Source organism: Affinundibacterium fentianense, assembly GCF_018139545.1.
In the GTDB taxonomy this organism is placed as follows: domain Bacteria; phylum Pseudomonadota; class Gammaproteobacteria; order Burkholderiales; family Burkholderiaceae_D; genus Undibacterium; species Undibacterium fentianense.
Window position 1 is genome coordinate 670,335 of sequence record NZ_JAGSPJ010000001.1, and the last position, 57,671, is coordinate 728,005.

Sequence of the window (57,671 nt, forward strand, 5' to 3'; positions counted from 1 at the left end):
GGTAGCGTGCGATTTCTTCCAAGGTAATCGCTTTCAACTTCATTAATGGATGATCGGGAGCTACGACTACCACATGTTCCCATTGGTAGCATGGCATCGAAACAAGGCCATCGACACTGGTAATCGCTTCCGTCGCAATGGCAATATCGGCCTGATCACGCATCACCATTTCTGCGATCTGTTTCGGGCTGCCTTGCAGCAAGGACAATCGGACCTTGGGATACTTTTGCATAAAGGCTTGAACTAATTTCGGCAAAGCATATCTCGCCTGCGTATGCGTCGTTGCAATCGTAAAGCTGCCGCTGTCTTGTGCGGCAAATTCTTTACCAATGCGCTTCAGGCCATCAATTTCTTGCATAATCATTTCAACCGACTTCAGCACCGCACGACCTGGCTCGGTGAGGCCTCGAATACGTTTCCCATGGCGGGCAAAGATATCGACGCCCAATTCTTCTTCTAATTCAATAATTGCTTTCGAAACGCCAGGCTGTGAAGTAAATAGTGCCTTTGCTGCTTCGGTAAGATTGAAGTTTTGTCTGACAGCTTCACGGACAAAACGTAATTGATGGAGATTCATTCATGCATCCTTGGGTCAGAATAAAGTCATTTTACGGTACGAATTCAACGACTATTTAGTTGCAAGCATCGACATTTCTTTGCTTTTCTTTATACCACAAAGAAACACTTTATTCAGTTTATATAACTTAGACAGTATATAGGCTCAAGAATGGAATTTCTAGAAAAAAACTTCTCTCAGTTCAAATAATCATGCATCGCTATTTCTTCGCGCACTCGACCACACTCTGCTCAATAGCACCAAAAATCGTTTTCCCTTGTTTATCGAACATTTCGATCCGAATTTGATCACCGAATTTCATAAAACTGGTACTTGCCTCGCCATCTGCAATCATTTCTAAAGCGCGCTTTTCTGCAATACAACTAAATCCTTTCTTGGGATCTTTGTTCGAAACTGTACCTGATCCGATAATCGTCCCCGCACGGGCATTTCTGGTCTTACACAGATGCGTAATCAACTGGGGAAATGAAAAAACCATATCCACGCCAGCATTCGGTTGACCAACTAGAACGTCATTCCAACTAGAGCGCAATGCTAAATGAACCTTACCATCTTTCCACGCGTCCCCTAATTCATCAGGGGTTACAGCAACCGGTGAAAAACTCGATGCAGGTTTGGATTGAAAGAAACCAAAACCTTTTGCCAATTCAGCGGGAATCAAATTGCGTAAGGACACGTCATTAACCAACATCAATAAGCGAATGTGCTCCGCCGCGTGTTGTACCTTTACTCCCATTGGCACATCGCCGGTAATCACTGCGACCTCGCTTTCGAAGTCAATTCCCCATTCTTCTGAGATCAACTCAATATCATCCATCGGGCCTATAAAGTCATCACTGCCCCCTTGGTACATCAAGGGATCATGCCAAAAACTTTCAGGCATTTCTGCATTTCTTGCCTTGCGCACCAATTCAACATGGTTCACATAAGCTGAACCATCGGCCCATTGAAAGGCGCGAGGCAACGGTGCCATACAATTCTTTGGTTCGAAATCGAAACTATTGATGCCGCGACCGGCGTTTAATCTTTCATAAATTTCACGCAATTGTGGCTCAATAAAATTCCAATCATCCAACGCGTGCTGCAATGTTGGCGCAACGCCATCTGCTATCTGTGCGGTCTTCAAGTCCCGTGATACAACCGCAAGTTGGCCATCACGTGTTCCATCTTTTAACGTCGCTAATTTCATTGTTGTACCGAATCTTTATCAATTCACATAAGTTGAGGAATTCGCCATAGAATAAGGCATTCGGTGAAATTGTACCTTGATCAAGCAAAAAATTCGTGTTTTCACGACAAATTCGGCGGGAGAAAAATTTGGACAGAGAGATCATTTTAGAAACTGAACGCCTAAGACTTCGTACGATGGACGAATCCGACGCGGCTTTCTACTTACAACTCGTAAACGACCCGACATTCATCGACAATATCCGCGATAAAGGAATTCGTAATCTAGAGGACGCAAAAAAAGCGATACAGACTGGACATCAAGACGTGCAAGCGAAAATGGGATTTAGCTTGTATTTAGTTGAGCGAAAAATTGACGGTAACGCAATTGGTCTTTGCGGCTTAGTCAAACGTCCTGAATTAGAAGATATTGATATTGGCTATGCTTACCTTCCTGAATTTACTGGACAAGCTTACGCCTATGAAGCCGGTCTTGCTGTAATAGCTTACGCGAAAGACCACTTGAAACTGACGAAACTCGTCGCGATTACCTCCCCTCACAACATCGCTTCAGAAAAGCTTCTGCTCAAAATGGGACTTCATTTCGTACAGACGATCGCATGGAATGAGGGCAAAGAAGTCAAATTTTTTCAAATTCAATTTTGATCGATCAAGACACTGAAATTCAAAAAAAACGGGCATCAAATGTGCCCGTTTTTTGCCTTGGATAACTACCAAAAACTCTATAAAAAACGATCAAGAATTTTACGGCTCTGTTTATCAATTTCGTACATGTTGCGTATTAAAAAATGAATGCCATGATTATCGGAAATCAGTAAAGACTCTTTACCAACCCGGCGAATATCCTCGTCACCTTTTAACACAAAGTGTGTCGCACCGCGATCAGTCTGCACATGCCAAGTGCAAGGGGTTGCAAAACTTGTGACGCTCGTGATGCTATTGATTTCCGGCATAAACTCGCGCCCCTCCAATTCAGTGCTAATCAAATCTCGAATAGGTGCAGGCAAGTCAGACAAATGATCGATCCAAGCAACTTCTGCGCCGTTTTCTTTGACCAAAGAGATGCCATCGTTAGGAGATTGAATCGGAAATGCGCGAACAGGACGTACATCCACATGTTCTACACCATTTAAATCGGTTAGGACGAGTTGCGCAAATGAATTGCGGCGCAATTGAAAAGTGATTGTCATATTTATTCGCCTCCGATCGCCATTGCAGCCGCATTTCTGGCTTGCGCTTCATACAGTTTAAAATAAGCTCCCTGCTTTGCCATCAACTCGTCATGACTACCAACCTCGACGATTTCGCCACGATCCAAGACGACTAAACGATCAGCTTTATGCAAAGTCGATAATCGATGTGCGATCGCGATTGTTGTGCGCCCTTGCACTAAATTATCCAGCGCCTTTTGAATTTCTTTTTCCGTTTCAGAGTCAACTGAAGAGGTTGCTTCATCCATAATCAAAATACGTGGATCGATCAGCAAAGCGCGTGCAATCGAAATCCTTTGCCGCTCACCACCAGATAATCCTTGCCCGCGTTCCCCCACCATCGAATCGTATCCTTGAGGCAAACGTAAAATAAATTCGTGGGCATGTGCAGCTCGGGCCGCTGCGATAATTTCTTCTCGCGTCGCATCTGGCTTACCATAGGCAATGTTGTCCGCGATCGTTCCGAAGAACAAAAACGGTTCTTGTAGGACCAACCCAATATTGCGTCGATAATCTGCAACAGCAAAAGCCCGAATATCCACACCATCGAGCAAAATTGCCCCTTCCGCGACATCATAGAATCGGCAAATCAAATTCACCAAAGTGCTCTTTCCGGATCCACTATGACCAACCAAGCCAATCATTTCACCGGGCTGAATATTTAAGCTTACATTGCGATTGACTGCGCGATTGCCATAGCGGAATCCGACTTCACGTAACTCAATTTGTCCCTTGACCTCTTGAACTTTGACTGGATTTTGCGGCTCTGGGACGCTAGAAACATGATCCAAAATATCAAAAATCCGTTTCGCCGCTGAGGCTGACTTCTGAGTCACTGAAACAATCCGACTCATTGAATCAATGCGACCATAAAAATTACTAATGAATGCAACCGCTGACACCAATGCACCGACCGTAATTTCGTTGTGAGAAACCTGCCATATACCAAAACCCCAAACGACGAGAATACCAACATCGGTGAGGAAAGAGACGATTGGCGAAAATAAAGACCAAACTTTATTTAACTTATCATTCACAGCCAAATTGTGTTTATTTGCCTCGCGAAAACGTGTCGCCTCGCGCTGTTCCTGCGCAAATGCCTTCACCACACGAATACCCGGAATGGTATCAGCTAAAACATTTGTCACTTCGCCCCAAACCCTATCGATTTTTTCAAACCCTGTTCGCAGTCGATCACGAACCATATGTATCGCCCATGCGATCAGTGGTAGAGGCAAGAGCGTCACCAAGGCCAATTTGGTATCGATCGTCAAGAGAAACGCCGCTGTCATCAAAAACATCAGGACGTCCGTCGCAAAGTCCAATAAATGCAAGGACAAATAAACGCAAATTCTGTCACTTTCGCTGCCAATGCGCGACATCAAATCGCCTGTACGTTTGCTGCCAAAATACTCCAACGACAGCTTTAGCAAGTGTTCATAGGTTGCCGTGCGCAAATCGGCACCAATGCGCTCGGACACTAACGCTAAAATGTAAGTTTTTCCCCAACTTAAAAGCCACGCCAAAACAGCGGCGCCAAACAAGCCCCCAATATAAATTGCAACAAGACTTGGCTCGACATGCTGCCCATTTTGATACGGAATCAAAACTTTATCCGTCAATGGCTTGGTCAAGTAGCGCGGTATCATGTGCGCTGCTGTCCCTAAGAACATGAGAGTAAACCCAATCAACAGGGGAATTCTATATGGACGAGCGAACCGCCATAAGCGAAATAAGGTCCAAGTCGATGGTGGTGTGTGTACCACTTTTGTACATACGGGGCATTCGTCCTGGTCTGGCTCCAAAACTGCCTTACAACTTGGACAAACATTTTGCTCGATCCGCTCAACTGGGCGACCTGTCAAAAATTCATGTTGCTGTTCTCGAAACGCGTCCATTAGCCGGATCATCAACAAGTTCTGTCCGAGCGTAAAGCGCCAATGCGCTAACAAATGATTTGCATCTGAAAGTTCGAGGTGCCCCACGCCAGCATGATCGTGGTGCCGCAACTGCAGTCCGTCCGAAAAAGCCCAGCTAGTCCATTCTGCGCAGTCTGGTGATTTAGACAAAAGTCGACGGTTCGTCACAACAATTAATCCCGCTTGAAAGCGCAATTTTGCATCCAAATCAGTCTCAACAGCACTCATTAGTAATTCATCTTGCACTAATTGCAAATTCAATTCTTGTTTCCATTCTGCAGGAACATTTACTACAGAATTAGCGGCTATGGATACACCTGTTGTCATTGTTCAATGAACTCCAAAAACGCTTTTTCACTTCCATGAAAAAACAATCAATTATTAAAAAAACCGCATTATTTTCGCAAGAACGGGTGACCTGAAGATGGACTCCAGTAAAAAAAGCACGATAAAACTACCCGAGGATGCATCAAGCTGTATGACTGAAAGCACAATTTACGGTATTCTGTCGAAAAGGAAACAGGATCAAGGAGATTATCCATTTTTGTGATCAATAAGAAGTATACCAGCAAGCTTTGGAATAACCATTTCAAATTTTGCTGTATTTAACAATGTATGTCAGCCCGACCGACTGCGAATTCGTTAATACGCTCGAACGGCAATGACTACCAGCTTGAGTTCCGACAAAATGAAAATGAATGATTAGGTCATCATTCCATAAAATAATTGATATTCATGACTACAAAAAAGAAAGACATCACTCCGCTCAGCATCAAGCATCTGCGTGGACCGAATATTTGGACATATCGCCCAGTCATCGAAGTTTACTTAGATATCGGTGAATTCGAACAACTCCCCTCCAACCTTCTCCCCGGCCTGTATGAGCGTCTCACAGCGACGCTCCCAGGATTAATGCAACATCGATGTGGTGTCGGAGAAATTGGTGGCTTTTTAGAGCGCCTAAAAGAAGGCACATGGGTTGGACACATCCTTGAACATGTTGTGCTTGAATTGCAAAATTTAGCAGGCATGAAAACTGGGTTTGGACAAACGCGTTCCACTCACATTGACGGTGTTTATAAAATGGCTTTTCGCACCCGCCAAGAACAGGTAGGTCGCGCTGCATTCGCGATGGGGCGTGAATTATTACTTTCACTAATTGATGACAAAGCCTACGACTTTGACGGCGAATTAACAAAGTTACGGGACATGGTTGATGCATTGTGTTTAGGTCCAAGTACCGCACACATTGTGGATGCAGCGACCGACAGAAATATTCCTTCGATTCGACTAACCGAAGGCAATCTTGTGCAGCTTGGACATGGTGCTGCGCAACGTAGAATTTGGACCGCAGAGACCGATCGCACAAGCGCAATCGCCGAAAGCATCGCGTCCGACAAAGATATGACGAAGTCGCTTTTGAAAGCATGCGGCGTTCCTGTACCTGAGGGTAGTTTAGTTCGCAGCGCGGAAGAAGCTTGGGAAGAAGCGCAAGATATCGGTCTCCCAGTCGTTGTGAAGCCCTATGATGGCAATCATGGACGCGGCGTGACATTGAATTTAATGACCCAAGAAGATGTGCACGCTGCCTACGAGATTGCTTCCCACCAAGGTGACAGCCGTAGCGTCATCGTAGAAAGGTATGTCGTCGGCGATGAACATCGCTTACTTGTCGTTGGCAATAAACTAGCTGCAGCCGCGAAAGGTGAGTCGCTATGGGTCAATGGTGATGGGAAGTCCAGTATCAAACAGCTGGTTGCAAAGCAAATCAACACCGACCCTCGTCGTGGCGAAACAGAAGAATTTCCACTTGGTCTCGTGAAACCCGATCAAAGCGCCGAAATCATCCTTGAATTGAAACGACAAGGCATGAATGCAGATTCGATTCCAGCCCGAGATCAGAAAGTCTTAATTCAACCAAATGGCAACGTTGCAATTGATGTCACAGACCAAGTTCATCCTGAGAATGCACGTTTGGTCGCGTTGGCAACGCGTATTGTTGGCCTAGACATTGCCGGAATCGATCTAGTTTGCGAAGACATTTCGCGCCCATTGCAAGAACAAAAAGGTGCGATCATTGAAGTCAATGCAAGTCCAGGATTACTGTCTCATTTAAAACCAGCCGTCGGAAAACCGCGCGAAGTTGGGGCTGCAATTATCGAGCATTTATTCGGGCCAGAAGATAATGGTCGCATGCCTATCGTTGGGATTGCAGGAAGCCGGGGCGGCAGCCTGATCGCCCGTCTTGTTTCTAGCATGCTCAGCATGAGTGGCACCTACTCTGGAGTCGCTTGTGCAGATGGTCTATATCTAGATCAACGTCAAGTTGTCAAATCTGACTGTACTTCGTGGGATGCAGGTCAACGATTGCTATTAAATCGAAACGTGCAGAACGCTGTCTTTGAAACCAACGCGAAACGCATTTTAGAAAATGGTTTGGCCTACGACAAATGTGCAGTCGGTGTAGTGACAGACTTGGACGGTTTTGAAGATCTAGCGGATTTTTATATTAATGATGCTGAACAAATGTTCAAAATCCTGCGTACACAAGTCGATGTTGTTCTGCCGAGTGGTTGTGCGGTCATCAATGCTGAAATCGCTCAAGCGCAAGAGTTGGCTGATTTGTCGGATGGCGAAGTCATTTATTACGGCCATTCAACCCACAACACAGCAATTTGCAAGCATTTACAAATCGGTAAACGTGCGGTTTATCTACAGAACGATCAGATTGTACTGGCAACTGGTAGCCAAGAACGTAACTTGCTTGCCCTTTCTTCATTAAAGGCCTCAAAAGCTGAACAACCTTTAGTGATCATGGCGGCAGTCGCGGCAGCTTGGGCGCTCGATATTACGCCCGACTTGATTGCTGCAGCTTTGAGAAATTTTGACTCAAATCCGCCCAAAAAACACTATTAAAAACAGTCATTCATCCAAGCAAGCAACTGCTTGCTGAATGCGAAAAGACAAAATTTTGGCACCTGTGCCATAAGATAGGACAAAGGTTTATGGAAGTTTCGCGAATCAGGGCACTGCGTGGCCCTAACCTCTGGAGTCATCATACTGCTGTTGAAGCGATCGTTCGCTGCAGCCCAGAGGAATTATCGATCAATACCATCCCAGAATTCGAATCGCGCCTTCGTGCGCTATTCCCAGATATTGGACCGCTGCAAGCGACAGGACATGACGACGCAATTCCACTCGCACGCGTCTTTGAATTAGCGGCGTTGGCCCTACAAGCACAGGCTGGTTGTCCCGTAACTTTTAGCCGCACAACCCAAACCTTGGAAGAGGGAATTTTCCAAGTCGTAGTCGAATATACAGAAGAAGACGTGGGACGACTTGCATTTGAATTATCCGAACAATTATGCAAAGCTGCTCTCAGCAATTCCAGCTTTGATTTGGCTTCCGCGCTGAATGCATTACGCGAACTCGACGAAGATTTGCGCCTTGGACCATCAACAGGCTCCATCGTGTATGCTGCAGTAGCGAGAAATATTCCCTATCGTCGTTTGACCAGCGGTAGCCTTGTCACATTCGGCTGGGGTAGCAAACAACGAAAAATTCAAGCAGCCGAAATGGATGGCACCAGTGCAATCGCCGAAGCCATAGCCCAAGATAAAGAATTAACAAAAAAATTGCTTGATGCGGCTGGGGTGCCAGTACCACTCGGGCGCACAGCTATAGACGTTGAAGATGCTTGGAATATCGCCTTAGAAATTGGGCTCCCTGTGGTTGTCAAACCCAAAGATGGAAATCAGGGAAAAGGCGTCACCGTCAACGTGACAACTCGCGAACAATTGGAAGCGGGCTATGCTGCAGCGTCAGAATTCCGAGATGACATTTTAGTCGAGCGCTATCTCCCTGGAAATGATTTCCGCTTACTCGTTGTAGGCAACAAACTCGTGGCAGCAGCACGTCGTGATCCGCCTCAAGTAGTCGGCGATGGTACGCATTCGGTACGTGAATTAGTCGATCAAGTCAATAAAGATCCGCGCCGTGGTAGCGGTCATGCAACTTCACTGACAAAAATTCGTTTCGATGACATCGCACTAGCAAGCTTGGCAAAACAAGGCTATGACGCCGACTCAGTACCAGCCAAGGGCACACGAGTAGTTTTGCGAAACAATGCCAACCTTTCAACTGGTGGCTCCGCAACCGATGTCACCGATGACGTTCATCCAGAAGTCGCAGCTCGCGCAGTGGCGGCTGCACAGATGGTTGGACTTGACATCTGTGGCGTCGATGTCGTTTGCGATAGCGTATTAAAACCAATTGAAGAACAGAATGGCGGTGTCGTTGAAGTGAATGCTGCGCCCGGTTTACGCATGCACCTATCGCCTTCTTTTGGTAAAGGTCGTGCAGTTGGTGAAGCGATCGTCGCTGCGATGTTTGCCGATGGCGATGATGGACGCATCCCTATCATCGCGGTAACAGGAACGAATGGAAAAACGACCACAGTGCGTTTAATTGCACACCTATTGACGACTAGTGGTTTACGCACCGGAATGACGAACACGGATGGCGTGTATGTCGAAGGTCATCAAATTGACAGTGGCGACTGTAGCGGACCTCGTAGTGCACGCAATGTTTTATCGCACCCCGATGTCGATGCAGCGGTCTTTGAAACAGCGCGAGGCGGTGTTTTACGTGAAGGTCTTGCCTATGATCGCTGCAAAGTTGCCGTAGTGACCAACATTGGTTCTGGCGATCACCTCGGACTAAACTACATTACCACTGTTGAAGATCTTGCCGTTCTCAAACGGGTTATCGTTCAAAACGTCGCTGACAATGGTGTCGCAGTTTTAAATGCCGCAGACCCAATCGTTGCAGGCATGGCAAACAATTGCACGGGCGCAGTCACTTTCTTTGCTGTCGATAGCAATTTACCCATTATGGCGGCACATCGTGTGAAGGGCCATCGCGTGGTGTTCGTTGAAGACAATGAAATTGTCGCGGTTGAGGGGAAACTGACCCAAAGAATTCCCTTATCAGAAATCCCCATTACACGTAACGGCACAATTGGCTTCCAAGTTGAAAATGTCATGGCGTCAGTCGCTGCAGCTTGGGCAACGAACATTAGCTGGGATGCGATTCGCAAAGGTTTAAAAACCTTTATGAATGATAGCGACAATGCACCTGGACGCTTTAATGTGTTCAACTATCGCGGTGCGACTTTGATCGCGGACTATGGTCACAATCCGGATGCGATTACCGCCTTAGTTCAAGCTGTCGAAAGCATGCCAGGCAATCGTCGTTCAGTGGTGATTAGTGGCGCAGGTGATCGCCGTGATCAAGATATTCGCCAACAAACCGAAATTCTCGGCAACGCCTTTGATCAAGTTATTTTGTATCAAGATCAATGTCAGCGCGGTCGTGCAGATGGCGAAGTCGTCGCCCTCTTACGCTCTGGTTTGGCGAATGCAAAACGGACGACGGATATCAAAGAAATCAATGGTGAATTTATCGCGATTGACACTGCACTGTCGACTTTAGGTGAGGGGGACTTATGCCTCATTTTGATTGATCAGGTTGAAGAAGCTTTGTCGCATATTGCGAAGCGAATCGCTGAAGGCTAAATCGACGTTACATCTCGTTTTAAATCGTAAAAAAGCCGGACTAGTCCGGCTTTTTTATTTATCGTAATTTAGTAAAAATGTTGACTGGTTAACGCCCCAAAATTGAAGTCACATTATCATGCCCACCAGCACCAAATAATTGCTCTTTCAGGATAGCCAATTGATCGCGCACTTTAGCTGCTTGTTCAAACTCAAGATTCTTCGCATGATCCAGCATTAGTTTCTCTAAGCGCTTGATTTCTTTACTAATTTGCTTCTCGCTCATCGCCTCGTACTTGGCTTGCTCTTGCGCCACCATCAAATCATCGCGCGCTTCTTGCGGGTTATACACTCCATCAATAATATCTTTAATTTTTTTATTAATGCTGGTCGGCGTAATATTATTCGCTGCATTAAATGCAATCTGTTTAGCACGACGACGCTCAGTTTCATCGATTGCTCGACGCATAGAATCAGTGACGCGATCTGCATACAAAATCGCCGTACCATTGAGATTTCGTGCTGCGCGCCCAATAGTTTGAATCAAGCTGCGTTCAGAACGTAGGAAACCTTCTTTATCCGCATCTAAAATCGCCACTAAAGAAACCTCAGGTAAATCCAAACCTTCTCGCAACAAGTTAATTCCCACTAATACATCAAACGCGCCAAGACGTAAATCGCGCAAAATCTCTACGCGCTCAACCGTATCGATATCGCTGTGCAAGTAACGCACTTTAACGCCGTTGTCACCTAGGAATTCAGTCAACTGTTCTGACATACGCTTGGTCAACGTCGTCACCAAAACACGTTCATTCAGTTTCACACGCAAAGTAATTTCATTCATCAAATCATCCACTTGCGTTAATGCTGGACGAACTTCAATGCGAGGATCTACCAAGCCTGTTGGGCGCACCACTTGTTCCACCACTTGATCCGAATGTTGCTTTTCGTATTCTGCTGGGGTCGCAGATACAAACACAGTTTGCCGCATCTTGCTCTCAAATTCTTCAAATTTGAGCGGGCGATTATCCAAGGCCGACGGCAAGCGGAATCCGTAATCGACCAAGTTGGTTTTACGTGAGCGATCACCGTTATACATCGCACTTAATTGGCCTGTGAGTACGTGTGACTCATCAAGAAACATCAGTGCATCGGCGGGTAAATAATCAACCAAAGTCGGTGGCGGCTCACCTGGTTTTGCACCACTTAAGTGACGCGAATAATTTTCGATACCTTTGGTAAAACCAATTTCCGCCATCATCTCTAAGTCAAACCGCGTACGCTGCTCGATGCGCTGCTCTTCAATCAACTTATTTTCGCGACGATAAAAATCCAAACGTTCGCGCAACTCTTCTTTAATGGTTTCAATCGCCCGCAAAACAGTCTCGCGCGGCGTCACATAATGCGAACCAGGATAGACAGTAAAGCGCGGAATTTTTTGCTTGACGCGCCCCGTCAAAGGATCAAACAACGCGATACTCTCGACTTCATCATCAAACATTTCTAGACGCACCGCGAGTTCAGCATGCTCAGCTGGAAAAATATCGATGGTGTCACCACGCACACGGAAGGTACCGCGACCAAAATCCACTTCATTTCGCGTGTATTGCATCTGTATCAAACGCGCAATCACATCGCGTTGACTTAGTTTGTCCTTCGCACGCAAGGTCAAAATCATTTTGTGATATTCATTGGGATTACCAATACCGTAAATCGCAGAAACGGTCGCCACGATAATCACATCGCGTCGCTCCATCAATGATTTAGTGCAGGACAAGCGCATTTGCTCAATGTGCTCATTAATCGCGGAATCTTTCTCAATAAATAAATCACGCTGCGGCACGTAAGCTTCTGGCTGGTAGTAATCGTAGTAGCTGACGAAATACTCGACGGCATTACGTGGAAAAAACTCTTTGAACTCGCTGTAGAGCTGGGCGGCTAAAGTCTTGTTTGGCGCAAAAATAATGGCCGGGCGTCCGGTGCGCGCAATCACATTCGCCATCGTGTAAGTCTTACCCGAGCCTGTCACTCCAAGCAGGGTCTGGAAAAATAAGCCATCTTGTATCCCTTCCACCAACTGCGCAATTGCCGTCGGCTGATCACCCGCAGGTGGAAATATTTGGCATAGCTGGTACGGCGAATCTGGAAAGCTCACAAATTTCGCTTCATTATCATTGGTAGGAACTGACTGCAACTCACTCATAATTAGACCTATTCCCTACTATTTCATCTGGAACTCGAAGAAGATTGACTTCTCACCGATAGAATTTGTTTATCCTTTTCGCAAAAACAAACCTTACCAATTAATCGAGCGCTTATAAGCTGTACATATTATCAGTATTTTTACTGACGTGGCTTTTGCGAGCACAATCCGCAGAACAATTCACTCATTTCTAGAGTTTTAAACAATCAACGAAAGATAAAAACTCATCAGTTCAGTCAAGAGGAAACAAAACGTTCATCTCTAATAAAATTGGCCTCCCAACCTAAAAACTTTTGACAAGAATAGGAAAGCTCCCTATAATGTTTGTCTCTGTTCCCTGATAGCTCAGTCGGTAGAGCGACGGACTGTTAATCCGCAGGTCCCTGGTTCGAGTCCAGGTCGGGGAGCCACAGAATTCGCAAGATAGCAACTTCATCGTTGCTGCAGTAAAGTTTTAGAAGTTTATTCTTCTATTCCCTGATAGCTCAGTCGGTAGAGCGACGGACTGTTAATCCGCAGGTCCCTGGTTCGAGTCCAGGTCGGGGAGCCAAATAAAAAGCCTTGTAGAAATACAAGGCTTTTTTCATTTTCACTCAAGCACAATTACTACTCATCGACCCAAACCCTCAAAGCGGTTTTATGTTAAAGTCTCGCCTTCGCTAGGGGTCCTGTACGACAATGTACGGGTGAGATAGTCCCTTGAACCTGATCTGGATAATGCCAGCGAAGGGAAGCGCAAGATGACTCTGCTCATCCGCCCTCTTTTGCTTGGCTCGTCCAGACACAACCAAGTAGAAGAGTAGATCATGTCAAACCCACGTTTTCGTTTTAGCCTCATCACCATCGCCATTACACAATTGCTCGCAGTTGCTAGTAACGCATCCGCGCAAAGCCAAGAACAAACATTACAAGAAGTTGTCGTCAGCGCCAGTCGTAGCAACAAAGTTGACACCAGCAAAGCGAATGGATTTATTGCGAATACACTACAAAACACTCCGGCAACACTGAATGTTTTTTCCGCCAGCCAATTACAAGATTTGCGCGTACGCCAAACCAGCGACGCGATGAAATTCGATGCCAGCGTCAGCGATGCCTACAATGCAGTTGGCTATGCAGAGCAGTTTTCTATTCGCGGCTTTACCTTAGACAATTCCTCCAGCTATCGGAAAGACGGATTCGCCATTCCTGGTGACGCTTCAATCCCATTAGAAAATAAAGAACGACTCGAAATTCTCAAAGGCATCAGTGGTTTGCAGTCCGGCTTCACCACACCCGGCGGCATCATTAATTACGTCACAAAACGTCCAACCAACTCATTATTGCGCTCAACTACACTGGAAGCTAGCGAACGTGGTACTTTGTATGGCACCGTTGATTTAGGTGGCAAATCGGATGACAAACAGTTTGGTTATCGCATCAATGCCGCAATTGAAAAGCTACGCTCATATGTCAAAGGTGCTGATGGTGAACGTCAATTTGCTGGAGTCGCATTTGATTGGCAACTCAGTTCACAAGCGCTTTTTCAAATCGATGCTGACTATCAACATAAGTCGCAAATTTCGGTTCCTGGCTTTCAATTATTTGACGGCACAGAACTACCACGCGGCACTCAAGCCGACATGATGTTGAACGACCAAAAATGGGTCAAGCCAGTCGACACAAAAAACAGCAATCTCGGCCTGCGATTTGAATACCAAATCAATCAAGATTGGACGACTGAAGTCGCTGCCAATTTACACGAATTTAAACGCGACGATTTCACCGCATTCCCTTACGGCTGCAGCGCCAAAGAACTGTATCCCGGCTATTGCGCGAACGGCGACTATGATGTTTACGATTACCAAAGTCCTGGCGAATCAAAGAAACTGCGCGGCATTCAAGCCATCGTCAGCGGCAAATTCGCCACTGGCGAACTACAACATCGAATCGCTTTCGGCGTGAATCACTCACAACGTCGCGATTATTACGGCGACTACGTATATGACTACGCAGGCAGCAGCAATCTTTTCCATCCTTTGGCAGTCCCGCCATCAAGCGGCAAACCCGGGCCAGTCTTATTGCGCCGTACCGATAAAGAGTTGTCCGCCTTCATTCAAGATATCGTCAAACTTAATCAAGAATTCGATTTACACCTTGGCCTGCGTCACCTCGATGTCGATAGAACACAGTTGGGCAGTCCAAACTTTAGTCAGTCATACAATTTACCAAATGTAGCACTGGTCTATAAAGCGACACCAACAACCAGCACCTATCTCAGCCTGAGCGAAGGACTGGAACACGGCGGTGTAGCCCCTATCGGCACCAGCAACGAGAATAGAATGCTCGATGCAGGCAAATCTAAGCAAATCGAAATGGGCATCAAATCGGCGATAGATCGCGATTTGAATGTTTCAGCAGCCATTTTCCGCATCACGAAACCACTCGAGTACACGAACGCAGTAAACATGTTTGTGAGTGCTGGCGAAGCAGAACATCGCGGCCTTGAAATCGCTGCGCAAGGCAATCTGGCAAGCAATTGGATGTTAGGATTAAGTGCGACCGCCTTGAATGCGCATCAAAACAATACGGGAGACGCCAGCATAGAAGGCAAACGAGTGACCAATGTACCCAATTTCAAATCGACGATTTACACCGATTACGCTCCTACTGCTTGGGCTGGTACGCATTTAACCGCATCTTGGCAATACTCTGGCAGTAAAACTTTTAGCCCTGACAATAAAGTCAGTGTGCCGGCATTTAATGTCGTCAATCTCGGTGCGCGCTACACCACCCAAATTCAAGGCGTAGTCAGCACCTTCCGTTTCGATATTAACAATGCTTTCAATAAATTCTACTGGCGTGATGTAACGCAAAGCTTGGGCGGCTATTTATTCCCAGGCGCACCGCGTACTTATAAAATCTCGGGACAGTTTGACTTCTAACGCCATCTCGACACAGGGCGAATTGATCAATTCGCCCTCTCTTCCCTCGGCCACGCGCCAATCCAGCAAAAATAGCCAGTACCTGACAAGATTACTCAAGTTTGCTATACTTGAGTCAAATGCTCGGGATTAAAGTTTATTCAAAGCGCAATTCCGACAAATTTCAACAAGTTTGGAGTATTGACTCATGCGTCTCACTACTAAAGGCCGATTTGCTGTAACAGCCATGATCGATCTTGCCTTACGTCAAGACAATGGACCAGTCACGTTGGCAGGCATCAGCCAGCGCCAAGATATTTCCTTATCCTATCTTGAACAATTGTTCGGCAAACTACGTCGCCATGAAATCGTTGAATCGGTACGTGGGCCTGGTGGTGGCTATCATTTGGCACGCAAAGCGCAGAACGTTACCGTTGCAGACATCATTATCGCCGTCGACGAACCGCTTGATGCGACGCAATGTGGCAGCAAAGGCAATTGTCATGGTAGCGATCATGACAACGGTATTCACTGCATGACGCATGATTTGTGGGCAAACCTGAATGCCAAAATGGTCGATTATCTCGACTCCGTTTCTTTACAAGACTTGGTCAATCAACAAAAGCAAAAAGCCCAAGACAAACCTGTTGTTATCGTTCGCCACGGCCACGCCGAACGCACTATTTCCTAAAATTTGGAGTTTTGAATGACTGCTGCAAACACACAAGCATCCGTACCGCTAACAAAATCTTTAATCGATACGCTCAAAGCACCGCACTTCCCTATCTACATGGATTACTCGGCGACGACGCCAGTCGATCCACGGGTCGCGGATGTCATGATTCCTTATCTGCGTGCGCAATTTGGTAATCCTGCGTCACGCAGCCACGCTTATGGCTGGGATGCTGAAGCTGCGGTGGAAACAGCGCGTAACCATGTAGCGGCCTTGGTCAATGCTGATCCACGTGAAATTATTTGGACCTCGGGCGCTACTGAAAGTAATAACCTTGCGTTGAAAGGTGCGGCACAGTTTTACAAAGGTAAGGGCAAGCACATCATTACCGTTAAGACGGAACACAAAGCGGTGTTAGATACGGTACGTGAACTTGAACGTCAGGGTTTCGAAGCGACTTATTTGCAACCACAGGACAATGGTTTAATCACCATCGAACAGCTTAAAGAAGCGATTCGCCCAGATACGATTTTGGTCTCAGTCATGTGGGTTAACAATGAAATCGGCGTGATTCAACCTATCGCCGAAATCGGCGAATTGTGCCGCGAAAAAGGCATTATCTTCCATTCCGACGCAGCACAAGCAACCGGTAAAGTAGAGATCGATTTGGAAAAAGTCAAAGTCGATTTAGTGTCTTTCTCCGCTCACAAATCGTATGGGCCAAAAGGCGTTGGTGCATTGTATGTACGCCGCAAGCCACGCGTCCGTTTGGAAGCGCAAATGCACGGTGGCGGCCACGAACGCGGCTTGCGCTCTGGCACATTAGCGACGCACCAGATCGCTGGCATGGGCGAGGCGTTCCGTATTGCAAAAGAAGAAATGGCGAGCGAATTGGCGCACATTCGTGCCATGCGGGATCGTTTGTCTAAAGGACTAAGCGAGATCGAAGAAACTTACATTAACGGTGACATGGATCATCGCGTTCCGCATAACTTGAACGTGAGTTTCAATTATGTCGAAGGTGAATCCTTGATCATGGCGATTAAAGACATTGCGGTCTCTTCTGGCTCTGCTTGTACTTCTGCAAGCTTGGAACCATCCTATGTTTTGCGTGCTTTAGGTCGCAGCGATGAATTAGCGCACAGCTCGATTCGTTTCACTATTGGTCGCTTTACCACCGAAGAAGACATCGATTTCACGATAGAACTATTGAAATCCAAAGTCGGCAAATTGCGTGAATTGTCTCCGCTTTGGGATATGTACAAAGACGGTATCGACATTTCGACAATTCAATGGGCCGCCCACTAATCGAATAATTTAAAAAGGAATTTTTATCATGGCATATTCAGAAAAAGTATTGGATCACTACGAGAATCCACGCAATGTAGGCGCATTTGAAAAAGGTGACGACTCTGTTGGTACGGGCATGGTTGGTGCACCTGCTTGCGGCGACGTGATGAAATTACAGATTAAAGTCGGTGCAGATGGTGTGATTCAAGACGCCAAGTTCAAAACTTATGGTTGCGGCTCTGCGATTGCGTCCTCTTCCTTGGTGACTGAATGGGTCAAAGGCAAAACTTTAGACCAAGCATTGAGCATTAAGAACACCGAAATCGCGGAAGAATTAGCCTTGCCACCGGTCAAAATTCACTGCTCTATTTTGGCAGAAGATGCGATCAAGGCAGCCGTACTCGATTACAAAAACAAACATAGCGCTGAATAATTTTATTCAACTTATTTTTCGCGCGGCTTTAGCGCAATGTGGATAGATCATGGCGATTACTTTGACAGAAAAAGCAGCAAAACACGTCATCCGTTACATGGAGCGTCGCGGCAAAGGCATAGGCTTACGCTTCGGCGTTCGCACCACGGGTTGCTCTGGCATGGCGTACAAATTGGAATACGTTGATGAAGTTGGTAGCGAAGATCAGATCTTCGAAACCCACGGCGTAAAAGTGTTCGTCGATCCTAAGAGTTTGCCTTACATCGATGGTACTGAATTAGACTTCGCCCGCGAAGGCTTAAATGAAGGCTTCAAATTCTACAATCCCAACGTCAAAGACGAGTGCGGTTGTGGTGAGAGCTTCCGCATTTAAGCTAAGGCGAATTCAGAATGACGATGCAAAACCACTTCGCGTTGTTCAATTTGCCTATGCAATTTGAATTGGATCGAGCACAGCTTGATAGGGCTTATCGCGAAGTGCAATCACGTGTTCATCCAGATAAATTTGTACAAGCGGGTGACGCGGAAAAGCGTGTCGCGATGCAGTGGGCAACGCAAGCGAATGAAGCGTATCAAACCTTGAAGGACCCGCTAAAACGTGCGACCTACTTGTGCAATTTGAACGGCGTGGATTTGCAAACTGAATCGAATACCAGCATGCCTGCCAGCTTCCTGATGCAGCAAATGGAATGGCGTGAAGCTTTCGATGATGCGCGTCACGGTCACGATATGACAGCAATGATGCGGCTAGAAAAAGAAGTACAAGCAGGTTTAAAAGCACAAACCGCAAATGCGGGAAAAGCGATCGCACAAGGTGATTTTCAAACTGCTGCGCAAGAAATTCGCGCTTGCTTGTTCTTAGAAAAATTCTTGACCGATATCGCGGCTTTTGACGAATGAGCTTCAAATAAGTCTCAAAATAATTTATTCAATATTGCGCAGATTGCTTAGTTGATAACCAGCTAGATAGACGTTGGATCAACTCTGAGATTGAAGCACCGTATTCAGATTAACCCAAACCGATGGCGCCTTGCGCCTTCTTCACGACAAGATTATGGCATTACTGCAAATTTCAGAACCCGGCATGTCGACTGCACCACACCAACATCGTTTGGCTGTGGGTATCGATCTAGGAACCACCAACTCCTTAGTGGCCACGGTGCGCAATAGTATCCCTGAGATTCTCAACGATGAGGAAGGTCGCTCATTATTACCATCGGTGGTCAGGTATTTACCGAATGGCCATGCGCACATTGGATTCAAGGCGCAAGCAGAACAAACAACCGATCCTAAAAATACCATCGTCTCTGTCAAACGATTTATGGGGCGCGGTTTAAAAGATATCGCCCATGCCGAAAATCTGCCTTACGATTTTCACGATGAACCTGGTATGGTGCAATTGAAAACGGTTGCTGGCATTAAGAGCCCTGTCGAAGTATCAGCGCAAATACTTGCCACTTTACGCCAACAAGCCGAAGACGCTTTGGGCGATGATTTAGTTGGTGCGGTGATTACTGTTCCTGCTTACTTCGATGATGCACAACGCCAAGCGACGAAAGACGCCGCCAAACTAGCTGGCTTGAATGTGTTACGTCTATTGAATGAGCCGACTGCGGCAGCAATTGCCTATGGTCTCGACAATGGTTCAGAAGGCATCTATGCAGTTTATGATTTGGGTGGAGGCACTTTCGATATTTCGATTTTGCGCATGAGTAAAGGTGTGTTCGAAGTATTATCCACCGGTGGCGATTCCGCCTTGGGTGGTGACGATTTTGATCATCGTTTATTTTGCTGGATTTTACAGGAAGCGGGCCTATCATTATTAAATGACGCAGACACCCGCGTATTGATGGTCAAAGCACGCGAAGCCAAAGAAATTTTATCAACGCAGACTTCTACTTACATCGACGCAAAATTATCGACCGGCGATGTAGTTCATCTGCAAATCACGAAAAATATCTTTGCCGAGATTACCGAAAATCTCGTTATCAAGACGATTACACCATGCCGCAAAGTATTACGCGATGCAAAACTAACAGTCGATGACATCGATGGCGTGGTTTTAGTTGGTGGTGCGACCCGTATGCCGCATGTACGCAAAGCGGTAGGTGATTTTTTCCAAACGACACCACTTGCCAATATCGATCCAGATAAAGTGGTCGCATTGGGTGCTGCGATTCAAGCTAACTTATTGGCTGGCAATCGCGCAGCGGGTGACGACTGGTTATTGCTGGATGTGATTCCTTTGTCACTCGGTATCGAAACCATGGGTGGATTGTCGGAAAAAGTCATCCCTAGAAATTCCACGATTCCCTGCGCGCGCGCACAAGAATTCACCACATTTAAAGATGGTCAAACCGCGCTTGCAATTCACGTCGTTCAAGGTGAACGTGAGTTAGTCAGCGATTGTCGCTCTTTAGCCAAATTTGAATTACGTGGCATTCCGCCAATGGCGGCAGGCGCTGCCCGCATACGCATTACCTACCAAGTGGATGCCGACGGTTTGTTGTCCGTCTCCGCACGCGAAATGCGCTCGGGTGTCGAAGCGTCCATCGTCGTCAAACCATCATATGGTTTAGCAGACGATGATATTGCACGTATGTTGCAAGATTCATTCAGTTCTTCCGAAACAGACATGCAAGCACGCGCTTTGCGCGAGGAACAAGTTGAGGCCGATCGCTTATTGTTGGCAATTGAGTCCGCGTTAGCGAGCGACAAACAATTATTAAACGCTACAGAGTTACAACAGATTGAAGCTCTCATCCAAAATTTGCGAGAAACAAAATCGGGCAATGATCACGACGCGATTAAATCAAGTATCACTGCATTAGCAGATGGTACCGAAGAGTTTGCCGCACGTCGTATGGACCAAAGTGTACGTAGTGCGCTGGCAGGAAAAAATCTGACAGAGTTTGAATAAACTACGCTTGAACAAGACAACGTTGACAATTTAAGAATCGATAAAAGAATCCATCATGCCAAAAATCACAATATTACCGCACGCGCAACTCTGCCCATCTGGCAAAACCATTGAGGTCGAAGAAGGCAAGTCTCTGTGTGAAGCAATGGTAGAGAATGCAGTTGAAATTGAACATGCATGTGAAATGTCATGTGCCTGCACCACCTGTCACGTGGTAGTTCGCCAAGGTTTTAACACGCTGAATGAATCGTCGGACGACGAAGAAGATTTATTGGATGCCGCTTGGGGCTTAGAAGCCACCTCACGCCTATCTTGCCAAGTCAAGCTTGGTAGCGAGGACATCACGATAGAAATTCCGAAATATACGATCAATCACGCACGTGAAAATCACTAAGAATTTAGATTTTTTGAAATAATTGATTTTATCGCACCCAGTGCCAGCGAGAGAACCATCAAATTGTCTGTTTTTGCACTGAACAATCATTGAATTGCGATTCGCGCACCCGAGTCACTTGTGTAAATTGCTAAAACCTTCTACCATCGAAAAAAGTTTCCCCGTAAAAACAGAGATTAAACCAGCCTTCCTGAACCCACGCAGTTTTGTTGTTGCAAGTAGCACAATTTCTGCGTAAAGAGAGTCGACCTATGCTGCGAAACCTATGCGCGTTTGAGATGGAGCAACAGGAATGAAAACACCGACCATCATCTCATCAATTTTCAGTCGTATCACCTTGCGCCTCGCGGTTGTCCTCGCAGTTTTTTTTGGACTATTGGTTACTTCTTTAATTCTGATCCCAATCCAATTAAGTACCATTACAGCGGATAGCTTAAAAAAGCTAGAAGACGATCATGTGCGTTCCGCGGCAATTCTTGCCGTCATTTTGAGCGAACCAGTCTGGCAAATCACGCCAGAGATCGCCAAACAATCGAGTGATGTCGTTTTTTCCAATCCCAATGTGTCAGAAATTCACGTTATTACATTACCGGATAAAAAAACGTTTATTACCAACTCACGTAAAAATACACAACAAGGCACATTTCGAACACAATCTCGCCTCATTTCACATGGCGAGCAGGTCATTGGTGAAGTCCAGTTAACATTCACTGAAGAAATTATGCGAACCGAGATCCGCGACAATTTTTATCGTGCGATCTTTGTCACAGCGACGTCTTTTCTACTGTCCGTTATTTGTATTTACATCGTTTTGCAATGGAGACTAGTACGTCCGATCAAAGATTTGATCGAGAAATCAGATCTTCTTGCGAATGGCGAACTCAACGAAGTCATCTCTTTTGATCGAAAAGATGAAATTGGACATTTAGCAGTGAGTCTTGAGGCGACTAGGCAAGCACTACAAAGGTCATTTAATGAACTTGAAATCAAGAATCAACAATTACTCGAGTATTCCGGGACACTGGAGTCCAAAGTTCGACAACGGACCCAAGAACTAGAAAACGCCAATCACCATCTCGAAGCGGCGCTTGCCAGTGTGAATAGTGCACAAAATGAGTTAGCTCGAATTGAACGCATGGCTGCGCTCGGATCTATGGTCGCAGGTGTTGCTCATGAATTGAATACTCCACTCGGAAATTGCCTGCTAGTTGCAAGCACTTTGAGTGATGAAACTCGTCAAATAGGTAAAACATTGACGGAGGGGACTATGCGCCGCTCGGATCTTTCGCACTATGTGGATGCTGCAACTGAGTCGAGTAAATTATTGATGCGTGGTCTACAGCAAGCCGCACAATTAGTGGGCGATTTCAAGCAAGTGGCAGTTGACCAATCTAGCGCCCAACGTCGAAAGTTTACCTTGGTCGTTGTATTCCAAGAGCTTGCCGCCTTGCTTCATTCCAGCTTACGTAAAACGCCATTCAATCTCGAATTGGATATCCCCGATGACATCGAGCTTGATAGCTACCCGGGCCCTCTAGGACAAGTCTTCAGTAATCTAGTCAACAATGCAGTGGTACACGGTTTGGACGGCATGAGTCAGGGGTACATGCGCTGTATGGCTAGACGCCAGGCGGATCATGTACTCATCGTTTTCGAAGATTCCGGCAAAGGAATACCCCCAAATATCATCAAGCGCATATTTGAGCCATTTTTCACTACCAAATTTGGTAAAGGTGGGAGCGGTCTAGGCTTGAGTATCACTTTCAACATCATTACAAATGTACTTGGTGGGGAAATTAAGGTGACCAGTGAGCCGAATCAAGGTGCACGATTTGAGATGTCTATCCCTCTCGTTGCTCCGGGCAATCCCGAACATGCCGGCCAAATTATTGATACTTAACGCTGTATGTTTGTATTTTGACGAGATCTTCCCTCGCGTTAGGCTGCTATACTCTCTATCTTGCAAGGCTGCATCGTTTCTAGCATCGCAGCCCATGCACTTTTTTCCCACAATAATTTGAAAAAATATTCATAATGCAAGAATATCTTCGTTTCATGCGCCATGTCCAAGATCACGGACATGTGAAGACTGATAGAACTGGAACAGGCACGTTATCGGTTTTTGGTTATCAAATGCGTTTTGATTTGAGCCAAGGATTCCCGCTAGTGACGACAAAAAAGCTCCACTTGAAGTCGATCATTCACGAATTAATTTGGTTTCTAGCAGGATCAACCAATATCGCCTATCTAAAAGAAAATGGCGTATCCATTTGGGACGAGTGGGCGGACGCGGATGGTAATCTGGGACCAGTGTATGGCTCGCAATGGCGTAGTTGGCCATTACCAAACGGTGGACACATTGATCAAATTGCACAATTGGTTGAACAAATTAAAACCAATCCTGACTCACGTCGGCTGATTGTCTCTGCTTGGAATGTTGCGGAAATTCCAAACATGAAATTACCTCCATGTCATGCTTTCTTCCAATTTTATGTAGCAGATGGCAAGTTATCTTGCCAGCTCTATCAACGAAGCGCGGATATTTTTCTTGGAGTCCCTTTCAATATCGCTTCCTACGCCCTTTTGACTCATATGGTGGCACAACAAACTGGCTTAAAGGTTGGTGACTTTATTTGGACCGGTGGTGATTGCCATCTCTACAGCAATCACATGGAACAAGTCAAAGAGCAACTGACGCGCGAACCTTATCCTCTCCCGACCCTTCAAATATTGAGAAAGCCAAACTCAATATTTGAGTATCGTTTCGAAGATTTTGCGTTCGACAATTACCAGTTCCATCCAGCTATCAAAGCGCCCGTTGCCGTCTAAAGCTAACAATAATGACAAAAATTACTCTTATCGTTGCGACCGACCAGCAAAACGGGATAGGCATCAACAATCAATTGCCTTGGCATTTACCGGAAGACCTTGCACATTTCAAACGGACGACCTCGGGACATCCGATAATCATGGGCAGAAAAACATTTGAATCTATCGGTCGTCCTTTGCCAAATAGGCGAAACATCGTTATAAGTAGGAATCCAGATTGGCGACACGACGGAGTCGACAATTTCACTTCCATTCAAGAAGCAGTCGAAGCGTTAGGCGTAGACGAAGCATTCGTGATTGGTGGTGCACAAATTTACCAAGAAGCAATCACCTTCGCCCAAGGAATCATTGCCACAGAAATTCAAGCAAAGTTTGATTGCGATGCGTTTTTTCCAGCAATTGACAAACAGATATGGGAAGTAGTAAAACGTCAAGAATTTATCGCAGAAGGTAATCATCTTCAATATGCAATTGTCAGCTATTCAAGAAAAGATAAGGAATAACATGTCGGGACATGGCTTTCACGTACACGGCCCTCACGATCACGAGGTAGAACATGCAGCACATAGCAATGACCAATTCTCCAGCAGAATTGCTGTAATGACTGCAATTATGGCGACGGTGGGTGCAATACTAGGATACGAAGGTGGCGCCACTCAAAATGAGGCGGCAATGCTTAAAAATAGCGCGGCGATTAAAAAAACCGAAGCTTCAGATCGCTGGAGTTACTATCAAGCGAAATCAGGGAAGCAAAATCTTGCCGAGTTAGCTATGATTATTCCTGGCAGTGACATTGAAAAATACAAAGCCGAAGTTGCACGATATAAGACAGAAAAAGAAGAAATCAAAAAAGAAGCTGAAGCATTAGAACGGCAGGTAGTAGAATTGGAACACGCCTCCGAAGCATCGTTGCATCAACATCATCGATGGGCGCAAGCAATGACAGCAGTGCAAATCGCAATTTCTCTTGCCGCAATTGCCCTGTTGACCAAGAAAAATTGGCTACAATATGCTTCATACGGAGTCGCTGCAACTGGAGTCGGAATAGCGGCACTTGCATGGATGCATATTTAGAAGGTAAATATGATGAAACGAATAGTCTATCAGGCACCTGCTTGTTGCCTCCTTATCATTGCAGGGCATGTACATGCCCAAAATTGGGCACCGGACACACTCAATGCGAGCAGAACCTACGTGCGCTCGCCCGCATTATTGACTGCCTTTAGTACAAACCAAAACATCGAACTCGCTAGTCCATACAATGTGACTCTCAGTACCAACGAGCGAGACAAGCGTGGCTTACTGTTAAATCAATGGAGTTCGACAAAATTCCATTATTCCAAAAATCAAGAACTTGATTTCGGACTCGATCTCAATGTTAGCCGTCTCCTTGATCCATTCGAGAATGCCGGCCGAGATGTTCCAAGTAAGCTTATTTCAAGCGTTTCGACGTCTGCATTTTTAAACTATCGACTAAATCCAAACTACTCTTTAAATGGCGAATTTCGATTCGGAACAGGATTTGAAAAAGGCAGCAAGCTTACTTTGGCCGCGAAAGCAAATAAGATTTTTAGCAAACGCCATCAACTAACTGCCGTATTTAGCGTCAATTGGCATCATAACGCTACGGTTCCGCAGTCAAATTTTGGCGCTTTAGATTGGCGAGGTTTGCAGGGCGCAACAGCACTGGCTAACAATAAATTTAACCGGACCGAATTGCAGTTAGGCGGAAGTTGGAATTGGACACTAGATACGAATTGGTCAATTTCGACTGGAATAAGTGCTCGTCACACATTAAATTCTTCAACCAGAAATCCATTTATGACACAGCGTTCACCTGTGACTATTTTCTCGGTCGCTACCTACCGTTTCTAATCCTGAATGCACGCTTCTGACGTGCATTTCAAGAGAGCGAGCGCAACTTAGGAGACTAATTTTCCTGCTGCAATAGAAATCGTTCTTCCACATCGGGCTGCCATAGCCAAATCATGGGTAACCAAAACAAGACTTGAACCACGTTCACGGTTCAAGTCAAACATCAATTGGATCACCGATTCTCCAGTGTGCGCGTCCAAACTGCCAGTTGGCTCGTCGGCAAACAACAGTGGTGGTTCGGTCACAAACGCCCGTGCCAACGCCACCCTTTGCTGCTCACCACCGGACAGAAACTTTGGATAATGCTTTAGGCGACTCGCTAACCCAACTTTTTCCAACATTTGCTCTGCCTTTTGCTTCGCAGCTTTATCCCCGCGGAGTTCGAGAGGCAACATGACATTTTCTAGCGCATTCAAATGCATCAGCAGTTGAAACGATTGAAAAACGAAGCCGAGTTGCTCCTTGCGAAGAACAGCTCTTCCATCCTCATCCAAAGCGAAGATATCAATTCCATTCAGTTCTACGGTGCCATCGCTCGGGGTATCGAGTCCAGCCAATATTCCCAACAAAGTTGATTTACCCGATCCAGATGCGCCAACAATTGCAAGTGTCTCACCCGCTGCTAACGTAAATTCGATATTATGTAGAATTGTGAGCTCACCCGCTGCATCAGCAACACGCTTACTCAAATTTTTCACATGGATGGCAGGAACTTGATTGGAAAGGCTCATGTTAACTTTATGCGCTTATATGGAATGAAAACACTGAATTTCTTCAGACGATTAACTTTGCTATTGGTTTTGGGTGTTTTTGCGAGCAACGCGTATTCTGCACCAAAAACCATACTTGTGCTCGGTGACAGCCTTTCGGCTGAATATGGATTAGCGCGCGGCAGTGGCTGGGTCGCGTTACTTGAGGCAAGGCTAGCAGCAAAAAAGTATTCCTATCAAGTGATTAATGCGAGTATCAGTGGTGAAACGAGTAGCGGCGGAAAGTCACGACTGGGTGCTCTGCTCAATATCCACCAACCAGAAATTGTGATTATCGAACTTGGTGGGAATGACGCATTGCGTGGTCTTGACTTGAATGAGTCAGAACAAAATTTCCGAGACATGCTGAATATGGCGACAGCAAAGAAGGCGAAAACACTTTTGGTTGCTATGCAAATTCCACCAAATTATGGACGAGCTTATACAGAAAAATTTTTTTCGATGTACGCGAAACTTGCGAAAGAAAATAAGTCGGCTATCGTACCGTTTTTCCTAAAAGGTGTAGCCGAAAAAAATGAACTTTTCCAAGCCGATCGAATTCACCCCACTGCCAAAGCACATCCAACAATGCTCGACAATGTTTGGGAACCACTTCAAAAGATGCTGAAACGATGAGCACATCCCACCTCGTTAATTTTGAAAATGTATATCAAGAATTGGCGCAATTTGATTGCATCATCGATGTACGAAGCCCAGCAGAATTTGCCGAAGACCATATTCCAGGCGCATTGAATTGTCCCGTTTTGGATGATGCCGAAAGAGTGAAAGTTGGAACACTGTATAAGCAAGTCAGTCCATTCGAAGCAAAAAAGATTGGTGCTGCTCTCGTGGCGCAAAATATTGGAAAACATATTCAAACCCATTTTCACGATAAGCCGAAAGAATGGAAGCCCCTAATTTATTGTTGGCGTGGAGGAAATCGCAGTGGTGCATTAACCCATATCATGTCAAAAATTGGCTGGCATGCCAAGCAACTCGAAGGGGGTTACAAGTCCTTCAGGCGACATATCAATCAAAGCTTGCCCTTGCTCGCTGAAAAAGCAAAGTGGCGAGTTTTATGTGGTGAAACCGGGACTGGAAAAAGTAAATTACTGCGTTGTATTGGGTCGTCAGGTGTACAAATAATAGATTTAGAAAACCTTGCCCGACATCGCGGGTCCATACTCGGCGAATTGCCCTTACAAACACAACCATCGCAAAAATATTTCGAAACTGCGATTTGGCAGCAACTCTCTAGTTTCGATCTTTGTCAGCCGATCTATGTCGAAGCAGAAAGTAAAAAGATAGGCAAATTAAGAGTCCCTGAAGCCATGATGTCCGCTATCCGTCAGGCCTCTTGTATTCGTTTGCGATTACCAATCGATAAGCGGATCGAGCTGCTCCGCAATGAATATCAACATTTTGTGGAAGATAAGGATAGACTCAATCAACAACTCCAGCTTTTGACGATTTTACATAGTAAACAGCAGATCCAGAGGTGGACGGAACTGGTCGATTCAGGAGACATACATGAATTAATCCAACAACTGCTATCAAGGCACTATGACCCTGCCTACGATAAATCAATTTTGCGCAATTTCCCCCAATATCAAAACGCGCCTATCATTGAGATGGCAAATTTGACAGAACAAACGCAAGTAGAAATCGCCAGAAAAATTATTAACGCTGAGAATTAGTATCCACTAAGAAAACAATCAATGATCCTGATCTTCAATGATGCTTTGCCCTACTTCATCTAACTCCTCAAATTGTCGATGATTAAGCGCCCACCAAAATACCACCCCAATCGCAAACACCAAGAAAACACTGAGCGGAACCAGCAAATACAAAATATCCATAATTCAAACCTGTCGATTTATCGTGCCAAAGGCAAATCATAGTCGATGGGTCGCATACTTAACAAACGTAAACCATTGACGACCACTAACAATGAACTGAGTGACATGCCAAGTGCCGCATGCCATGGTTCCAACAATCCTAGCACAGCGGCAGGTATTGCGATTAGATTGTAAAGCAATGCCCATGCTAAGTTCTGTTTAATCAAGCGATATGCTTTCGTCGCCATCTGCAAGCCGAAACAAAAATCTGACAAACGATTCGACATCAATAAGCAATCGCTGCGAGTTTGCGAAATCGGTGCGCCCTGCCCCATCGCAACGGAGACATTCGCGATAGAGAGCGCAGGACCATCATTCATTCCATCACCGACCATAGCAACAACTGCACCTTGGCGCTGCAACTCTACAATAAATTCATATTTATCACTCGGGCTCATTTCAGATTTAAACATTCTGATTCCGCACTCCGCTGCGACTTCCTGTACAACGTCAGGTCGATCGCCGGACAACAATACGACCTGCTTGCCATCTGCGTGTAACTCAGCCACCGCGGACGCGGCTTCGAGACGAAGTTTGTCTTCCATGACAAAATAAGCTAAGACACGATGCTGGTCAGCCAAAACGGAAACGGTCTTGTCGCTGTATTTAAAAGGGATTGCCCAATCAACAAGGTGCATTTCCTGCACAAAGGACAAGCTCCCTAAACGATAAGTTAACTCGCCAATCGTCGCTTCAACTCCTGCACCGGGTCGGTCATCGCTTCGAATGATGTTGAACTTATTATCATTCGAGTGTTTCTCCAACTCCACTAGCTGACGTGCGACACAATCCTCGTGAATTGCTTTTGCAATTGGATGGGAAGACAAACCCGACATTAAACCCGCAATGGCGTTGGCATGGGACGAATTCGGCGCAAGAAAGACTGCGTCCAACACTTTCAGCTTACCAAATGTCAAAGTTCCAGTTTTATCAAACACAACATGAGTCACATTTGCCAAATTTTCAACTGCATCACCTCGTGTGACCAATAGTCCGAATTTAGCTAATTGCCCTATCGTTGCTGACATCACACCAGGTGTCGCCAAAGACAATGCACACGGACAGGTAACAACAATGACGCTGATGCCAATCCAAAATGCACGTGAACTATCAATCGTTGTCCAAACAAGCGCTGAAATGATTGCGATCAGAATAATTGCCAATAGAAAATGACTCGCATGTTTGTCGGCAATCGCCACCAACTTTGGTTTCGCCATGCTGGCTGATTCCATCATCGCAATTAAATTCGCTAGTTGGGTTTGGCTACCAACTGATTCTGCACGCATCACCAAAGGGCTGTGCACATTGACTGAGCCACCAATTAGTCGATCTCCATGTTTTTTACTAACTGGATGCGACTCGCCTGTCATCAAAGCTTCATCGCACTGACTTTCACCCTCGACCACAATGCCATCACATGGCACTTGTTCACCAGCTGGCACGAACAAAAAATCCCCCACTTTCACTTCGTCGGCACGACAATCTTGTCGTGTGTCGCGGCGGGGAAATTCAGGGAAACGATAGGCTTTCACTGGATGAATCTGCGTCAAAACAGACAATGCGGCAGAAGTACGGCGCTTCACATTGCTTTCGATAAATCGAGCACCAAGCAAAAGGAAGACAAACATGATCGCAGAATCAAAATAAACTGCACCACCATAAAATGTATTCCAACTGCTAGCAAAAAAGGTGAGTAAAATTCCGAGACTAACTGGCACATCCATACCAATAAAACGATGACGTAAATCCCGTACGGCGCCTCGAAAAAAAGGCAATGCTGAGAAACCAACCACGGGCAAAGTGATGATAAGACTAGCTAATTTCAATAATCGGTCGAGATCAGGGCTTAAGTCTCCACCAACCTCAGGGACGGGCACGAGATAGGCTGGAAATGCGTACATCATGACTTGCATCATCGCAAATCCTGCAACAAACAAGCGCCATAAAGCGGTCTTTTTTTCTTTTGCTTGATAATCGGTAAGTGATTGATTTGCAGGAAATGCAGCGTATCCCAAATCCACTATCGATTGAATAATTTGCTTCAAAGTTAAAACGTTGGCATCCCATCGCAATTGCGCTTTTTGCGAAACAGGATTAATCCGAAAACTTTCCATTCCCTTTAACTGCGATACACGGTACTCGATTAATTGCACGCAAGCAGCACAACGTATTCCAGCCACGCTTAAAAGTTCAACCTGAGAACTGGTGGCCGAATCTGCTGTCTGTGCCGAGCTGGCTATCGCTCCTGCCTCGTCGCTCATATCAAGCTGCTCTCAACTTGTTCTTTTGAACGCAAGTATTCTTCCGTCAATCCATTTTGTTGAATCGTGTTCAATACTGCCAAACAACCATGACAGCATACGGGGCGTAAAACGTGCTGAAAATTGACAGTCAACGCCCCCTCCACGCGCATCGACTCGCCGCAGTGATAACAAAGACACCGCTCGCGTTTGAACAACGGCGCTATATGGGTATGAAAAAATTGAGAGGGGCTTAAATGCATCGAAATTTAAAATGAACATTATCTACGAATGAATGATAACGGACTATCTACAAATTTTCTTGATTTGACGCAAGCAATTTTCATAAAACCAACATGCTATGCGTGCGACATTTCAAGTCTCCAAAAACGAAAAACGATGGCATTCACCATCGTTTTTATCTGATTGAGACTTATTAGAAGCCTCGAAACCGAGGGATTAGCACTCGGTGTTTTTTCTAGATCGTATACAACCAAAACTGAGACCTTCTACTTCACACATAACCGGCAAAGAAATTACACCGGAGCTCAAATGCCATTCGTCTGAAATACAAAAATATTTATGTATATTGACCTCCTCGTTTGAACCAGTTACATGAACAATATAGTTCAGCGATAATCCAATAGGAAGAAAATTTTAACTATCTAAACGATTTCTAAGATTAATGAAATTGAAGCTTACACATTTAGAAATTTCAAAGTGCGTCTAAACAGATTTTAAGAAATCATCTGTCGACCATTGGATCTTTCCATCTGATTCGGTGACTTGAATTTTTCGTAGGCGTCCACCGCGACAAGGGCCACCAGTACAATATCCAGTTTCAGGGACATAAATAGCACCATGTGTGGCACACATGATATATAAGCCACTCCCCTCAAAAAATTCACCAGGCGTCCAATCCAATTCAACGGGAACGTGCGCACAACGGTTCAAATAGGCGTGCGCCACGCCATCGTAACGAACAACAAACCCGGTCGCCTCGTCTCCGCCGGCAAGCAAAGGAAAACGAATACCCTTGCCACCTTCTTCCAACTCATTTGAGTTACAAATAAATATCTCTGCCATTGCGCGAGTTTCTTTCTTATTGATTCACTGAAAATCTAATGATTGATTTGAGCGTATTGCCACCACACTCGCACACTTACACCAATCGCGGAATAGTGCGCGCTGACGCTAAGCGTTATCGTTTAACCATTGATGCAGATCTGAAATTCCTTTGGCTGAATATAAACTCGGTACACTCGCCAGCAAACTCGCGTCATGCGCGCCATATTCGACCGCAATTGCAGAGGCTCCAGCATTGGCTGCCATCAACAGATCATGCGTTGTATCCCCTATCATCAAAGTTCGCTGCATATCCTGCCCCAATTCACGCGTAAGCTCTTGGAGCATCGCTGGATGTGGTTTAGAAAAGGTTTCGTCCGCACAACGCGTCGCATCAAACATCGACAATACATTCGCACTATTCATCGCTCGGTTCAGCCCAACTCGACTTTTTCCTGTTGCTACCGCCAAAAAATACCCCTGTTGCGCAAGATCAATCAACATTTCACGCGCGCCAGGAAATAAAGGCAACTCATGATCGCGAATCAAATAATGGTAGCGATATCGTTCAATCATTTTTGGGTAGTAATTTGGCGCGACATCCGGCATAACTGCTTGCATTGCCTCAACCAAACCCAAACCAATCACATGGGCTGCCGCCTCGTCATTTGGGACTGGTAGCTGTAAATCCCTCGCAGCAGCTTGAATGCATTTGACAATTGTGGCGGTACTATCCATTAAAGTACCATCCCAATCAAACACGATAAAATCAAATAATTTTTTTGCCATATTTTTATTTATTCTCTCATTACTAGCAAAAAGCTTTATCAAGAATGCCGTCTATGCAATTTTCAAAGATCATTTTCAATTTAAACTTTGCAAGAATTTTTCGCAATCCTGTGGTAATGAAGCATTCAATGTCATCGATTTGCCGGTTTCTGGGTGCGTAAATGTAATTTGGTGTGCATGCAAAAACATACGTTTCAATGCTCCGCGGTTTGCTGCTGGTTTTAATAAGGCTCGGTTCAACGCAAAATCACCGTACTTGTCATCCCCGGCGATCGCAAAACCACTTGAAGATAAATGCACGCGGATCTGATGCGTGCGCCCAGTCTTAAGTTCCGCTTCCAGCAATGCAAACTCAGCATATTTTTTCTTCAACGTAAAAATTGTATGCGATTCCATGCCATCAGCCTGCACCCGCACCCGGCGCTCACCGTCCGCCGTTGTATATTTATGTAAGGGCAACTTAATATGTTGTCGTTGATTTTTCCAATCTCCAGCAACCAAAGTAAGGTAACGCTTATCCGTATGACCGTCGCGCATTTGCTCATGCAAATTAACTAATGCAGAGCGCTTTTTCGCCAACAACAATAATCCCGAGGTTTCACGATCCAAGCGATGGACTAACTCGAGAAATTTCGCATCCGGACGTGATGCCCTTAATTGTTCAATCACACCAAAACTAACCCCTGAACCTCCATGTACCGCGACACCCGCTGGTTTATCGATTACCAGCAAGTGACTATCTTCAAAAACAATGGCAAATTCAGCTCCGGGAACATGCGACGTTTCCTTTTCAGCAATTCTAGTTGGAGGCACGCGAACAACATCACCAACTTGCAATCGATACAATTGATCGATACGCCCCTTATTTACGCGCACTTCACCAGATCTTAAAATTCGGTAAACATGACTTTTTGGCACGCCTTTGCAGATTCTCAACAAATAGTTATCAATGCGTTGTCCTGCATCCTCTTCCGTAATCGTAATGAGTTGCACCTGTGCAAAAGTTTGGGAGCTGGTCTGCCCATCATCTTTTTTCGATGGTTTTTGAGAATTTACCCCCATTTTTATCGCTAAGTCCTTCATTTTGAATATATAATCCCTGAAGCTTGAGCTCATAAAGCTTCAGCATGTGTAAGAAAGACGACTATTCTACACAGGGGCGTGTCTATCGGCCTCGCCATTTTGCAAATTCGATAGAAAAGATGTGTATGCACATCGTTTTTTGCTGGTCAAGGTCGCAACCAATTGTGGCGATCGGACTGATGCAAAACGATTTGGATCAGAAAGTTTGAAATATAAGGATAAGTCTGGCAAGAGATGCGAATTGACATAAATTCGCTGGCTTGCCGGTTGATGGTTTTGAAGATATCGGTCGATTTCGTCATTCGCTATGTGGTTAATTTGAACTGCAAGCGGTTTGACACTATTAATTATAGTAAGTTGCGCATCGCCTGAATGATTATTTGCTTGATGTAACTCTGTTTCGCCTCTAAGGACGGCGAAATGCAAGCCAGAATACTCGGAGACATGTGCACTCGCCCCAAGTAAAAAGCCATCCGCGCCAAGCGCACGATTGATTTGATAAATTACCGAGTATGATTCCAGCTCTATGCTGATCGCTCTTCGAGTTATTTTTTAAATTGCTTTGTGCCAGTGGCATTTCCCGCCCCCTCAAACTCTCCGTTCTCGCATACATCCAATGTAAGCACGACACAATTGCTCAGCCTGGCTAGCAATTGTGAAATATGGCTTTAGTGCCATGGAGAAAAATATGAAACGTATGCTGTTTAATGCTACGCAGCAAGAAGAGTTGCGTGTAGCGATTGTTAATGGGCAAAAGCTGATTGACATCGATATCGAAACCACTGGACGCGAACTCCGTAAATCGAATATCTACAAAGGCGTTATCACCCGCATTGAACCTTCCTTAGAAGCCTGCTTCGTCAATTATGGCGAAGAACGCCACGGCTTTTTACCTTTCAAAGAAGTTGCTCGCAGTTACTTCAAAGAAGGTATCGACGTTCGTAATTCATCGATTAAAGATGCATTACGCGAAGGCCAAGAAATCATCGTTCAAGTAGAAAAAGAAGAGCGCGGCAATAAAGGCGCGGCTTTGACTTCCTTCATTTCTCTGGCTGGTCGCTATTTGGTCTTGATGACGAACAACCCACGTGGCGGTGGTGTTTCCCGCCGCGTTGAAGGCGAAGACCGTCAAGAATTGCGCGAAACCATGGACAAATTGGATTTGCCGCAAGGCATGTCCGTGATTGCTCGTACCGCGGGTATCGGCCGCAATGTGGATGAATTGCAATGGGATTTAAACTACCTGATGCAACTCTGGCGCGCGATCGATGGCGCTGGTAAGTCTGCACAAGGCGCATTTTTGATCTATCAAGAATCTTCCTTAGTAATCCGTGCTATCCGTGATTATTTCCAACCGGACATCGGCGAAATTCTGATCGACACCGACGATATTTACGAACAAGCGCAGCAGTTTATGAGCCACGTGATGCCCGATATGGTGCACCGTGTGAAACGCTACAGCGATGATGTGCCGCTGTTCTCACGTTTCCAAATCGAACATCAAATCGAAACTGCCTACTCACGCACCGTGCCTTTGCCATCTGGCGGCGCGATTGTGATCGACCATACAGAAGCTTTAGTTTCTGTCGACGTTAACTCGGCGCGAGCAACTCGCGGCGGCGATATCGAAACAACCGCATTCAATACCAACTGCGAAGCAGCGGAAGAAGTTGCTCGCCAATTGCGTTTGCGTGACTTGGGTGGCTTGATCGTGATCGATTTTATCGACATGGAAAACGCCAAGAATCAACGCGAAGTGGAAACCCGCTTAAAAGACGCATTGCGCTATGACCGCGCTCGCGTACAAATGGGCAAAATTTCCCGTTTTGGCTTGATGGAATTATCGCGTCAACGTCTGCGCCCTTCCCTGTCTGAAGGCAGTCACGTGACTTGCCCTCGTTGTAACGGCACTGGCCATATCCGTGATACGGAATCCTCCGCTTTGCAAGTCTTGCGTATCATCCAAGAAGAAGCGATGAAGGAAAACTCAGCGGCGATCCACGTTCAAGTTCCAGTCGATGTCGCAGCCTTCTTATTGAACGAAAAGCGTGGCGAAATTCTCAAAATCGAAAATCGCCATCGCGTCACAGCAATTTTGATTCCAAATAAACATTTGGAAACACCACATTACAAACTCGATCGTTTGAAGCACGACGATCCACGTTTGGAAGAAGCCCATGTTAGCTATGCTATGGCGGAACAAGCGGATACCGACATCGGTTACAACAAGCGTCAAAAAGACGAAGTCAAACCGCGTCAAGAAGCGGTCGTGAAGAGTATCACACCTGAAACAGCACCGATCGTAGAGCGTAAACCTGCGCCGGTTGCAACATCAACGAAAGTGTCTTCTGAAGGTGGTTTTTTTGCTGGAATCGCGAAATTTTTTAGTTCAATTTTCAGTACAACTGAGAGCAAAACGCCTGTAGCGGAAGAGAAACCAAAACAAGGCCGAGACAGAAATGATCGCAATCGCCAACGCAATCGGGGTCAAAACGGTCGCAATGGAAGAAACGGACGCGGTACACAAGACAATGATGAACGCCAAGCCAATTCGAATGGTCAAAGTCGCACAGAAAAAGAAACAGCCAAAGCGCCCGTACCCGCTGCATTAGAGTCGAACACGCAAGCGAAGCAAGGCAAACAAAACCGCCAACCACGTGACGAAAAGGACGGACAAGAAGGTCGTCGTGAACGCCAACAACGGCAGCGAGAAGGCAAGAAAGAACAAGCCAATAACGAGCCAAAAACCGAAGAGGGAATGACAACTCATGTCTCCCTTCAAGCGGCGACCCCTGCGATTCAAAAACCGAAGGCACAAGATGGTCAAGATGCGCTGAGCGTTGGTATTGATGCCGACCAGGCTGAACCGCAAGCGGAAGAAGGTCGTCGTCGTCGTCGCGGCGGAAGAAATCGCAATCGCCGCGATCGAAATCCAGGTGAGAACACGGAAGCGCAAATCACGCAAAGCGAGCAACAAAATGAAGGTAAAACTGAACAAGCGCCTGCATTTATTCCTGTCGCCGATCTAGCAACAAGCAATCCAGCCACGGTCGAGTCCTTATTGGTAGAGATTGCGCCTGCGCAAGCGAGCTTTGATTTAGCGCCGTCCACTACTGCGTCTTCAGGCGTAGAAACTCGCAAGCCAGAGCAGGAAACGACGCTCGTGACCAGCGCTGCGCCATCGCATTCGCAGGGAACAGCCAATCTTGATGCATCCACTCCAAACGAATCCATTGAAGCGGGCTCATCTAAGCCTATCGTTGCCGAAGCCAACGTGACACCAAGCATTGAAGTGGAAGCCTCGCCGATTGCAACTGTTGTGCCAACATTGAACCAAATCGATGAAAGTACGCAGGTGGCAATTAGCGATCAAGCAGTGAGCGTGACGAGTTCTGTTGACGAAGTGACTGTTGCAGAAGTCATCACCGAGAACACGATTGAATCTGAAATAAGTGCAGCAGCAAACCTGCCAACGCAAGCCGCACTGCCCATGTTCACGGAAACGCCTCCTGCTGCGACCATTGCCACTAGCGAAGCGATCGATTCGACAGCCAATCAAGCATCGCAAGTAGTGCAAAGTAGCACTTCGGTTGCCGATCTCGACGCGATGTTAGCGCAAGCAGGTCTGGTCTTGGCTGCGACTGATCCGGAAAAGTTAAAGTCAGCACAAGCGGCAGCACAAGTTCCGGTCGCGCCTCGTGTAACTCGCGAACGCAAACCCGCACCACCCGTGACCTCAGAACCACTAGTCATGATCGAGACCAAGCGTTAAGAAAAACATGACAGCGAGACGAAAATCCAGCTGATTTTCGTCACTTCTGCAGCACGAATCCCTACAGCCCGCGCACATTGATGTGAACGGGCTGTTTGTTTTCCACGAAGAAATTCTTGAGTACGATCAAGAAGCCTATGCACGAATTTTGTTCAAGCATGCTATTGTTACGCCATCAAAGAACTTCTGCTATGACTGATAAATTCATCCCAATCAAATCCACATTTCAGCCAGTTAAGTTACCTGAAATCGTGCTCAATCAATCTGAAAGTCGAGAGCAAGCCCGAGGCTACTTGGTCGATCGTATGCAACGCCCTCTGCAAGATTTACGCATTTCAGTGACTGATCGGTGCAACTTCCGCTGCACCTATTGCATGCCTAAGGAAATTTTCAACAAGGACTACCCTTACCTTCCGCAAAGCGACTTATTGAGCTTTGAGGAAATCGTACGTTTAGCTAAAATATTTGTCGCGCATGGGGTCAGTAAGATACGGTTAACCGGTGGTGAGCCCTTGCTAAGAAAAAATCTTGAAGATCTGATTGCGATGCTGAGCACGATTCGCACGAGTCGCGGTGACAAACTTGACCTCAGCCTGACAACCAATGGTGCACTATTGGCAAAAAAGGCTGGCATCCTGAGAGAGGCTGGCCTAAGTCGAATCACCGTTTCACTTGACGCATTAAGTGATCCTGTTTTTAAGAAAATGAATGACGTTGACTTTGCGGTTAGTGACGTGATTGAAGGCATCCAAGCCGCTGAGCAGGCAGGATTCTCTTCTTTAAAAATCAATATGGTCGTAAAAAAGACGAGCAACCTGCAAGAGGTCGTACCAATGGCCGCTTATTTCAAGAATTCCCCTCACATTTTGCGTTTCATCGAATACATGGATGTAGGATCGTCCAATGGATGGCGCCTCGACGAAGTTGTTCCTACTCATGACATCATTCAGTTACTTGCATCTGCGGGAATGCGTCTTACCAGCCTGCCAGCGCGCAAAGCAAGTGAGACGGCCGAGCGATTTCAACACAAAGATGGAAGTGGCGAGGTCGGTTTTATTTCTAGTGTTAGTCGAGCGTTCTGCAGTGAATGCAGTCGCGCCCGCCTTTCAACGCAAGGCATGCTTTACACCTGCTTGTTCGCCAATGCTGGCTATGATTTAAGGCACCATCTACGCACTCGCGACAATCTGGCTTCAATTGAGGAAAATGATCTAAAAATTTCTAATCTGGTCGGGCAAATCTGGCATCAACGTGCAGACCGCTATTCAGAATTGCGAAGTCAAATCGACACCACCTCTCAACCTGAGAACCCCAAAATTGAGATGTCGTATATTGGTGGATAGTTAGCCATAATTGCTTCGTCATCTTTCACATCGACCTAGTTCACTACAAACTACCATCAATATGCAAAAAATCTCAACCGATCAGATCACTGGTTTAATTCTTGCTGGTGGCCAAGGCATGCGGATGGGAAAAGTAAACAAGGGTCTCCAGCCATTCAACGGCAAGCCCATGATTTTGCATGTTATTGATAGACTCGAAACACAGGTCGGATCACTGATCATCAATGTCAATCACGATCGCGATTTGTATGCACAATTTGGGTTCACGCTACTTGCCGATACGCTACCTAATTATCTAGGCCCCTTGGCAGGCCTGCACGCCGGATTCACGCAATGCAAAACAGCTTTTATCGCGACAGCGCCTTGCGACACACCATTCTTACCACGCAATTTAGTCGAAGAATTGCGTCTTACACTGCAAAATAGCAACGCACAAATCGCCGTTGCCCTTAGTCTTGAAAAAGGAATCACATGCGATGAATGGCACCAGCAACCGCTCTTTTGTTTAGCTCGGACAAGTTTGCGTGAATCTCTTGAGAAATTCTTACAAGGAGGTGGACGAAAGGTCAAAGATTGGCTCGCCACCATTGAAGTCGTCAACGTTAAATTCACCGAGTGTGAAGCATTTCGCAACATCAATACCTTAGAAGAACTCAACGGCTACGCGACAAATTCCCACCATTCAAACTGATTTTACTATGCAAAAACAAAACGCAACATCGCACGATCGCGATGCTTTATTCAGCGTGAAGAATCATCTATCTGTCGAACAAGCACGCACCCACATACTGAACAAAGTATCGCCATTGACGCAATCAGAAGTTCTTCCACTACATCTATGTATTGGAAGAACTTTAGCCCGCGACATCTTGTCGCCAATGGACGTGCCGCCGCATGATAATTCCGCGATGGATGGCTATGCCTTTTTAGGTGATTGCGACCCCTTACATGAACAAATACAACTTCGCGTTATTGGCACTGCAACTGCTGGGCACCCATTCACCGACCATGTTCCGATTGGCTGTGCTATACAGATAATGACGGGAGCCGTCATGCCACACAACTGCGACACCGTGATCCCCCAAGAGCTTTGCTTATCAATCTCTGACACTTCAATTACGTTGTTAACCCGAAGCACTAAACCTGGCAGCAATCGGCGCCTACGCGGCGAAGATCTTCAACAAGGTAAAGTTGCACTACAAAAAGGTCAGCGGATCGGCCCTGCAGAACTGGGATTAATCGCGTCACTTGGCATCGATCAAGTGACGGTGAATCAGCGATTGAAAGTCGCCTGTTTTTCAACTGGTGATGAATTGCGAGATCTAGGCCAACATTTGGATCTCGGATGCGTGTACGACAGCAACCGCTACACCCTACTCGGAATGCTACAGCGCTTAGACTGCGATGTGTTGGATATGGGTCTCGTCCCTGACGATCCAAGCGAGCTAGAGTCTAGCCTACGCCGAGCTTGCTTGCTTGCTGATGTAATCATCACTTCAGGAGGCGTTTCAGTTGGTGGCGCAGACTTCACCAAGCAAGTCCTCGCAAAATTGGGGAACATCGATTTCTGGTCGATCAATATGCGTCCAGGAAAACCAATGGCATTTGGCGAAATTCAATCCGACGGACAAAGTGCATTCCTATTTGGCTTACCGGGAAACCCCGTTGCAGTCATGGTCACTTTTTACTTTTTTGTGAAACAAGCACTGCAGCGTATGATGGGGCAAAATCCACAAACACCGATCTTAATCCCAGCGATTTGCCGTCAAAACATTCAAAAGCGTCCTGGTAGAACAGAATTCCAACGAGGCATCGTGCAACAACGCAACGATGGAATCTTGGAAGTCGACGTCACAGGTATGCAAGGCTCTGGCATTTTACGTTCCATGTCGGAAGCAAATTGTCTAATCGTTATCAGCGAAGACAAGGGGCCAATCGATGCGGGGAGCACAGTTCAAATCGTACTCTTGGACGGATTAGTGTAGGTCAAACAACAAATTCACCTGAATATCTTAAGAAACAATGAGAAAGATCTAAGAAATACAATCCTCCTCGCGGAAACCTTTCATTCACACTTATAATTGCGTCACAGAAATAAATCGTAGATTTCGCGCATATGGCTGACCTCCTAGAGACACGCGTTCCTCGCAACAAGACTGCACAACCGACACTCGTCATTGCTGCTTGCCGTCTTGTATTGTCATTAGGGGTCTTGCTCGCAGCTTGCTTTTTATTGACACAGGCGAGTCAAGCGCAAACAAAGATCCCCTTACTCTTCGGTGAAAATCGCAACGAAAAAGGCGAAATGATACCGATCCCAGAGCGATTTACCAAAATATTCACAGCAATAGAAAAAGATCTTGGTATCCAATTTCAACTCCAGATCTACCCTTGGAATCGTGCCGTGAAAATGGCAAGCACAGAGGGTGGCTTGATATTCGGACTGAGCTTAACGCCGGAAAGGGCAGACATTTTCAATTTCTCGGAGCCTGTGGTCTACCAATACTTATGGTTAGTCACACGCAAAGATCGCCAATTTAAATTCACGACTCTAGAAGATTTGCGAGGCAAAACAATCGGCGTCGTTCGGGGTTCAAAATATGGCGGTGAATTCGACAAACAGAAAAATATTTTGTTTCGAGCCGATGATGATATTGATGCCTATGGTCCGCGCTTAAAGAAGGTCATCAACAAACAAATCGATGCCATGATTTTCGCAAGTCCACTGACTGAAGCGAAAGAAGTCGAGTCGCTTATCAATACAATAAAAATACCGACTGAAACGGATGCAAATTCTGTCAAGACTATGCGTTTTTCTGTCTTACCTGTACCAGTTTTAAAAGACGGTATACGCTTCGCGATTTTAAAAAATCAAAACGAAGCACTGATCAACGATATCAATCGCAGTCTCAAAAAATACCAATCCAATCTTCGTAAGCGAAATTGAAATGGTGATTTTCCGATGTGGCCAATACAAATTGGTACATCTTGCGACAAAATTAGGACAGGAAATTGACTTCTCGATTTTCGCTCCGCTCCTATACTTCTATCTTCGTTTAGAAGTTTCTGGAGTAGTCATTGAAATCCCCAGTTTTACTATCCCTCACCTCAATCGCGAGTATTCTGATCCTGTCTGCTTGCGGCGGTTCTGACAGTCCGTCCAGTGCGCCGAGTACGCAGAATAAAGCTAGCGTAACTGAAGTCGCAAGTGACCAGTTGATCTACCGAAAAAATAGCGTAATTACTGTCAAAGGTAAGAACCTTGATTTAGGAATTAATCTTTCCCACCAAGGATGTGGAAAAATTAGCGAGTTGACCGGCAGCACAGCAACACAAAAGGTCTTCAGTTGCAAACTAATCGCGGTTGGCACCGTTCCCATCACGATTACCGACGGTGCTTCCAGCACACTTTATGCCGGTCAAGTGACGATTCCATTGGCAGCGCAACCACAAGTCACCATGGTGACAAACCTAGGGAGCATTGTCCTCGAACTGAATCCAGCAAAAGCGCCCATTACCGTCGATAATTTTCTCAACTATGTGGAATCAGGCTTTTACGTCAATAAAATTTTCCATCGTGTCATTCGTGATTTCATGATCCAAGGTGGAGGTTTTACCGCTGACCTCACCCAAGCAAACACCTCTGCTCCGATTAAACTCGAAGCAGGCAATGGCTTAAGCAATGTGCGCGGTAGCATAGCAATGGCGAGGACTCCAGCTCTTGATTCAGCGACTTCGCAGTTTTTTATCAACGTTGTGGACAATATCGCACTCGATACCAATTCGGGTGGGTATGCGGTCTTTGGCAAAGTAGTAAGTGGTATCGAGACAGTCGACAAAATCAAAGTTGTTCCAACATCCACCCGCTCAGGCTTGAACGATGTACCTCTATCGTCAGTTCTCATTTCCGGCATGACGCAAACCAAATAGGCTTGCAATTATTGGTTGTCAATTTAGTTTCAACTCCCTCTTAGGGCTGGCTTTCGGGTCAGCTCTTTTTTTTAGCACAATCATGTGGTGTCCCAAGGCGTCCGCAAGGCACACCAACCATCTCTCTCAGTCTGTGATAAATTAATAGGAACTAAGATATTTTTCTCTCCTTCAACCATCTACCTCAAGCCATGCAAATGAAAAAATACAGCTTTGTTTCGTTTATCAGATCGTCGTACCGCTTTTGCGCCCTCTCTTTGCCTTTCCTCGCTGGCTGCAATGAAAACTACGCACCGATGGAAACGGTGAAACAAGTTGAAGTCAATCGCTATTTGGGAAAATGGTATCAAGTCGCTTTTATCCCGAACCGCTTTCAATCTATGTGCGTGGCGGACACGCAAGCGGAATATCAACTGACTGATAACGCAATTCGTGTCCTCAATCGCTGCCGAACCAAAGATGGCAGCATAGAGAAAGCAGATGGCATCGCGAAATTAGTTGAGAACAGTCAAAACGCAAAATTACGCGTGAGTTTTTTTCGACCGTTCTATGGGAATTATTGGATATTAGACTTAGATAGCGACTATCAATGGGTTTTAGTCGGTGAACCAAGTCGTCAATATGCATGGATACTATCGCGTACTCCACAACTTGATTCTGCCGTTCAACAACAATTATTCGCGAAAGCCGAATCACTTGGCTATCAGCGCGCACAATTTCAAATCAGTCCTCAAACCAAACCTCTGAACTAGGAATAAAATAATCACGATCCTAATAAGAATCCTCATACGAATCCTCACGAGGAACCGTATATGGATCGTGATTTTTCAGTCGACCAAACCCTTTCATCGCGATGGAATAGCCTTTCGATTCGATGCTTACCACACGATTTGACACGCGATAGCCAATACAATGAGTGCGAATACAAAGTAAATAAGCTGAAGTGGAATCATCCATCTTGCCCAAGTCACCCAAGGGATTCGTGCCAAAGCCAAAACCCCAACCGTAATCCCTGAAGTAGGAATCATTGGTGTCGTAAACTCACCAAATTGAAATGCCAAAACAGCGGTCTGACGACTCACGCCAACCAAATCAGAAAGCGGTGCCATGATAGGCATTGTCAACGCGGCCTGCCCGCTACCTGAGTGAATAAAAAAATTGATGACCGACTGAATCACAAACATCTTGTGGGCTGCAAATATGGGATTCGCGGATTGCACCAGCGGCATTAAGTGAAACAACATCGTATCAATGATATGGGCATCCCGTGCGAGTATCATCGTACCTCGTGCCAGCGCGATGACCAGCGCAGTTGTGATTAAATCCTTCGCACCTTGAATGAAGGCGTCCACGAATTCATCAGCACTCAAACGACCAACCACACCGACAGCAATAGCCATCACCAAAAATAAAGCAGCGATTTCATTGATGAACCACTCGTATTTCACGACACCGAAAACCATGATCGCGAGTGTTGCAACAAACAGCCACAAAACACTTTTATGAATCTTTGTCATCCCGGCAAACTCAAGTGTGCTCGAATGCGCCAACTCCGCGCGTCGTTCTTGATCAATTACATAAGTTGGACTCAATTGAGGATTTCTTTTGATCCTAGCGGCGTACCACATTAAGAAAGCAATCGTCAAAGCAGTCGCAATCGACCAAGCAATAGCACGAAAAACAATGCCAGAGAAAACGGGAACACCTGCAATTCCCTGCGCAATTCCGACATTAAATGGGTTGAGAAAAGCAGCCGCAAATCCAACTTGTGAGCCAACAAAAGGGATGGAAACGCCGACAATCGAGTCATATCCCAACGCTAAGGCCAGTGGAATGAAAATCATGACAAAAGGAATCGCTTCTTCTGCCATACCAAAACTCGCGCCTCCCAAGGAAAACAAAGTAACGAATACGGGGATCAACATCGCACGGACGAACGCTGAACGGGTATGTGCCTGTGCCACCGACTTGATCATGGAATCAATCGCTTCCGTCCGTTGTAAAACAGAAAACGCACCGCCGACAATCAAGACAAAGCCAATAATCAATGCCGCCTCAACAAAGCCCTTAATCGGTGCCATCATGAGCGCAACGGGTCCCTGCGGATTACTTGCAACGTAATGAAAAGACGCGGGATCGATTAAGGTCTTTCCGTTGACCAAATGCGTTTCATATTTCCCACCTGGAACAAACCAAGTTGACACTGCAAGGATAGCTAATAAAGCGAATAACAAGACAAAGGTATTCGGCATTCTCATTCTATTTATCATACTGCGTCTCCACTGTTTCACTGGCCGAATTACATCGACAATAAGTTACCGCTACGATAGGCAACGTGCCCTGCGATTTTTGCTACGCGCATACCATGTTGTGCATAGCGCCGTGCAACACGAGCATAGAAAACGCCAGTCACGCTAGCAATCAAAGGGGTCACTGTCCCGCTGATCGGATCGATCAAATCCCCGATCGACTCGCCTGCATGAATCAGCTCACCCAGTTCTCTTGTAAATGCCAATATCCCGGCACGTGCGGCCACAATGGGTTCGGATCCTTCGAGTGGGGTCGCTGCACACAAGGCTTGCGGCAATTCTGTTGGGTTTCCTTCGATATGTCCTGCATGCATCAGAAATTGAATGATTGCTTCAGCATCTTGCTGAGCATTAGCATGTCCAACATCACTCTCCCCTCGCAATTCGACCGTAACAGATTGACAGCCCAAAGCAATCGGCGTCGCAGGACCAAACGCTTCTGCAAGCTCCCACCAATGACGCGAGCAAGATTCATCAAAAGGATCATCCCCGGACAGCACTGACAACAGCAAGGCACGCGCACCAAGATATTGCGCCAAGGGCAGCGTCGCTTCAGCCAGTGGCGTCCCTGTGTAAAGATGCATGACGGCCTGATTATCACAATGCAGGTCGAGAACAATATCTGCATCGATTGCCAAGCTCTGCAAAATCTTTTTCATCGCTGTCACTTCATTGTTTGGTTGCCACTCGTTCAAAATAGCGCGCGCATGTTCCCGCACAATACGCGTATTTTGCACAAGATCTGTCCCAAGTTTTCCTCGCAAGGTCGTTTCAAGCTTGGGCGTCAAATACTGATAGCCACGATTAAAATTGATACCACTCGCCAAATCAAATCTTCCGAAAGCACTGCCTTGAATATCTTGGGCTAAGCCGACTGGATTCGCTACTGGAACGAGTACGATCTCGCCAGCAATCGCGTTCGCACGTTCTAACTCGATTAGTGCTTCGCGTAAATAATGACTCACCAGCATTCCTGGAATTTCATCCGCATGAAGTGAGGACTGAATATAGACCTTCTTTCCGCTTGATGCTCGCCCAAAATGCCAGCTGTGAATCGTTCTTTGACTGCCAGAACTGATCTCTGGCAATAGGTGTTTCTGGTTACGCATAGTTTTTACTTTCTCGAGAATGAGATTGGGGTGAAACAGGTTCAAACTTCAGGAGCAGCATTTTTATTATTTACTTGCCTGCTGGCCAATCGAAGACGATCACCTAAAACGTATATAGAAAAGGAAGACATTCGGCTTAAGTCTTGCAATCCTTGGTGATCAAGTCGCCGATTGCTGAAGCAATTGCATTATCAATGCTCTGAGCCAGTTTGCCAAAAAACTTTTTTTCTCTATTTCCAATTGGTGAGCAACAATCTACGAATAAGAAATGTCTGATTTTTTACACATTCTATCTTTATGAAAAAAATCTGACAATATCTATTGAATTTTTTTTTAATTCGTTCTACAGTTCGAACATCGATTATGTCTAATTTTTTTCAAAGAAGAAAAAAATGAAAAAACACACTACATCAAGTGATGCCCCCTCGCCCGATTTAGCGTTTGCGAAATCGCGTTTAGGCGAAGCACTCATGCTGCAACTTAAGGAAGGTTCGTCGTCTTACAAACGAATTGCGGACTACCTACTGCGCAATCAAGTCAAGGTGACCGCGCTCGGTATCGAAGATATGGCAGAACAATGTGATGTCTCCACCGCGACCATCAGTCGATTCGCCCGTGATTTAAATTTCGCCAACTATGCAGCGCTTAAAAACTCTATCGCTGAAACTGTGCAGGAAATTTTTTCACCAGTAGAAAAATTACGGAATACGTTTGAAGCGGGGAAAACCCATACCTCGCCGATGAGCGCGAGCTTGCAATCAGCACTGGCGAATATTAACGCAGCGAGTCAGGGTGTGAATGACGAGCAAATCCAACAAGTGGTCCAACGCTTAGGAAAAGCCGCAACAGTCTACATCATGGGATTTGGGATCAGCTCCCATTTGGCGGGTATATTGGCCTTACATTTGCAACCCTACTGCAATCATGTGGTCGAGGTAGTCACCTACGGTGGAACGGAAGTTGCAGCAGGTAATTTGGCGAATATTTCAGAAAAAGACGTACTCATTGTCATTTCATTTCCACGCTACGCGATTGATGTCATTCGCTTGACCGAGTTTGCGCGCGCACATGCAACATGTATCGTGGCGTTGACGGACTCATCCGCTTCGCCATTGGCGCAATTGGGCGACTTTTTATTACTCGCACCGAGTAACCACGCAGTACTAGCAAGTAGCGCTAGTGCAGCAACCGCTGTCATCGAAGCCTTAGTCAGTAGCATGATGGTTTCGAATAAGAAAAACCTTGAGAAGGCAATCCGTTTAACGGAAGCGCTCAACGGCTATTTACACAATAACGACAATACCGCAAGAACCGTGCAACTGGAAAGTCGCAAACCGAAAAAGTAAGTCACTCCCCCAAATGGAATCCAATCAACAGGCGTTGTATTCAACACCTGATGGGGGCCCTTTTTCGTAAAATTTTCGTAAAAAATTGTTGAACTAATTAAAAACACTAAGGAGTTAATACGATGAATCACTTCACACATGGCAAGCAAGGATTTCCTTCTGCTCCCAAAAAAATCACCTCGGCGACCTGGTCCGCGCTGGGAATGATGGCAATGCTAGGATTTGTCGGTCAAGTTAAAGCCCAAGATCAAGCGCAAGATCAAGTCGTCCAAAAAATCGAAATTACTGGTTCATCGATTAAACGCATCAATGCAGAAACCGCGCTGCCGGTGCAGGTGATCAATCGTATCGAAATCGCCAAAACCGGCGCAACCACTGCAGAACAATTGCTCAACACCTTGAGTGCCAATACCGGCTATACACAAGAGTCTGCAAGTATCAGCGACAAACCTGGTTCGAGCGGGCTATCCGGTGCCAATCTGCGCGGCCTTGGTGTATCGTCAACACTGGTTCTGTTGAATGGTCGTCGCCTTGCAGCGTTTGCCTTCGGTGGAGAAGGGACAGACTTAAACTCGATTCCCTTATCTGCAATCGATCGCGTCGAGGTCCTAAAGGATGGCGCTTCGGCAGTGTATGGCGCGGATGCAGTCGGTGGCGTCATTAATTTCATTACTCGCAAAGACTTCACTGGCTTCGAAGCGAGCATTGGTAGCATGCGTACGCAAGAAGGTGGTGGTGGAGACAAAAATATCAGTTTGTTGGCTGGTTTTGGCAATATCAATAGTGATGGTTTCAATTTCTTTGCTAGTTTGCAGCACAAGAAAAACGATCAACTCCGTACTGCGCAACGTGATTTCGCGGTAAGTGCATGGCGCCCGCTCGAGGCGCGAGGCTATCCTGACAATTTCACTTCAGCGAATACTTTTCCAGCTGGAATGTATTCCGTTTCAGGAAAAAAATACTTGGGAAATCCAAGTGCGCCCGATTGCGCACCACCAGCAAGTATCAATATTAATGGTGCATGCCGCTTCGACTATCAAGCTGCTGCCGATATTTATCCAGAGTCAGCGAAAACCAACTTAATCAGCCGCGCCACTCTCGCGATAGACAGTGACCACACTATTTTTGCCGAATTCACGGCGTCGAAAAATGAAGCGAAGTACCGTTTGTCACCGACCGGCATCAATGGCAATACAGGGACGAATAGTAGTGCTTGGACCTATCCTGCTGGTGGGCCGTTTTACCCTGCGTTTTATGTCAACTCTGCGGGCGTTAAAGTGCCAACCGATGGCCAAGCATTTAATGTACGTATCCGCATGGCACCAGGTGGTGCGCGTACCAATGGGCAAGAGTCGAATCAATCTCGCCTCTTGCTTGGGAGCGAAGGTAATATTGCAGGATGGGATTACAACACAGCAATCGCACACTCGATATCGGACAACACACAAACGTTGACGAACGGTTATTACGATCGCGTCAAATTATTGGCTGCGTTTAGAACAGGAAAAATCAATCCCTTTGGCGCACAAACACCAGAAGGACAAGCCTTGCTCGATAGTGCTGAACGCAATATTGATGGACGTAAAGGCAAATCGACCAGCGATGTGTTTGATGCTCGCTTCACTCGCGAGATCGCACAAACCGATGCAGGTCCAGTAGGGATCGCGACAGGTGTGGAATTCCGTCGTGAAAAATTGGAAGACAATTCGTCCGAGGAAATCTTGTCCGGTACGATTTATTCCACTTCCAAATCGCGTCGCGTGTCCGAGTCACGTGATGTGAAGGCTATCTTTGCGGAATTAGAAGCACCAATCACCAAGGAATTAAGCGCTCAGCTCGCCTTGCGGCATGACTCCTACGGTGGAAATATTGGTAGTTCAACCAATCCAAAGATCGCGCTACGCTATCAACCGAATAAAGAAATCTTGTTTCGCGCTTCATTCGGCACGGGCTTTCGCGCACCGACAATGAAAGATTTGGACCCATCGAAAGTTGAGACTTCAACCGGTGGTTTGTACTTCGATACGATTGGTTGTACAAAATATGATTCGCAATGTTTTAGCGATCAGATTCCCACTACGGAAGCAGGTAATCCAAACTTAAAGCCTGAAAAATCCAAACAATTTTCTTTCGGCGTCGTCTGGGAACCAGCAACGGCATTCTCTGCAGGTCTTGATTTCTGGAGTGTACGCAAGACTGACGTCATCAAATTCGCCCCTGAAACCTTGATCGATACCGACCCAGCTTACGTCGAGAAATTCATCACTCGTGACAGCGACGGTTACATTATCAACTGGGCCTTGACAGCACAAAATCAGGGTAAAGAAACCAAAAGCGGTATCGACCTTAACCTCGCCTATCGTACGAAGTTTGAGGGCTATGGCAAGCTCACAACACGCTTGTCGGGAACTTTGATGACGAAAAGTGAACAACAATTTGCTGAAGGTTCGAAAGTCTTCGACAACCTTGGCAAATGGGGCTTTGAATATGTCACACCAAAATGGCGTCATCGCTTGAGCGCCGATTGGGATATCGGTACTTGGGGCATTACTTTGGCGAACACCTTCCAATTGCATCATGAAGATCAGCAGTTCGATCCAAACGGTAATCGCCCGACTGTCGCGTCCTACAGCCTTTGGGATTTGCAAGCGGCCTACTACGGTTTTAAAGATATCAAAATCAGCGGCGGCATCTTGAACTTGGCGAACACAAAGCCTCCATTCTCGAACCAGACTTTAACTTATTTTGCAGGCTTTGATTCCACATATGTAGACCCACGTGGTCGTGCTTACTATGTTCGATTGAACTATGCCTTCAAATAATCAAAGGAATCGTGTCGCCTTAAACATAAGCTAGCAAATTAGATCGTCTGTCTAAGACGATCTGATGCGCTTACCAATCGGTCTTATCGGGTTATTCATCAAAACTGGCTTACCTGCGCGGCAATCGTAAACGAGTGTCGTCAACGAGGGTCGCAAACGAGTGTTGTTAACATAAGCGCCACGAAGGTCGCACCACCTTCCTCCGGTTCTGTCTTCGTGGCGCGAATGTTTTGTTATGTTTTTTGTTTTGTTATGTTTTTTGTTTTGTTATGTTTTTTGTTTTCTTGTGCGGCTTTTCTCCCGCATTTAGGGTAGCACCGAACATGTGCTACCCTTTTTTTGATGTCCAACTTCTTCATTAGATGCAGTCCATTCCCCCGAAAACCTGCCATGTCACTCCTCTTTCAATTTCCATTTCAACATTCAGCAGTGTTCCGAATCATCAAAAGATTCACTTCTTGGATATCCTACGCTGGAATTGCTCTGTGCTTGTTTAGTTCTCCTGTTCGAGCAGAGGCCAATGCCGACACTCAAGTCAAAGGAAGTCTTGCCATCATTGGGGGGGCTTTGCGCTACGACAACAGCACGGTTTGGCAAAGAATTGTGCAAGAAGCAGGTGGGCAAGGTGCACGAATCGCCGTCATTCCTGCCGCCTCGGCGAGTCCAGAGCGCAGCGGTCAACATTTAGTCAAGGTTCTCAAACAATACGGCGCTGATGCCTACCTGTTGCCACTATCGATTAAATATCTGAATGAAGATGGGCAGCAAACTTATTTTCAAGTCGCCCGCGATCCACTTTGGCTGGATCAATTGAAGAACACCCAAGCTGTGTACTTTTCAGGTGGCGACCAAAGCAGAATCACGAAGGTTTTAATCAATGAAGATGGCTCTCGTACGCCTTTACTAGAAGCGATCTGGGATCTATATCGACGTGGCGGACTCATTGCAGGCACGAGTGCAGGTGCAGCGATCATGAGCGAGACCATGTTCTCCAATGCTAAGTCAGTCTTACATACTTTGCAAAACAAGGTAAAAGTCGGTAGAGAAATCGACCAGGGACTGGGTTTCATCGGTCCGAATATCTTGGTTGACCAACACCTCATCATACGCGGGCGTTTTGCACGCATGCTACCCGTCATGCAGAGCCAAAGAATTCCACTCGGTCTCGGCGTCGACGAAAATACAGCAATGTTTATTTTTCAGCAGCGCTTTATGGAGGTGGTTGGCTACAAGGGAGCAATTGTTTTGAATCTAAACCAACCCAACGACTCGAAACGATCACCATTTCAGATGCAGAATGCGCGCATTCATTACCTCAGCGATGGTGACAAATACGATCTCGCCAGCCATCTCACCACACCATCGCCCGAAAAAGAATTGATTCAATTCAAACACAGCGAAGAGCTTGATCAGCAACCACAAATGCTTAGCGATATCTTGGCCAATAGCGCAGTCGTCGAACTGCTAAGTCATCTCATCGAATCCCCTGCGCGCTCAATGAAAGGATTAGCTTTCGATCCACGCAACAAGCAATCTTCCCTAGGTTTCGAATTTCAATTTGCAAAAACAGCCGGTAGTCAGGGTTATGTCAGCAGTCGAACGGGAATGGATGCCTTCACCGTGTTGGATATACGTCTTGACGTGCGTCCCGTGAAGATAAGAAAGCCGATTTACCAAAATTTCAATTAGGTTTGAGCCTTGGTAGATCCACTCTAAACTGCACACACAGACTTTCTGAGTCCAGAATTTTGTCGTAAGCTGCGTCTACATAATGAGAATTTGGAGACCATATGACTACTGTACAAGAATCGGACCCTATCACATCATCAACCAAGGAACGTGAAGTCGATCGACTCCTGCATCACTACGCAGAGAGCCATCGCAATCCAATCAATGAAAAGATCCATTTTCTTTGCGTCCCGACGATCATGTGGACCGTGCTTGGATTAATCTGGGCGATTCATCCCTGGGCGGCATTCGGTGGTGCACTGCTGGCGTTGGTGTATTACTTTAGCTTGTCCTTCAATTTTGCCATTGGCATGGCACTCATGGCGAGCATTATGCTGGCGATCTTGCAGAGCATCCCGCCAGCCTATGTGTTACCAAGCGCTGGTATTGTCTTTGTGGTGGCATGGATATTTCAATTCATAGGCCATAAAATTGAAGGCAAAAAACCGTCCTTTTTTGAGGATGTTCGCTACCTCCTAATCGGTCCACTATTTGTACTAAGTTTTTTGTACCGCCGACTCCACATCCGCTACTAATCCACAAAAACGCGGAGCAAAAAAAACCGCAGATCAAGTCTGCGGTTCATTTAGCTTTCATGCCAACTAGGTATTACGAGAGACTCCAAACGTGCTCTAATTTTGCCCAAGCTTGCTGCGCCTTACCATCTTTCACTGCAGGCTTAAATTTACATGTAGAGTAAATTTTGACTGCGGCTTTATCCAAAGTTTTTGAGCCACTTGATTGGTCAACCTTTGAATCCATCACATTGCCATCTGCGCCAACTAAAATTGACAAAGTGACTGTACCTGTTTCTTCATTCATCAATGATGATTTTGGATACACGGCTTTTTCACATGTTTGTCTTTCAACCATAGGTACTTCCGCAGCATTCGCAGTCATAACAGAGCTCAACAAAGCAACAGCCAGAATCATTTTTTTCATAGTCGTATCATTAAAAATAGGGGATTAACACAAGTCCAAGGCAAACATATTGCGATAGCGCAATTGCCACATGGAAACAGCCCGACATTTTAAAGAATGTTTTTCCATATGGCAATACATATGCACAAAATTTAATCAGTATTTTCGTAGCAATGTAAATATATTCTCTTGACCGAGTAATCAAAAATAGCCTGATAGATAACAAAAAAACCGGAAAAGCCGAGTCGCTTTTCCGGAAAATCATTACTGCTAGGGAAGCAAGCTAATGATCACAATAAGTGACTAGTCATAGGTCGCGTTGATATTGACGCCTGTAAATGCCTGTTTCGCTCTTAAGACGATGTAGTACCATACGCCAGAGCTTGGTGTCGGTAGCAGAACATTTTCATCATTTCCAGCTTTCACCGAGGCAGCATCATAGGAGCTCGTGGTTGGATAGCTTCCTTTCTTCACATACAAATCCACATCGCCAGTTCCACCATTCGTATAGAGCTTGAGATTTTTCGCCCCTGTTGGAAGCATGATGTAAAGATACGCTTGCGAATTGGATGTAAGGTTTTTGATTGCACAGTTTTTGCCAAGCTGTGAGGATGAGGCGCAAGTCGGCAAAGTCACCACCGGCACCGTTGGCAGTGGCGGTTCACCCGCCACCGTTACAGTCTGAACCCAATTCGCGAACTCGGTGTCATAGCGTGTGCCGATATTATTCAGGTAAGTTTGATAGCCAGCATAATCACCGCTGCGGAATTTCGCGATCATCGCGTCGATATCACTACGATGTCTTTCATTCATAAAACGCACGGCCATGTAGCCCCAACGATAAGCACGAGTCACATAATCTGACATCGAATAGGTATTGCCCAAGATCGTGCTCAGTTTGTAAGTACCGGTTTTAGCTGCATCAATCGCCTCTTGGTAATTGTTCTTGTGTGATAAATACTCAGCAACACCCTCGATCCACCACACGGTCGGTTTTGCCGTTCCAGCGGCAAAGTCACCCGCCATATCAAAACGGCCATCGAGATAATGCACATACTCATGCTCTAAATTCCACACCGAGAACGTAGGACGCAGCCAGGAGGCTTCGTGCGCAATAAAGCGCGCTTGGTTATTGACGTCGGCTGGATTGCCTTCCAAGTACATGCCGCCGTTGTCCGTACCGATACCGTAAATTGCACCTGCATACTTGCTGTAATTCGTGTAATCATCAAACACCACCAATTCCAATGACTTGTTATTGTCATTCGGCAGCGGCGTGTTATTTGTTAACAGCATTTTATGGAAGTAAGTCTCCTCCGCTCCGAGGATATTGCAAGAATCTTGTAGTTGTTGCGGCGTCATATCTTGCGCACGAATTTTGATGGTTGGGCTGCAGGTATAACTTGTTTTTAACACCGCATCCGCCAATTTCGTTTGGTAGCCACACGTGCCATATTCTGCACAATTCGCACTATCGTAGTAATCCACTGCACTTGCCGCATTCAGCCACAGATCGCTATCGGGTCCAGTCATGGTTGAGGTCGCCAATTGGTTTTTAACCATAGGTTTGACGGTATTCAGCAAAGCAGCATATTTCATAAAACGGAAAGCTTCGTTTTCCGCATCGCTCAGCTGATACGCCGTACTGGTATTCAGCAAAGCCGCTTTGTTGTTCACCACAAAATTATTTAATACAGTGGGGTAGCTCGCATCTTGAATGATCGACGTTGCATTCGCTCTATCGTGCGCGTAGAACATGACGGTTAAGGCGCCGGTCAAGGCACCCGCTGCCGATGTTTGTAATAAGCCGTTTGCGGCATTCGGATTCGACGCGGTATTTGTGTAGCGAACAAATACATTTTTCACGCTCGGCAGATAGTAAGCTTCATCATTTAAGTTCGTGATCAACTTAAACACTTCACTCGCCGTATTGCTCCATGCCGCGTTCGATGCGTACAGGGCACTCCCATCAATCAGTTGTTTAATCGGTGCACGCAAATTCGTCATCACGGTCGACGACGGTGCTACGATCGTACCGCCTGATGCCAAGTAATAGCCTGCCCGCAAATACAAAGTCAAATTGACCAAGGCGATATTGCTGGCGTTGTAGCTACTCGCTTCTTGCGTAAAACGGGATGCGACGGCATTCATATTCGTCGCGGAATAAATCCCTGCTCCTTGTGCTGAAGTTAGCGAAAACAGACCGTAGGTACATTCAGGGTCCGGCAAAGAAACCAAATAATTCGCCAAAGCAGCACCGCTGTAATTGGCCAAGGTCGTCATATCCTTACAGGCGGCCGTGGGCGCTGGTGCCATTAAGGGTGCCATTGAGGGTGCCGTTTTTGTTGCCGCAGAATTATTATTCGTACGATACAAGGCTTGCACATCTTTTTTACTTTGCGGCAGATTAAATTTCACCTGCTCTGCACTGGGCGGCAAAGCCATTCTGGCATGGGGACGCGGTGCCTGCTTGAGCGCTTTGTGTTCATGTTCGTGCCGCTCTGCTTGTTCGGATTGAATGGCAGCGTTAACAGGTGCCATACTCGTTGCATTCGCGGCGAGTATGGCCACCGCGATGATGGAATTTCTTTTCATCGACATCAAAAATCTCCTCTTATATTTATGGATAAATGAGCTAGGCTTAATCGACACCTCCCTGCTCGATTGCCCTTTGCAATGCGCATGGAGCTTAAGAAGGCGGATACTGTGACTAGCCCTTTTATGCCACCAGTGCGCAACAACGAAAACCCACTTTCCCTCCCTCGAAAGAAAGCTGACTATCGTTAAGGCGCCACCATCTTATAAATATATTTAAGAAATATCAATGATATATTCAATTAAAAAGATATATGAAAGTCTAGTTATTACAAAAACAGCGTAAATTCTGAAAAGATAAATATCTGTAAAATTTTGCACGGATGAGAAATGCAAAATCCAAATGAAATTCCAAATTTCGTTGCAAATAGTCGAATTTCTCATTGGAATCATGCTGATTCACATCATTTTATTTGGTAAATCAGAGTGAATTGTTTTTGATTCGGTGCTTATTTAGCTGTAATCGATATTGCGCGTCTAGTGTAAGAAAGCACTTTGTCACCGCGCTGTCAGACCTGTCGAAGGTGTACGGAGGATCTTGATGAGTTATTCCGGCGCTTTTTGGAGTTTTTGATTTTTTTGGATGGAAACTACAATGAATCAACACAGATGATTCACTTCAATTTTGCAAACTGCAATCACTAATGCAGCATGGCGGCAGCAATGCTATGGATGAAATGCGGCGCTTGATCCGCCAAGACTTACATGCATTTCACCCAAATTCACGTCTCTACGACGAGAAAAAAATCACGGCAATTTCTTCGCTGGCATTTCACGACCACCTTGTAACAAGACCACCTGCGTCACTTTTCCATCCGTCGCTTTTTCAAAACGTAGTTTGGCTGCTACGCCCACTGCTTCAAACAAATCAGGTTCAATCGCCATAATCTCGACGGTTCCCTGCCCTGTCGCTTGTGTCAAAAAACGCTCGCCGTCGCGGCTCACTGTCAAAATGAAATTCGGTGCCAACTGATACTGGCCGACATATTGATCGAAGGCTTCGGCACTGATTTTCACTGCAGATGTTTTTGCTTCAGCTTTCTTTACCATCACACGTTTTGCTGGAATGTCCCGTCCGCCTTGACTCAAGATCAGTTGATTCACTTTGCCATCGGCGGATTTTTCAAATGTCACCTTGGCGCCGACTTCTTTCGAAACAAAAGCATTCTGCGCAACGGCAGTCATGTAGATCGATCCTTGACCTGTGGCTTGGGCGACAAATCGATTGCCTTCGCGACGAATATTCAAGATGAAATTCGGCGCTAATTCATAATCACCAACATAGGCGTCAAACACCTCTGCCGCTACTTCAACTGCTGGCGATTCTTGTGCGATTACTTCACTGGTGCGCTCATGATGGGTCACCGTGCCATTTTGGTAGACAAGCGCATCGATCACAGCGCCCTGTGGATTTTTGACGAACTCCACGCGCAGCAACGAGGTATTGTCTTTGAAAAAGCCTGTCGTCGAATACGCTTGCAAGACAGTTGTCGGCCCATTCGTGCGTGACATAATCAACTTATCGCCATCTCTCACAAACTGACGACGATTTTTTTCATCGATCTTGTAAACACCAACATATTGATCAAGCACTTTGGCATCGAGAGTGATCGCTTTAAATTCTGGGATCGTTTTACTCATCGCCGCTGCGGCCAGACGGCTCGCCACCATACTCGATGCGGCCAAGCCACTCTCGGCATTCGTCAACACAGCCACATAGATTTTTTCTTTGGGTAGACGGAGCGCAAAGGTAGCGAAGCCGTTAATGCCCCCGCCATGAGAAATCATGGTAGAGCCTTCAAGTTCGCCTATGCTCCAACCATAGCCGTAGTCGGTATTTTTTCCGTTGGTCAGTTTGTAGTTGGTGAACGCGCGTTTCCAGCTGCTGGCCTTCAACAATTTGCCTGCACTAATCGCCGCATCCCATACGGCCAAATCATCGACGGTTGAGGTCAACGAACCCGCCGCATAGGGCTGCGTCATACTAATTTTGCTGCTCGGTTCA

General features: G+C 46.0%; 46 protein-coding genes, 2 tRNA genes and 1 riboswitch (2 of these 49 cut by a window edge). Of the genes, 31 read left to right on the forward strand and 17 right to left on the reverse strand.

What is annotated here, in order from left to right:
- Both KDM90_RS03010 and KDM90_RS03015 read right to left on the reverse strand, forming a co-directional pair.
- Nucleotides 1–577 carry the 5' portion of a CysB family HTH-type transcriptional regulator gene (locus tag KDM90_RS03010; protein WP_212674074.1) on the reverse strand. The gene continues 365 nt to the left of window position 1, outside the view, so 577 of the gene's 942 nt are visible here — the first part of the coding sequence; the start codon lies at nucleotides 575–577; its stop codon lies beyond the left edge, outside the window.
- Nucleotides 578–776: 199 nt separating this feature from the next.
- Complete coding sequence (locus KDM90_RS03015) at nucleotides 777–1,766, reverse strand: fumarylacetoacetate hydrolase family protein (RefSeq protein ID WP_212674075.1); 990 nt, start codon at nucleotides 1,764–1,766, stop codon at nucleotides 777–779.
- Nucleotides 1,767–1,861: 95 nt separating this feature from the next.
- Between KDM90_RS03015 and KDM90_RS03020 the strand changes: the two genes are divergently transcribed.
- Complete coding sequence (locus tag KDM90_RS03020; protein WP_329605286.1) at nucleotides 1,862–2,410, forward strand: GNAT family N-acetyltransferase; 549 nt, start codon at nucleotides 1,862–1,864, stop codon at nucleotides 2,408–2,410.
- Nucleotides 2,411–2,487: 77 nt separating this feature from the next.
- Here the strand turns inward: KDM90_RS03020 and KDM90_RS03025 are convergent, their stop codons facing one another.
- Together KDM90_RS03025 and KDM90_RS03030 are read right to left on the reverse strand one after the other, a co-directional pair.
- Entirely contained in the window at nucleotides 2,488–2,955 is a 468-nt protein-coding gene (locus KDM90_RS03025) for a cyanophycin metabolism-associated DUF1854 family protein (RefSeq protein WP_212674077.1), read from the reverse strand.
- Nucleotides 2,956–2,957: 2 nt separating this feature from the next.
- Nucleotides 2,958–5,222 carry a cyanophycin metabolism-associated ABC transporter gene (locus KDM90_RS03030; protein WP_212674078.1) on the reverse strand — a complete coding sequence of 755 codons (2,265 nt, stop codon included), beginning with the start codon at nucleotides 5,220–5,222 and terminating at the stop codon, nucleotides 2,958–2,960.
- Nucleotides 5,223–5,630: 408 nt separating this feature from the next.
- Here KDM90_RS03030 and KDM90_RS03035 point away from each other — a divergent pair, with 408 nt between their 5' ends.
- Both KDM90_RS03035 and cphA read left to right on the forward strand, forming a co-directional pair.
- Nucleotides 5,631–7,811: a cyanophycin synthetase gene (locus tag KDM90_RS03035; RefSeq protein WP_212674079.1), complete on the forward strand. Its 2,181-nt coding sequence runs from the start codon at nucleotides 5,631–5,633 to the stop codon at nucleotides 7,809–7,811.
- A gap of 89 nt (nucleotides 7,812–7,900) precedes the next feature.
- Nucleotides 7,901–10,471 (forward strand): cyanophycin synthetase, encoded by a 2,571-nt coding sequence (cphA, locus tag KDM90_RS03040; protein WP_212674080.1) that lies wholly within the window; start codon nucleotides 7,901–7,903, stop codon nucleotides 10,469–10,471.
- A gap of 88 nt (nucleotides 10,472–10,559) precedes the next feature.
- Here the strand turns inward: cphA and uvrB are convergent, their stop codons facing one another.
- Nucleotides 10,560–12,653 (reverse strand): excinuclease ABC subunit UvrB, encoded by a 2,094-nt coding sequence (gene uvrB, locus KDM90_RS03045; RefSeq protein ID WP_212674081.1) that lies wholly within the window; start codon nucleotides 12,651–12,653, stop codon nucleotides 10,560–10,562.
- Nucleotides 12,654–12,987: 334 nt separating this feature from the next.
- Between uvrB and KDM90_RS03050 the strand changes: the two genes are divergently transcribed.
- From KDM90_RS03050 to KDM90_RS03120, 15 genes are all read left to right on the forward strand, one after another.
- Nucleotides 12,988–13,063, forward strand: a tRNA-Asn gene (locus KDM90_RS03050).
- 64 nt (nucleotides 13,064–13,127) lie between these two features.
- Nucleotides 13,128–13,203: transfer RNA gene (locus KDM90_RS03055), tRNA-Asn, on the forward strand.
- Nucleotides 13,204–13,304: 101 nt separating this feature from the next.
- Nucleotides 13,305–13,402, forward strand: a riboswitch (TPP riboswitch).
- 57 nt (nucleotides 13,403–13,459) lie between these two features.
- Nucleotides 13,460–15,574 carry a TonB-dependent siderophore receptor gene (locus KDM90_RS03060; RefSeq protein WP_212674082.1) on the forward strand — a complete coding sequence of 705 codons (2,115 nt, stop codon included), beginning with the start codon at nucleotides 13,460–13,462 and terminating at the stop codon, nucleotides 15,572–15,574.
- A gap of 187 nt (nucleotides 15,575–15,761) precedes the next feature.
- On the forward strand, nucleotides 15,762–16,244 hold the full coding sequence (iscR, locus tag KDM90_RS03065; protein ID WP_212674083.1) for a Fe-S cluster assembly transcriptional regulator IscR: 483 nt from the start codon (nucleotides 15,762–15,764) through the stop codon (nucleotides 16,242–16,244).
- 15 nt (nucleotides 16,245–16,259) lie between these two features.
- A complete protein-coding gene (locus KDM90_RS03070) occupies nucleotides 16,260–17,534 on the forward strand; it encodes an IscS subfamily cysteine desulfurase (RefSeq protein WP_212674084.1) in 1,275 nt (424 codons plus the stop codon).
- Nucleotides 17,535–17,562: 28 nt separating this feature from the next.
- Nucleotides 17,563–17,949, forward strand: a complete 387-nt coding sequence (iscU, locus tag KDM90_RS03075; RefSeq protein ID WP_189346603.1) for a Fe-S cluster assembly scaffold IscU — start codon at nucleotides 17,563–17,565, stop codon at nucleotides 17,947–17,949.
- A gap of 49 nt (nucleotides 17,950–17,998) precedes the next feature.
- Nucleotides 17,999–18,322, forward strand: a complete 324-nt coding sequence (gene iscA / locus KDM90_RS03080; RefSeq protein ID WP_212674085.1) for an iron-sulfur cluster assembly protein IscA — start codon at nucleotides 17,999–18,001, stop codon at nucleotides 18,320–18,322.
- A gap of 23 nt (nucleotides 18,323–18,345) precedes the next feature.
- Nucleotides 18,346–18,849, forward strand: a complete 504-nt coding sequence (gene hscB / locus KDM90_RS03085; RefSeq protein WP_212674485.1) for a Fe-S protein assembly co-chaperone HscB — start codon at nucleotides 18,346–18,348, stop codon at nucleotides 18,847–18,849.
- A gap of 154 nt (nucleotides 18,850–19,003) precedes the next feature.
- Nucleotides 19,004–20,869, forward strand: coding sequence for a Fe-S protein assembly chaperone HscA (gene hscA, locus KDM90_RS03090; RefSeq protein ID WP_212674086.1), 1,866 nt, complete (start codon nucleotides 19,004–19,006; stop codon nucleotides 20,867–20,869).
- 55 nt (nucleotides 20,870–20,924) lie between these two features.
- The gene (gene fdx / locus KDM90_RS03095) at nucleotides 20,925–21,263 is read left to right on the forward strand and encodes an ISC system 2Fe-2S type ferredoxin (RefSeq protein ID WP_212674087.1); all 339 of its coding nucleotides are present in this window, start codon (nucleotides 20,925–20,927) and stop codon (nucleotides 21,261–21,263) included.
- A gap of 292 nt (nucleotides 21,264–21,555) precedes the next feature.
- Nucleotides 21,556–23,163, forward strand: a complete 1,608-nt coding sequence (locus KDM90_RS03100) for a sensor histidine kinase (protein WP_212674088.1) — start codon at nucleotides 21,556–21,558, stop codon at nucleotides 23,161–23,163.
- Between the two features lie 134 nt (nucleotides 23,164–23,297).
- Nucleotides 23,298–24,092: a thymidylate synthase gene (locus tag KDM90_RS03105; protein WP_212674089.1), complete on the forward strand. Its 795-nt coding sequence runs from the start codon at nucleotides 23,298–23,300 to the stop codon at nucleotides 24,090–24,092.
- 11 nt (nucleotides 24,093–24,103) lie between these two features.
- A complete protein-coding gene (locus KDM90_RS03110) occupies nucleotides 24,104–24,595 on the forward strand; it encodes a dihydrofolate reductase (RefSeq protein ID WP_212674090.1) in 492 nt (163 codons plus the stop codon).
- A gap of 1 nt (nucleotide 24,596) precedes the next feature.
- Entirely contained in the window at nucleotides 24,597–25,166 is a 570-nt protein-coding gene (locus tag KDM90_RS03115; RefSeq protein WP_212674091.1) for a DUF4337 domain-containing protein, read from the forward strand.
- A 9-nt stretch (nucleotides 25,167–25,175) separates the two neighbouring features.
- Nucleotides 25,176–25,967 (forward strand): hypothetical protein, encoded by a 792-nt coding sequence (locus tag KDM90_RS03120; protein ID WP_212674092.1) that lies wholly within the window; start codon nucleotides 25,176–25,178, stop codon nucleotides 25,965–25,967.
- A gap of 47 nt (nucleotides 25,968–26,014) precedes the next feature.
- Here KDM90_RS03120 and KDM90_RS03125 read toward each other — a convergent pair whose 3' ends face one another.
- A complete protein-coding gene (locus KDM90_RS03125) occupies nucleotides 26,015–26,698 on the reverse strand; it encodes an ABC transporter ATP-binding protein (RefSeq protein ID WP_212674093.1) in 684 nt (227 codons plus the stop codon).
- 24 nt (nucleotides 26,699–26,722) lie between these two features.
- Here KDM90_RS03125 and KDM90_RS03130 point away from each other — a divergent pair, with 24 nt between their 5' ends.
- The gene (locus tag KDM90_RS03130) at nucleotides 26,723–27,352 is read left to right on the forward strand and encodes an arylesterase (RefSeq protein ID WP_212674094.1); all 630 of its coding nucleotides are present in this window, start codon (nucleotides 26,723–26,725) and stop codon (nucleotides 27,350–27,352) included.
- Nucleotides 27,349–28,413 carry a tRNA 2-selenouridine(34) synthase MnmH gene (gene mnmH / locus KDM90_RS03135; RefSeq protein ID WP_212674095.1) on the forward strand — a complete coding sequence of 355 codons (1,065 nt, stop codon included), beginning with the start codon at nucleotides 27,349–27,351 and terminating at the stop codon, nucleotides 28,411–28,413. The genes KDM90_RS03130 and mnmH overlap by 4 nt, the downstream gene beginning before the upstream one ends.
- Nucleotides 28,414–28,431: 18 nt before the next feature.
- Here the strand turns inward: mnmH and ccoS are convergent, their stop codons facing one another.
- The 6 genes from ccoS to KDM90_RS03165 all read right to left on the reverse strand — a co-directional run bounded on the left by ccoS (nucleotide 28,432) and on the right by KDM90_RS03165 (nucleotide 33,791).
- Nucleotides 28,432–28,575 carry a cbb3-type cytochrome oxidase assembly protein CcoS gene (ccoS, locus tag KDM90_RS03140; RefSeq protein ID WP_212674096.1) on the reverse strand — a complete coding sequence of 48 codons (144 nt, stop codon included), beginning with the start codon at nucleotides 28,573–28,575 and terminating at the stop codon, nucleotides 28,432–28,434.
- Nucleotides 28,576–28,592: 17 nt separating this feature from the next.
- Nucleotides 28,593–30,875 carry a heavy metal translocating P-type ATPase gene (locus KDM90_RS03145; RefSeq protein WP_212674097.1) on the reverse strand — a complete coding sequence of 761 codons (2,283 nt, stop codon included), beginning with the start codon at nucleotides 30,873–30,875 and terminating at the stop codon, nucleotides 28,593–28,595.
- Nucleotides 30,872–31,117 (reverse strand): heavy metal translocating P-type ATPase metal-binding domain-containing protein, encoded by a 246-nt coding sequence (locus tag KDM90_RS18410; protein WP_369123423.1) that lies wholly within the window; start codon nucleotides 31,115–31,117, stop codon nucleotides 30,872–30,874. Before KDM90_RS18410 ends, KDM90_RS03145 begins: the two co-directional genes overlap by 4 nt.
- Before the next feature lie 463 nt (nucleotides 31,118–31,580).
- Complete coding sequence (locus KDM90_RS03155) at nucleotides 31,581–31,940, reverse strand: Rieske (2Fe-2S) protein (RefSeq protein ID WP_212674099.1); 360 nt, start codon at nucleotides 31,938–31,940, stop codon at nucleotides 31,581–31,583.
- 108 nt (nucleotides 31,941–32,048) lie between these two features.
- The gene (locus KDM90_RS03160) at nucleotides 32,049–32,708 is read right to left on the reverse strand and encodes an HAD-IA family hydrolase (protein WP_212674100.1); all 660 of its coding nucleotides are present in this window, start codon (nucleotides 32,706–32,708) and stop codon (nucleotides 32,049–32,051) included.
- A gap of 75 nt (nucleotides 32,709–32,783) precedes the next feature.
- On the reverse strand, nucleotides 32,784–33,791 hold the full coding sequence (locus KDM90_RS03165; RefSeq protein ID WP_212674101.1) for an RluA family pseudouridine synthase: 1,008 nt from the start codon (nucleotides 33,789–33,791) through the stop codon (nucleotides 32,784–32,786).
- A gap of 688 nt (nucleotides 33,792–34,479) precedes the next feature.
- Between KDM90_RS03165 and KDM90_RS03170 the strand changes: the two genes are divergently transcribed.
- From KDM90_RS03170 to KDM90_RS03200, 7 genes are all read left to right on the forward strand, one after another.
- Nucleotides 34,480–37,563: an Rne/Rng family ribonuclease gene (locus KDM90_RS03170; RefSeq protein ID WP_212674102.1), complete on the forward strand. Its 3,084-nt coding sequence runs from the start codon at nucleotides 34,480–34,482 to the stop codon at nucleotides 37,561–37,563.
- 191 nt (nucleotides 37,564–37,754) lie between these two features.
- Complete coding sequence (moaA, locus tag KDM90_RS03175) at nucleotides 37,755–38,906, forward strand: GTP 3',8-cyclase MoaA (protein WP_212674103.1); 1,152 nt, start codon at nucleotides 37,755–37,757, stop codon at nucleotides 38,904–38,906.
- Nucleotides 38,907–38,967: 61 nt separating this feature from the next.
- On the forward strand, nucleotides 38,968–39,597 hold the full coding sequence (mobA, locus tag KDM90_RS03180; protein WP_212674104.1) for a molybdenum cofactor guanylyltransferase MobA: 630 nt from the start codon (nucleotides 38,968–38,970) through the stop codon (nucleotides 39,595–39,597).
- A gap of 7 nt (nucleotides 39,598–39,604) precedes the next feature.
- Nucleotides 39,605–40,891, forward strand: coding sequence for a molybdopterin molybdotransferase MoeA (gene moeA, locus KDM90_RS03185; RefSeq protein ID WP_212674105.1), 1,287 nt, complete (start codon nucleotides 39,605–39,607; stop codon nucleotides 40,889–40,891).
- A gap of 131 nt (nucleotides 40,892–41,022) precedes the next feature.
- Nucleotides 41,023–41,853 carry a substrate-binding periplasmic protein gene (locus tag KDM90_RS03190; protein ID WP_212674106.1) on the forward strand — a complete coding sequence of 277 codons (831 nt, stop codon included), beginning with the start codon at nucleotides 41,023–41,025 and terminating at the stop codon, nucleotides 41,851–41,853.
- Between the two features lie 131 nt (nucleotides 41,854–41,984).
- Nucleotides 41,985–42,836 carry a peptidylprolyl isomerase gene (locus KDM90_RS18500; protein WP_230409567.1) on the forward strand — a complete coding sequence of 284 codons (852 nt, stop codon included), beginning with the start codon at nucleotides 41,985–41,987 and terminating at the stop codon, nucleotides 42,834–42,836.
- A gap of 197 nt (nucleotides 42,837–43,033) precedes the next feature.
- The gene (locus KDM90_RS03200) at nucleotides 43,034–43,588 is read left to right on the forward strand and encodes a lipocalin family protein (protein WP_212674107.1); all 555 of its coding nucleotides are present in this window, start codon (nucleotides 43,034–43,036) and stop codon (nucleotides 43,586–43,588) included.
- Between the two features lie 126 nt (nucleotides 43,589–43,714).
- Here the strand turns inward: KDM90_RS03200 and KDM90_RS03205 are convergent, their stop codons facing one another.
- Both KDM90_RS03205 and KDM90_RS03210 read right to left on the reverse strand, forming a co-directional pair.
- Nucleotides 43,715–45,106 (reverse strand): YfcC family protein, encoded by a 1,392-nt coding sequence (locus KDM90_RS03205; protein WP_212674108.1) that lies wholly within the window; start codon nucleotides 45,104–45,106, stop codon nucleotides 43,715–43,717.
- 29 nt (nucleotides 45,107–45,135) lie between these two features.
- Nucleotides 45,136–46,254, reverse strand: a complete 1,119-nt coding sequence (locus KDM90_RS03210) for a succinylglutamate desuccinylase/aspartoacylase family protein (RefSeq protein WP_212674109.1) — start codon at nucleotides 46,252–46,254, stop codon at nucleotides 45,136–45,138.
- A gap of 392 nt (nucleotides 46,255–46,646) precedes the next feature.
- Between KDM90_RS03210 and KDM90_RS03215 the strand changes: the two genes are divergently transcribed.
- The 4 genes from KDM90_RS03215 to KDM90_RS03230 all read left to right on the forward strand — a co-directional run bounded on the left by KDM90_RS03215 (nucleotide 46,647) and on the right by KDM90_RS03230 (nucleotide 52,686).
- Nucleotides 46,647–47,600 (forward strand): MurR/RpiR family transcriptional regulator, encoded by a 954-nt coding sequence (locus KDM90_RS03215; RefSeq protein ID WP_212674110.1) that lies wholly within the window; start codon nucleotides 46,647–46,649, stop codon nucleotides 47,598–47,600.
- Nucleotides 47,601–47,722: 122 nt separating this feature from the next.
- Complete coding sequence (locus KDM90_RS03220; protein WP_212674111.1) at nucleotides 47,723–50,422, forward strand: TonB-dependent receptor; 2,700 nt, start codon at nucleotides 47,723–47,725, stop codon at nucleotides 50,420–50,422.
- A 390-nt stretch (nucleotides 50,423–50,812) separates the two neighbouring features.
- Nucleotides 50,813–52,111, forward strand: coding sequence for a cyanophycinase (locus KDM90_RS03225; protein WP_212674112.1), 1,299 nt, complete (start codon nucleotides 50,813–50,815; stop codon nucleotides 52,109–52,111).
- Between the two features lie 101 nt (nucleotides 52,112–52,212).
- Complete coding sequence (locus tag KDM90_RS03230; RefSeq protein WP_212674113.1) at nucleotides 52,213–52,686, forward strand: Mpo1 family 2-hydroxy fatty acid dioxygenase; 474 nt, start codon at nucleotides 52,213–52,215, stop codon at nucleotides 52,684–52,686.
- Nucleotides 52,687–52,759: 73 nt separating this feature from the next.
- Here the strand turns inward: KDM90_RS03230 and KDM90_RS03235 are convergent, their stop codons facing one another.
- The 3 genes from KDM90_RS03235 to KDM90_RS03245 form a co-directional block, all read right to left on the reverse strand.
- Nucleotides 52,760–53,092 (reverse strand): energy transducer TonB, encoded by a 333-nt coding sequence (locus KDM90_RS03235; protein ID WP_212674114.1) that lies wholly within the window; start codon nucleotides 53,090–53,092, stop codon nucleotides 52,760–52,762.
- Between the two features lie 282 nt (nucleotides 53,093–53,374).
- Nucleotides 53,375–55,672 (reverse strand): M9 family metallopeptidase, encoded by a 2,298-nt coding sequence (locus KDM90_RS03240; protein WP_212674115.1) that lies wholly within the window; start codon nucleotides 55,670–55,672, stop codon nucleotides 53,375–53,377.
- Between the two features lie 741 nt (nucleotides 55,673–56,413).
- On the reverse strand, nucleotides 56,414–57,671 hold the 3' portion of the coding sequence (locus KDM90_RS03245; RefSeq protein WP_212674116.1) for a serine hydrolase. 746 nt of this gene lie beyond the right edge of the window; only the last 1,258 of its 2,004 coding nucleotides appear in the window; the start codon falls outside the window, past its right edge; its stop codon occupies nucleotides 56,414–56,416.

Coding starts and splice junctions, on each gene's coding strand:
- KDM90_RS03015 (WP_212674075.1), bottom strand. CDS start 1,766: ATGAAATTAGCGACGTTAAAAGATGGAACACGTGATGGCCAACTTGCG.
- KDM90_RS03025 (WP_212674077.1), bottom strand. CDS start 2,955: ATGACAATCACTTTTCAATTGCGCCGCAATTCATTTGCGCAACTCGTC.
- KDM90_RS03030 (WP_212674078.1), bottom strand. CDS start 5,222: ATGACAACAGGTGTATCCATAGCCGCTAATTCTGTAGTAAATGTTCCT.
- KDM90_RS03035 (WP_212674079.1), top strand. CDS start 5,631: ATGACTACAAAAAAGAAAGACATCACTCCGCTCAGCATCAAGCATCTG.
- cphA (WP_212674080.1), top strand. CDS start 7,901: ATGGAAGTTTCGCGAATCAGGGCACTGCGTGGCCCTAACCTCTGGAGT.
- uvrB (WP_212674081.1), bottom strand. CDS start 12,653: ATGAGTGAGTTGCAGTCAGTTCCTACCAATGATAATGAAGCGAAATTT.
- KDM90_RS03060 (WP_212674082.1), top strand. CDS start 13,460: ATGTCAAACCCACGTTTTCGTTTTAGCCTCATCACCATCGCCATTACA.
- iscR (WP_212674083.1), top strand. CDS start 15,762: ATGCGTCTCACTACTAAAGGCCGATTTGCTGTAACAGCCATGATCGAT.
- KDM90_RS03070 (WP_212674084.1), top strand. CDS start 16,260: ATGACTGCTGCAAACACACAAGCATCCGTACCGCTAACAAAATCTTTA.
- iscU (WP_189346603.1), top strand. CDS start 17,563: ATGGCATATTCAGAAAAAGTATTGGATCACTACGAGAATCCACGCAAT.
- iscA (WP_212674085.1), top strand. CDS start 17,999: ATGGCGATTACTTTGACAGAAAAAGCAGCAAAACACGTCATCCGTTAC.
- hscB (WP_212674485.1), top strand. CDS start 18,346: ATGCAAAACCACTTCGCGTTGTTCAATTTGCCTATGCAATTTGAATTG.
- hscA (WP_212674086.1), top strand. CDS start 19,004: ATGGCATTACTGCAAATTTCAGAACCCGGCATGTCGACTGCACCACAC.
- fdx (WP_212674087.1), top strand. CDS start 20,925: ATGCCAAAAATCACAATATTACCGCACGCGCAACTCTGCCCATCTGGC.
- KDM90_RS03100 (WP_212674088.1), top strand. CDS start 21,556: ATGAAAACACCGACCATCATCTCATCAATTTTCAGTCGTATCACCTTG.
- KDM90_RS03105 (WP_212674089.1), top strand. CDS start 23,298: ATGCAAGAATATCTTCGTTTCATGCGCCATGTCCAAGATCACGGACAT.
- KDM90_RS03110 (WP_212674090.1), top strand. CDS start 24,104: ATGACAAAAATTACTCTTATCGTTGCGACCGACCAGCAAAACGGGATA.
- KDM90_RS03115 (WP_212674091.1), top strand. CDS start 24,597: ATGTCGGGACATGGCTTTCACGTACACGGCCCTCACGATCACGAGGTA.
- KDM90_RS03120 (WP_212674092.1), top strand. CDS start 25,176: ATGATGAAACGAATAGTCTATCAGGCACCTGCTTGTTGCCTCCTTATC.
- KDM90_RS03125 (WP_212674093.1), bottom strand. CDS start 26,698: ATGAGCCTTTCCAATCAAGTTCCTGCCATCCATGTGAAAAATTTGAGT.
- KDM90_RS03130 (WP_212674094.1), top strand. CDS start 26,723: ATGAAAACACTGAATTTCTTCAGACGATTAACTTTGCTATTGGTTTTG.
- mnmH (WP_212674095.1), top strand. CDS start 27,349: ATGAGCACATCCCACCTCGTTAATTTTGAAAATGTATATCAAGAATTG.
- ccoS (WP_212674096.1), bottom strand. CDS start 28,575: ATGGATATTTTGTATTTGCTGGTTCCGCTCAGTGTTTTCTTGGTGTTT.
- KDM90_RS03145 (WP_212674097.1), bottom strand. CDS start 30,875: ATGAGCGACGAGGCAGGAGCGATAGCCAGCTCGGCACAGACAGCAGAT.
- KDM90_RS18410 (WP_369123423.1), bottom strand. CDS start 31,117: ATGCATTTAAGCCCCTCTCAATTTTTTCATACCCATATAGCGCCGTTG.
- KDM90_RS03155 (WP_212674099.1), bottom strand. CDS start 31,940: ATGGCAGAGATATTTATTTGTAACTCAAATGAGTTGGAAGAAGGTGGC.
- KDM90_RS03160 (WP_212674100.1), bottom strand. CDS start 32,708: ATGGCAAAAAAATTATTTGATTTTATCGTGTTTGATTGGGATGGTACT.
- KDM90_RS03165 (WP_212674101.1), bottom strand. CDS start 33,791: ATGAAGGACTTAGCGATAAAAATGGGGGTAAATTCTCAAAAACCATCG.
- KDM90_RS03170 (WP_212674102.1), top strand. CDS start 34,480: ATGAAACGTATGCTGTTTAATGCTACGCAGCAAGAAGAGTTGCGTGTA.
- moaA (WP_212674103.1), top strand. CDS start 37,755: ATGACTGATAAATTCATCCCAATCAAATCCACATTTCAGCCAGTTAAG.
- mobA (WP_212674104.1), top strand. CDS start 38,968: ATGCAAAAAATCTCAACCGATCAGATCACTGGTTTAATTCTTGCTGGT.
- moeA (WP_212674105.1), top strand. CDS start 39,605: ATGCAAAAACAAAACGCAACATCGCACGATCGCGATGCTTTATTCAGC.
- KDM90_RS03190 (WP_212674106.1), top strand. CDS start 41,023: ATGGCTGACCTCCTAGAGACACGCGTTCCTCGCAACAAGACTGCACAA.
- KDM90_RS03200 (WP_212674107.1), top strand. CDS start 43,034: ATGAAAAAATACAGCTTTGTTTCGTTTATCAGATCGTCGTACCGCTTT.
- KDM90_RS03205 (WP_212674108.1), bottom strand. CDS start 45,106: ATGATAAATAGAATGAGAATGCCGAATACCTTTGTCTTGTTATTCGCT.
- KDM90_RS03210 (WP_212674109.1), bottom strand. CDS start 46,254: ATGCGTAACCAGAAACACCTATTGCCAGAGATCAGTTCTGGCAGTCAA.
- KDM90_RS03215 (WP_212674110.1), top strand. CDS start 46,647: ATGAAAAAACACACTACATCAAGTGATGCCCCCTCGCCCGATTTAGCG.
- KDM90_RS03220 (WP_212674111.1), top strand. CDS start 47,723: ATGAATCACTTCACACATGGCAAGCAAGGATTTCCTTCTGCTCCCAAA.
- KDM90_RS03225 (WP_212674112.1), top strand. CDS start 50,813: ATGTCACTCCTCTTTCAATTTCCATTTCAACATTCAGCAGTGTTCCGA.
- KDM90_RS03230 (WP_212674113.1), top strand. CDS start 52,213: ATGACTACTGTACAAGAATCGGACCCTATCACATCATCAACCAAGGAA.
- KDM90_RS03235 (WP_212674114.1), bottom strand. CDS start 53,092: ATGAAAAAAATGATTCTGGCTGTTGCTTTGTTGAGCTCTGTTATGACT.
- KDM90_RS03240 (WP_212674115.1), bottom strand. CDS start 55,672: ATGTCGATGAAAAGAAATTCCATCATCGCGGTGGCCATACTCGCCGCG.